Genomic DNA, 57,273 nt, shown 5'->3' on the forward strand with positions numbered 1-57,273 from the left:
CTGGAAAGGCCTGATAGCGCCTGAGCACGACTGCTAACCGCCTGTGCCGAACTGCGAATACGCGCGACCATGCTCGCAAGCGCTTCACCCATTTGGTTGAAGTTACTGGCGAGATCTGTGATTTCATCATTGCCGCTGAGCGTTGAGCGTGCGCTCAAATCACCAGCACCCAAAGCCTGCGCTTGCTTAACCAACTGACCAAGCGGCTGCAACTTACGTCGCAGCAACCAGATCACCGCTGTAACTGCCAATACCAGCGCTATCAGACTGCCAATCGCCAGCTGCCAGCCGAGCGACCAAGTCACCGCCTGAACTTCAGCCATCGGCATACTTGCGACCACCTGCCAGCCACCCGCGTTGAAAGGTGCGCTAACGCTGTAAAAGTCTTGCTGGCCATCACTCCAGATCATGCCTTTGCTGGGCGTTGCCGAGTGCTCTATCAGTTGCGCAGGCGCTGAATCCGTTGTTTGCGCAGCGAAGGGGGCAACCAGCCACTTGCCGCTTGTATCGAAGATTGCCAGCGAGCCTGCCTTACCAATGCGGAAATCCTTGAGTGCATCAAACTGACTGTTTTGTGTATCGGTGTAATCAAAGCCGACAAACAACACTGCAATCACCTGGCCCTGACTATCGGTAACCGGTGTGTACTGGGTCATGTAAGAGCGCTCAAAAAGCAACGCGCGCCCCACGTAACTTTGGTTTTGAAGCAAGCGCTGATAAGCAGGGTGATTGTGATCCAGCACCGTGCCGATGGCACGACTGCCATCTTGTTTGGTTAGCGAGGTTGTCACTCGCACGAACTCAGTGCCATCACGGACGAATACCGTGGCCACTCCCGCCGTCAGGTTCTTAAACTCATCTACGCGCTCGAAAACATTGTTGAGCAGTTCGTCGCCGACATACAGCGCAGGCGTCTGCACACCAACCACGCTGATTCGCTCAGCTGGCCGGACGACCATCCCCGAACTGAAGCGCTTCTCAAACAGGCCCGCAAGACGCTGCGTACTCTCAAGCAGACTTGTGTTGAAAGTATTCAGCTGATCAGCCATCAAGCGCGACTCGCTGGCCAAATGTTCTTCACGGATCGCCACGTTGGCATCGCTCAAAGAGCGCAAGGCGAACACTGTGCTGAGGCTGATCAGAACAGTCAGGATAATCGCCAGCGCCATAGCAAGCTGCCGGGTGATGGAAGAACGGGAATGGTTCATAAATGCTCCGACATAACAAATACTCTGGGCGCCACAAACATCGGAGGCACCACTGCTGTGTCGGCTTCATCGGCCATGGGACAAATAACTTAAGTAGTGTTTGACCGATTACTTGATCCATTCGACCTGCGGTAGGTGCATTGCGGCGACCTCGCTGACCAGATAGTCACGCAACCGCTGGAACCGCTGCTGATTACGCCGCGCCTTGGGCCATACCAAGTAATAACTGCAGCCACTCGGCACCGCTGCTGGCCAAGGTAAAGCAAGGCGTCCTTGCTCGACGTCCTCTGCGACCATCACCAAATCGCCAATCGACACGCCGTAGCCACGCGCTGCCGCCACCATGCCCAACTCCAAGGTGTCGAACACCTGCCCGCCGCGCAGCGGTATGTGCTCCGCCAGGTTCATTGCCTGTAACCACTGGCGCCAATCGCGGCGGTCTGGGGTTGGATGCAGCAATTCTGCGCTTTGCAGTTGCGCCAGATCCCAAGCGCCATTGCGCGCAGCATCGGGCGCACACACGGGGATCAACCACTCAGCAAATAACAATTCACTTTCCCAATCATCAGCAAAATTGCCGGTGCTCAGCAGTACTGCGCAATCAAAGGGTTCATGCAGGAAATCGACTTTATCGACATCCATCCATGCGCTGGTCAGTTGCACCTCAATGTCATCATTGTGCGCACGGAACCGCGAAAGCCGGGCCAGCAACCAGCGCATGGTCAGGGTCGACGGAGCTTTTAAACGCAATATCCCATCATCAGCCTGCAAAGGAGCGCATGAACGCTCCAATGCATCAAAGCCTTCGCGCAAGCCGGGGAGTAAAGTACGACCTGGCTCCGTTAGCTTGAGGCTACGCCCGCAACGCTCGAATAAACGACAGTCGAAATACTCCTCAAGCGTGCGCACATGTCGGCTCACTGCACTTTGCGTGATTGCAAGCTCATCGCCCGCCTGAGTAAACGAGCAATGGCGTGCGGCTGCCTCGAAAGCACGCAGTGCATACAACGGTGGTAGCTTGCGACTCATGGATAACTAAAACTCATACTAAAGAGAGATATTTTCATTTTGCAGTAAGCCGCCGTACATTCACATACTGCACGACCAAGGAACCTCTGAAAAAGGTAGCGAGCGACGGGAGTACAAGGCGCAACGACCAACGGGAGTAACAGCCAAAGGCTGGCCCGAAGGGCGAGCGCAGCGAATCAAAAAATGCGAAAAAGCGACCGGGGTCGCGCTCGACTTTACGAGCTGTAAATGAGCATTTTGAGCAATTTTTTAACGCCGTAATACCTAGCGCAGTAGTTTTTCAGAGGTTCCTCAAATACTCAACGTGGCCCCTTTTTATGTCGCACGGCAGCTACCCACTTCATCCCGCTATCAGCAGTGCAGCACCACTGCCACGCGAAGTCGATATCGTCATTGCCGGTTCAGGCATCATGGGCTGTGCAAGCGCATATTACCTGCGCCAAATGGGCTTATCGGTGTTGGTCTGTGACAAAGCCGGGCTGGCCAGCCAGCAATCGACGCGGGCCTGGGGCTTTGTTCGTCAACAAGCACGCGACCCGGCTGAAGTACCGCTGATGATGGCCTCGATCAAGCTGTGGCAGCAGCTTGAGCATGAGTTGCAGTTACCTTTGGAGTGGCGGCAAGACGGCTGCATGTATCTGGCTGAAAATGATGAGCACCTGCGTCAGTACCATGATTGGCTGGACGTTGCCGCCAGCCATGGCCTCGACACCCAGCTCCTGAGCAGCCGCGAAGTCGCCGCCAAGCTACCGGCCTTGGCCAATCCGGCAAAAGGCGGATTGTTCACTGCAAGTGATGGCCAAGCTGAGCCGCGCCGGGTAGCGCCGGGCTATGCACTGCGTGGCGTGGAAGCAGGCGTGGTGTTTGCCGAAGGCTGCGGTGTCACTGCGATCGATCGCGCAGGTGGCGCTATTTGTGGCGTGCAGACTGAACGCGGCTACGTCAAAACATCACGCGTGCTGATTGCTGCAGGTGCCAGCAGTTGGCGTTTGCTGGCACCGCTTGGGCTGGATATTCCCCAGCAAGCGCTGCGCAGTACAGTGTCGCGCACCAGCCCGGTTCCAGACATTGGCGGCTGCAGCTTTATTGGCCACGGCATTGGCATTCGGCAACGGGCTGACGGCAGTCTCAACCTCGCGGATGAGGCGCAAGCTGACGTCGACCTGAGCTTGGACTTTATGCGCGGCGCCTCGTGGTATTTACCGTTATTGCCGGAGCATCACCGCAGTTTTCGCTTCCATCTAAACGCTGCGTTGCTGCATGACCTCAAGCTACGCCTGCGCGGCGAGAATAAAGCGCTCGGCGAACGCGACCCACACGCCAGACCCGAGCTAAGCCGTGTAAGAGCCGCTGAAAAAGCCTTGGCCCGCGCCTTTCCGGCATTGCATGAGGTTCGCGTAATAGAGAGCTGGGCTGGGTTTATCGACGTCTTGCCCGATGGCATTCCAGTGCTCGATGCGCCCAGCCAAATTCCCGGCTTGCTGATCGCTACCGGTTTTTGTGGTCATGGCTTTGCCATGGGCCCAATCGTCGGTCAACTGATGGCGCAATGGGCGACTCAGGGTAATACATCACTCGATTTAAGCGCGTTTCGCAGCAGTCGCTTTGCTGATGGCAGCGCTGGCAAACCTTACTCACTTTTCTGAAGAACCCGCGCATGTCGAGCCCTAATCGTATTGAGTTGCTGGCTATCCTGCGTCTATCTGGCCCGCTTATCGCGGCGCAATTGGCGCACGTATTAATGGTCTTCACTGACACGGTGATGATGGGCATGCTTGGCCCTCAAGAGCTGGCAGGTGGCGGGCTTGGCGCGGCATGTTATTCGTTCGTCTCGATTTTCTGCGTCGGGGCAATTGGCGCAGTGGGTAATTTGGTGGCTATTCGTCATGGCTCTGGTGACGCAGCAGGTGTCACCCGCCTGACCCAGAATGGTTTATGGATGGGCTGGGGCTTGGCCTTGATGGCCGGGTTGATGTTGTGGAACCTTGAGCCCGCCCTGGAGCATTTCCAGCAAACCCCGGAAAACGTTGAGCGAGCCATGCGTTTTCTCTCGACCTTGGTATTCGCCCTGCCCGGCTACATGACATTTATGGCGCTGCGCGGCTTTACCAGCGCAATCGGCCGACCCGGGCCGGTCATGGCGATCAGCATTGGTGGTGCGCTGGCGAACTTCATTCTCAACTATGCCTTGATCAAAGGTTGGTTTGGTCTGCCGCAAATGGGCTTGGCTGGCATTGGCCTGGTCACCGCGATTGTAATGAGCGTCATGGCCTTGCTTCTGGCTTGGCATGTGATGCGGCACAGCGCCTATCACGCGTATCCACTGCAACGGGGTGTATGGCAGCCGGACTGGCAAGAGCTCAAGGAGCTGATTCGCCTTGGCTTACCCATTGGCGGCACCTATGCAGTGGAGTCAGGGTTATTTGCCTTTGCCGCGCTGTGCATGGGTGCGCTGGGCAGCACACAGATGGCCGCGCACCAAATTGCCCTGCAATCGGTGTACGTCGCCTTTATGGTGCCGGTTGGTATTTCCTATGCGGTCACCTTCCGGATTGGCCAGCATTATGGCGCTGGCCGCTTGCTTGAGGCGCGGCGCAGTGGCCGACTGGGCATCATGTTTGGCGCGACCTGCATGCTCGGCTTTGCCTTGTTGTTCTGGCTGGCACCGCAATGGGTCATTGGCTTATTTCTCGACCCGGATGACCCCGCGTTTAAATCGATTGTCGCGCTGGCCGTTAGTTTGCTGGCGATTGCTGCCTGGTTTGAACTGTTTGATGGTATTCAAACCATCGCCATGGGCGCGATTCGCGGCCTGAAGGATGCCAAAACGACGTTTTACACCGGTCTGGTCTGTTATTGGCTGATTGGTGCGCCCATGGCGTGGGCGCTGACATTTGTCTTTAACTGGGGCGCCGCAGGTGTCTGGTGGGGGTTAGCCAGCGGTCTTGCATGCGCCGCAGTCAGCCTGGCGCTGGGCTTTGAATGGAAAACCGCACGCATGCTGGCCAGTGAGGATCTCAAGGCTTGCGACACAGCAACTTAGTTTTTCTTACTCACGCCCGGCAGCAGCTTAGGCACATCGCACGCCATAAATTTCGCCAGATCGCTCAGTGAAATGGCCTTGCTGATCAAAAAACCCTGCGCCTGATCACAACCAAACTGGCGCAGCATGGCGAGCTGCTCAGCGTTTTCAACACCCTCAGCGACCACCTGCAAGTTGAGGTTATGGGCCAAGTTAATCATTGCCCGCACCAGCAAGCGGTTCTCCGAACGGTCACACATGCCGCCGACAAAGCTTTTATCAATCTTGAGCAAAGTAATCGGTAGGCTATTGAGGTGCACGAACGAAGAAAAGCCAGTGCCAAAGTCATCCAGCGAGAAGCGCACACCCAGCTCGCCCAACGCCAGCATGGTCTGACGCACATGGTCGCTACGACGCATGATGGCGGTCTCGGTCAGCTCAAACTCCAGCCACTGCGCACCAATCCCACGCTCATCGATCAAGCGTTTGAGCGTTGGCAACAGCTGGCTGTCCTGAAACTGGCGGAACGACAGATTGACTGCCATATGCAGCGGCGCCAAGCCCTGCCCACGCAGCCATTGCATGTCACGCAAGGCACGGGAAATAACCCAGTAACCGAGCGGTACAATCAGACCGCTTTCTTCGGCAAGCGGTACAAACTCATTCGGTGCAAGCAGACCACGGGTTGAGTGACGCCAGCGCACCAGGGCCTCAAGCCCGACAATAGTCCCGGTCTTCAGGCACAAGCGTGGCTGATAATGCAGCTCCAGCTCATCGCGACGCAGTGCCCGGCGCAATTCACTTTCGAGGTCAGCTTGGCTGCGCGCATTGTGGTTGATGCGCTCATCGTAGATGTATGAGGTGCAACCTTGCTGATTCTTAGCCTGCTGCATGGCAATGTGCGCATGCCACATCAACGGATCAGGCCCCGCATTGGAGCGGGCATGGGCCAGACCAAGGCTACAGCCGAGCATCAGGCTCTCACCGTCAACCCAATAGGGTTCTGCCAACACTTCGGTCAAGCGCTCGGCGAAACGCTCCACGCGAAGCGGATCGCGCCGGGTATCGAGCAACAAGGCAAACTCATCGCTGCCTAATCGAGCCAGTTGATCACCCGACTGCAGGATCGACTTAAGCCGCGCAACCACTTGCGTGATCAAATTATCGCCAGCCTGAAACCCCAAGGAATCGTTAACGTGGCGAAAATTGTCCAAATCAAGATGGCCAAGCGCCAGGCCGCGACTATCAGTTGCCGCTAAACGCGCCGAAAGCAGCGTCTGAAAACCTTGGCGATTAGCAATGCCGGTCAGCGCATCTTGCTCCGCCAAACGATTAAGTGTGTGTTTGAGCGAGCCCTGCTCGCGCACATAACGCAGGCAACGGCGCAGTACATCCTTGGTCAGCTGCGAGCGGACCAACCAATCATTGATGCCTTGCGGCTCATCGAGGGGTTCCTGCTCGAGCAACAAGATGAGCGGTAGCGGGCAAACACCAAGTGACGGCAGATAACTCGGCGTAGTCAGCAGCACACTGCTGTTGTGGTCGCCCAATAGGTCACGTGCTACGTCCCAAGAGGAGGCGCAGATGAGCGAGTACGCCCCGTCCATAGGCTCAAGGCATGCCTGCACTAGCGCAGGCCAAGTAGCATCCTCGGCAAGCAGGATCAGCGTTAAGGGCTCGACGAACGCAGACAAACAACCTCCCCAAAGACAAAATAATGCAGTGGTTTCTCCACCAAACGCGCCTTTTCGGCGTCTAATCTGCACATCCCTGTTGCGCTGGAGCATCCTGCTCTAAAGTCGAGCCTTCGACAAGTGCCACACCTTTGAGGTGTGCTGGCTAGCGCTGAACCCTGTGGATTCTGACCGACGGTACAAACCGACAAGAAGCATATAGCCACTATTGAATGTTTGTCATCGCTCGAAGATTACTGTAATTCGCCAAAGAACCAAGCCCACCTCGTCTGACTCCGTGCGCTAACACACACTTCCAGATGGTCAAGGCACAAAGCGCTGAGCCTGCTAAAATGCGCGCCCACTCTCCATGTGATAACTGTAATGTCCCGACTGAACCCCCGGCAGCAGGAAGCCGTGAACTACGTCGGCGGCCCTCTTTTGGTGCTCGCCGGTGCTGGCTCCGGCAAGACGAGCGTCATCACCCGCAAGATTGCCCATCTGGTGCAAAACTGCGGCATTCGCGCCCAGCACATTGTCGCCATGACCTTTACCAACAAGGCTGCGCGCGAGATGAAGGAGCGTGTCGGCACGCTGCTCAAAGGTGCTGAAGCGCGCGGGTTGACGGTTTCGACCTTCCATAACCTGGGCATGAACATTATCCGCAAGGAATATGCGCGCCTGGGTTATAAGCCGGGCTTCTCGATCTTCGATGAGGGTGATATCAAGGCGCTGCTCAGCGACATCATGCAAAAAGAGTATGCCGGTGACGACGGCATTGATGAGATCAAGAATTACATCGGCTCGTGGAAAAACGACCTGATTCTGCCCGACCAGGCGCTGGCCGAAGCGCGCAACCCGAAAGAACAAACCGCAGCCATCGTTTACCTGCATTACCAGCGCACATTAAAGGCCTATAACGCTGTCGACTTTGATGACCTGATCCTGATGCCCGTCAAGCTGTTTCAGGAACATGCGGACATTCTGGAAAAGTGGCAAAACCGCATTCGCTATCTACTGGTCGATGAATATCAAGACACCAACGCCAGCCAATACTTGCTGGTAAAACTGTTGGTGGGCATGCGTAACCAGTTCACCGTTGTCGGCGACGATGACCAGTCGATCTACGCATGGCGCGGTGCCCGGCCAGAAAATCTGATGCTGCTCAAGGAAGACTACCCGTCACTGAAGATTGTCATGCTCGAGCAGAACTATCGCTCGACCAGCCGCATCCTCAAGTGCGCCAATATCCTGATTGCCAACAACCCGCACGCCTTCGAGAAACAACTCTGGAGTGACATGGGCGTGGGTGATGAGATCCGCGTGATCCGTTGTCGCAATGAAGATGCCGAGTGCGAGCGCGTGGCCATGGAAATTCTCACCTTGCACCTGCGCACCGACCGGCCCTACAACGACTTTGCGATTCTTTACCGAGGTAACTATCAGGCCAAGCTGATGGAGCTGAAACTCCAGCACCACCAGATTCCTTATCGCCTCAGCGGCGGCACGAGTTTCTTTGCGCGCCAGGAAGTGAAGGACTTAATGTCCTACTTCCGCCTGCTGGTGAATCCCGATGACGACAACGCCTTTTTACGGGTGATTAACGTACCGCGGCGCGAAATCGGCTCGGCAACCCTGGAAAAACTGGGCAACTACGCCACCGAGCGTAAAGTCAGTATGTACCAGGCGGCGGGTGAACTCGGCCTTGGTGAACACCTCGACAGCCGTTTTACCGATCGTTTGGCACGTTTCACCCGCTGGATGGATGGCGTACGCCAGCAGTGCGCGCAGAATGATCCAATCGCCGCACTGCGCAGCATGGTCATGGACATCGATTACGAAAACTGGCTGCGCCAAAATGCGTCCAACGACAAAGTGGCGGATGCGCGCATGGGCAACGTCTGGTTCCTGATCGAGGCGTTGAAAAACACCTTGGAACGCGACGAAGACGGCGACATGACCATCGAAGATGCCATCGGCAAGCTAGTCTTGCGTGACATGCTCGAACGCCAACAAGAGGAAGAGGAAGGCGCTGATGGCGTGCAGATGCTGACCTTGCACGCATCCAAGGGTCTGGAGTTTCCGTATGTGTTCATTATCGGCATGGAGGAAGAAATCCTTCCGCACCGTTCCAGTATCGAAGCAGACACCATTGAAGAAGAGCGGCGCCTAGCCTACGTTGGTATCACCCGCGCACGGGAAACGCTGGCATTCACCTTCGCCTCCAAGCGTAAACAATACGGTGAGATAATCGAATGTACGCCCAGCCGGTTCCTTGACGAATTGCCGCCAGAGGATTTGCAGTGGGAAGGCCTGGAAGAGGCGCCAGTTGAGGTAAAAGCCGCCCGTGGCAATGCGGCACTGGCGGACCTGAGGGCAATGCTGAAAAAATAGGCAGTTAGCTATGGCTCAACTGTTGACTGTGTAGAGCTGAATGGCTGAACAACACCTCGACATAGATTGGGGTTTCACACTAAATGAGGGATGTTGCGTGGAAGCGCTGAAACAAAAAATTCGCGAAGAAGGCATTGTCCTCTCAGAGCAAGTACTCAAAGTCGATGCCTTTTTGAACCATCAGATTGATCCCAAGCTGATGCAACAGATTGGCCATGAGTTCGCGGTTCGCTTTCGCGACCAGAACATCACTAAAATCGTCACCATCGAAGCCTCCGGCATTGCCCCGGCGGTGATGGCAGGCCTGGAACTCGGGATACCGGTTATTTTTGCCCGTAAGTACCAGTCGCTAACGCTCAAAGACAACTTGCTGACCTCGAAGGTCTACTCCTTCACCAAGCAGACTGAGAGCACCATTGCGGTCTCGGCCAAGCACCTCACCGCCGATGACCATGTACTGGTGATTGATGATTTCCTGGCCAACGGTCGCGCTGCAAAAGCGCTGATCGATGTGATTGAACAAGCTGGCGCGAGCATCGCCGGGATTGGCGTGGTGATCGAGAAGTCATTTCAAGTTGGCCGTAACGAGCTGGACGAACAAGGATTCCGGGTTGAATCCCTGGCACGCATCAGCTCACTGGCGGACGGCAAAGTTACTTTTCTCGAATAAGCCTTGCAGCTCATCAATGGCGTGTTGTTAATGCGCCGTTGATGAGGTCGCTTGCAAGCCCGCCAGCAGCAAACGCTGATACAGCTTTTCACGCAGACCGTGCGGTTCTGCCAGGCTCATGCGTTGCAGTTGCGGCATAAACGCCGCAGGCTTTGGTGCCTCAAGCGTCGCCTTACCGAGGCGCACTATTTGCTTGAGCTTGAAGTTGCCTTTAAGCCAAGTCAGGGCGCGCAGCAAGTCACGCTCCTCTGGGGTGAAATCACAGCCCAGCGCAAACTCATCGAAAATGGCGCTGTATTGCGCTTGTAAAGCCTCAAGGCGCTCCGGCAGGTTATTGCTGTAGCGGGTGTCGAGTTGGAAGGCCTTGTCCAGCTTGCCGTTTTCTTGCGCTTGCTTGATCAACTCAGCCTGAAAACGTGAGTCGCTGATATTCAGCAACGCCTCGATCACCTGCGAATCAGTTTTACCACGCAGATCAGCAATGCCGTATTCAGTGACAACAATATCGCGCAGGTGCCGGGGAATGGTGACGTGCCCATATTCCCAGACGATATTGGAGCGGACCTCGCCGTCAGACTCACGCCAACTGCGCAGTAGCAATATGGAGCGCGCATCCGCTAGCGCATGAGCCTGCGCAACAAAGTTGTACTGACCGCCAACGCCGCTGAGTACACGACCGTTTTCCAGCTGATCGGACACCGCCGCGCCCATCAATGTCATGGTAAATGCCGTGTTGATGAACCGTGCGTCACGGCGCTGCAAACGTTTTAACTGTTCCTGTCCGTAGAGTTCGTTGATAAAGCAAATACCGGTCATGGCATAGCGTTGGCGCTGCTCAAAACTCAACTCGTTCAAGCGGTTGTAGAACGAACGTGGTCCTAAAAAGAACCCACCGTGCAATACCGCTGGATTGCTTGCCGGGCGCAAATAGGTGTCCAGCGCTTGTTGGGTCTGCGGATTAGTCAAGTCCGCCGGCACTTGCAACGAGCCAGGCAAATTTAATTGCCCTTCGTGCCAGCTGATTTCAGCTGCAAGCAAGCCGTAACGCTGCAGCTCAGCCAAGCGCGGCGCATCAAGCGTGGATGCCAGCCCCGCATCCAGCAATGCCTGAATGCTTAGCGGTCGACCTTGCTCATCCAGAGCGCCAGCGCTGGCCAGTTGCTGCACCCGCAAGTCTGGGTAAACTGCACGCCGGATAATTCCGGCGTCAGCCAGTACCAGCAAGCCATTTACGAACATCTCACTGCAGCCGTACAAGCCTTCGGCAAAGGTTTCAGTCCCGCCTATCGTCTCGATTGATGCTTGCCAATCGGTTGTGCAGCTCAGTGCATCAAGCAGCGCCTTGTACTGGCTGTTGTTGCTATCACGAGCTAACAAGGCGGCGGTTAACGCATCGCCCATCGAGCCGATACCAATTTGCAAGGTACCGCCATCGCGCACCAGTGTGCTGGCGTGCAGGCCAATACAATGGTCTTGCAGGCTGATCGGCATATTGGGGGTTGAAAACAAGGCTGATGTTTCTGGGTCTTGCAGCTGGATATCAAACCGCTCACAGGTAATTTCAGCAGCGCCCGACATAAAGGGCAGCTCGCTGTGAACCTGAGCCAGGTAGAGGATTTTCTCGCCATTGGCCCGGCGCTTGTCCAACATCGGTAACAGATCGAGGGTGATGTCCGGATTGCAGCTCAGGCTGAAATGTTCTGGTCGCAACGGATCCGTGGCGACCAGTTGTGCAAGTACATTGAGGCCACGTGCATTAATATCTCGCGCCGCATGGCTGTAATTGCTGCTGACGTAGTTTTGCTGCGCGTCATTGTTGCCGAGCATGCTCCCCGGCTGCATAAAGAACTGCTCAACGCGGATATTCGCAGGTAACTCGCCACGACGCAGGTCGCCGAGGAAGTCCAACTCGGGATAATCGGCAAATACACGCTCGACGAACGGCTGCAAAAAACGCTGCTGCAGCCCCGGCTCGGCATGCGGACGCCCCAGGCACAAGGCGGTGTAGATGTTTAACTCACGCTCCGGCAACTGCTTGCAGCGCTGGTACAGCGCATTCACCCAACTGTTGGGTTTGCCCAGCCCCAGCGGCAGACCGAGATGTATCGGCCCGTCAATTTCGCGCAAGACCTTTTCTACAGCATCATCAATCGAACACAGTTGCGGCATTAAGCACTCCTTGCGCTTTGCTGATCACCCCAGTTCGACTATACCCTCATCGCAATTACGCCCCGAACGCTAAAAACAAAAAAACCGCCCTGAGGCGGTTTTTTTAGACGTTATCTGCTTACAAGCCAGACATCTTCTCGATGGCAGCTTTCAGCTCATCATCGGTGCAGTCGCCACAAGTGCCTTTAGGCGGCATGGCATTGATGCCGCTGATGGCCTTAGCCAGCAGACCGTCAAGGCCACCTTGTTCGTCAGCACGTTTTTTCCATGCCGCAGTGTCACCAATTTTCGGTGCATCCAATACGCCAGTCGTGTGGCAAGCACCGCAGTGCCCAGCAATAACGTCGTCCGGAGATTTAGCACCGCCACCACCTGCCGCAGCAGAAGCAACCTCAATACCTTTGCACTCTTCGCCTTGGACGCAAACTTCGCCCACGGGCTTCAAACGTGCAGCAATTGCATCGTCAGTCGCTGCCTGAGCAGAAGCGGCCCAGATAGCTAGCACGGCTGCCGGAGCAACCAGCATTTTTTTAATCATATTCACGCTTACACCCTCATCGTGGCTTGGTTCGCCCGCGGCCACGGTTTCGCGAGCGGGCGCTAAGTATAACGAGAAGCCCTGCAAGCTGAAACACACCAAATGCCGCAGTTTCAACCCGATTTATTAACTTACGCAGGCAACCCGACGGGTAAAGACTGCATTTTTGCCTGCGTCAGCAGGTACACAACATAAAATTCTCTGAACAGCTAACGCAGTACTTTCTAGTAATGGCTTAGAAATTGGCCGGCGTTGTCGCACTCACCAGCTTGGCTGGCTCATCGAAAGGGTTGCGAAAACGGTGCGGTTTACTGCTCTCAAAGTAGTAGCTATCACCCTTTTCCAAGGTGTAGGTTTCACTACCGACCACGAGTTCAAGACGGCCTTCAATCAGCATCCCAGCCTCTTCACCTTCGTGGTTGAGCATTTCGTCGCCGGTATCGGCGCCCGGAGGATAGGTTTCTGAGAGAAAGGCAATGGCACGACTGGGGTGAGCCTTGCCGACCAGTTTCATGGTCACGGCGCCATCAGAAATATCAATCAACTCATTCGCTTTGTAGACGACTTGAGTATTGCTGTCCTGATCCACATCGAGGGAGAAAAACTCCACAAGCGACATTGGAATACCCGCCAGCACTTTCTTCAACGAACTGATCGAGGGGCTTACGCTGTTCTTCTCGATCATCGAAATAGTGCTGTTAGTGACGCCCGCACGCTTGGCGAGTTCACGCTGGGAAAGGCCTTTTAACTTACGGATGGATTGCAGTCGTACACCGACGTCCAATGCTTGCGTCCCCTCGGGAAGATACGGAAAATGTAACCGTATCATGGCAATAGCGTTCAGTATTTACAACAGTTTGTGCCTAAATATTGTCCAGCTGAATAGTTAGGGCTGCACTTGCAGTTTTTAATCCCCCAAATAGAGCCGCGGCACACGGCGCAGATTGCAAAACAGCTGGTAGGGAATCGTCCCTGCATGGGCGGCAACATCACTCGCGAGCACGTTTTTGCCCCACAGTTCGACTCGGCTACCAAGCCCTGAATCTGGTAAGTCAGTCAGATCAACCGTCAGCATATCCATCGACACACGACCAATTAAGTGGCTCAGCTTGCCATCAATCATCACCGGTGTGCCCGTCGGCGCGTGCCGTGGATAACCATCGGCATAACCCATCGCAACCACACCCACGCGAGTTGGCCGCTCAGTGATAAAGCGGGCGCCATAACCAACCGGTTGACCAACAGGCAAGTCACGCACACTGATGATTTTCGACTCAAGGGTCATAACCGGCTGCAACTGCGCGGCCAACGTCTGTGCCTGCTCGAACGGGGTCGCGCCGTACAGCATGATCCCAGGACGCACCCAGTCACTCGCTACATCTGGCCAACCCAGCAGTGCGGGAGAGTTACGCAAGCTCACTTCGGCGTTGAGGTCTTTGCGGGCGCGCTCAAATACCGCGACTTGCTCCCCGACGCACGAGCAGCCCAGTTCATCGGCGCGGGCGAAATGACTCATCAGCACGACTTTTTCAACCTGGGCGCAGCTATGCAAACGCTGATAGGCCGCAGCGTATTCGTCAGGCTCCAGCCCCACACGGTGCATGCCGGAATCCAGTTTCAGCCAAATGGTCAGCGGCTGGCTGATGTTCGCTTGCTCAAGCGCCTCAAGTTGCCACATTGAATGCACCACACACCACAACTGGTGTTGCTCAATCAATGCCAGCTCTGACGCCTCAAAAAAGCCTTCGAGCAGCAAAATTGGCTGAACAATACCGGCTTCGCGCAACTGCAGTGCTTCTTCAATACAGGCCACCGCAAAACCATCCACTTCCCCAGCAAGAGCCTGTGCACACCGCACCGCACCATGTCCGTATGCATCTGCCTTAATCACGGCTAGTGCCTTGGCAGCAGAAACCTCGCGGGCCAAACGGTAGTTATGGCGCAGGGCGTTTAGATCAATCAAAGCACGGGCTGGACGCATAAATTGAGCTTCTTTGCAGTGGGTTGAATCGGTTAAAAAAAGCCCAGCAGTGCTGGGCTAGGGGTGACACATGGTTCCTGAAAACACTTCCGTTCTTTACGGCAGAGCTATTTACGGCAGAGCGGCAATTACGGTCATCTCAACCAGTACTTCCGGGGTGTACATGTTGGCCTCGACCGCCGCGCGAGCTGGCGCGGTGCCGGGTGCAACCCATGCATCCCATACCTGGTTAAGACCGGCGTAGTCGCGCGCCATGTTCTTTAGGTAAATAGTCACCGACAAAATTCGGCTTTTGTCGGTGCCCGCCTCGCTCAACATCAAATCGATATTGGCCAGGGTTTGCCTGGTTTGCTCAACAATGTCGCCGCTGTAGTCATCCGCCAACTGGCCAGCCAAATAGACAGTGCCATTGTGGATAACTATTTCGCTGTAACGGGTTTCAGTGCGCAGGCGCTGTAGAGCCATGTTTTTGAGTTTCCTTGGTGCGCTTATAACGAGAAATATCCAAGCCTTCAGCGCTGATCTGTGGACGTTTGGACGCCATGGTATCGGCCAGGAATCGACCAGAGCCACAGGCCATGGTCCAACCCAGCGTACCGTGGCCGGTATTTAGGAACAGGTTGCTGAAACGAGTGGCGCCCACGATTGGCGTGCCATCCGGGGTTGCTGGACGCAGACCGGTCCAGAACTCAGCTTGAGCCAGATCACCACCCTGTGGATAAAGATCTCCGACGATCATTTCCAGGGTTTCACGACGACGCGGATTCAGGCTCATGTCGAAACCGGCGATTTCAGCCATGCCGCCGACCCGGATGCGCTGATCAAAACGGGTCATCGCCACTTTGTAGGTTTCATCAAGAATAGTCGACATCGGCGCCATATCAGGATTAACGATAGGCACGGTCAGCGAGTAACCCTTGAGCGGATAAACCGGCGCACGAATACCCAGCGGCTTAAGCAGTTGCGGGCTGAAGCTACCAAGCGCAAGCACATAGCGATCAGCCGTTTCCAGCTTGCCGTCAATCACCACGCCACTGATTTTGTCGCCCGTCGCTTCAATGCGCTCAATGTTCTGGCCAAAACGGAACTCAACACCCAGCTTGCGTGCCATCTCGGCCAGCTTGGTGGTGAACATCTGGCAGTCGCCAGTTTGGTCATTCGGCAAACGCAGTGCACCGGCAAGCTTGTCGGTCACGCTCGCCAGAGCCGGCTCAACGCGTGCAATGCCGTTGCGATCAAGCAACTCGAATGGCACGCCCGACTGCTTGAGCACGGCGATATCTTTAGCCGCGTTATCGACTTGCGCCTGGGTCCGGAACAACTGAGTAGTACCCAAGCTGCGGCCTTCATAGGCAATACCGGTTTCGGCGCGGAGCTCGTCAAGGCAGTCACGGCTGTATTCAGACAACCGCACCATGCGCTCTTTGTTTACCGCATAACGGCTGGCCGTGCAGTTGCGCAGCATTTGCGCCATCCACAAGTACTGATCAACGTCAGCAGTGGCCTTGATTGCCAATGGCGCGTGTTTTTGCAGCAGCCATTTGATAGCTTTGAGCGGAACGCCCGGTGCAGCCCAAGGAGATGCATAGCCAGGCGAAACCTGACCAGCGTTGGCGAAGCTGGTTTCCAGCGCAGGGCCGTCCTGACGATCAACTACGACCACCTCAAAACCCTGACGTGCCAAATAATAAGCGCTTACAGTGCCAATCACACCGCTACCGAGAACCAGAACCCGCATCATTTTTCTCCTCGCCGAGACTATGCACTGGCGTTTTTTATCATGAGAGTAGATGCGGCTAGTATATGAATCATTGAGCAGTGCAATTAACTAAACATTAGCCTATATTTAGTAATAACTCTCGCAAAAATCCGCTTGGACGGAGGAGTATTTCCTATGCGTACTCAGCACCAGTCTCGCCGTGACCTGGACAAAATCGACCGCAACATCCTGCGCGTCCTGCAGGAGGATGGTCGCATCTCGTTTACTGAGTTGGGCGAACGTGTAGGTTTATCGACTACGCCCTGCACCGAACGGGTCCGCCGGCTTGAGCGCGAAGGCATCATCATGGGCTACCACGCCCGCCTAAACCCACAGAACCTCAAGGCCAGCCTGCTGGTATTTGTCGAGATCAGCCTTGATTACAAGTCTGGCGACACCTTTGAGGAGTTTCGTCGCGCGGTACTGAAACTGCCGCACGTATTGGAGTGCCACCTGGTTTCTGGCGATTTCGACTATCTGGTTAAAGCGCGCATTAACGAGATGGCGTCGTACCGCAAGCTGCTGGGCGACATTCTGCTCAAGCTGCCGCACGTTCGCGAATCCAAGAGTTACATCGTCATGGAAGAGGTGAAGGAAAGCCTTAGCCTCCCCGTGCCGGAATAACCTAGACCAGCACCTGGCGCGTGGTCGCGATCAGGTTGTGCACTTGTTGTTCAACCTGTGGATCAATCGGCTCTTCGGGGCCGCGGCCATGCGGGCACGGCATGCGTGGCGTGGTGCCAAACAATCGGCAAATCAGCGGGCGCTGGTCATACACCTGACAACCTTGCGGCCCGAGGTGCACACAATTCAGTTCATCCAGCGCTGCCTCGTGCTCGGCATCACTTTTGTGTGGCAGCCGCGACATTTCTTCAGATGAGGCCGTGACCGGGCCGCAGCAGTCGTGGCAACCGGGGATGCAGTCAAAGCGCGGAATATGCAGGCGCAGATGATCAATTTTACGACGGGTACAACTCATAACAGCGCCTCAGTGTTGGACGAACCATGGTAACTGTCTTAGCCGTGAATCGCCGTCCATTGGTAATTAATTATCGATTTTTGCTACGTGGCACTTGGCGATTAAGGAAGACCACGCTTATGCTTCGTAAAATTTTCCAAACACAATAAACAGGATTTCGCACATGAACGCCCGCGTTCACCAACCGGTTCACAACAATCAGCATGCTGCTTCCTATTACGCCGCCAGCGCTAACCGCACCATTGCGCTGCAACCTTTAGGAGGTGAGCTGCGCGCTGATGTGTGCATTGTCGGTGGTGGCTTCTCGGGCCTCAATACAGCGATTGAACTGGCCCAGAAAGGCCTTTCAGTGGTGTTGCTCGAAGCCCGCAAGGTGGGTTGGGGCGCCAGTGGCCGTAACGGCGGCCAGCTGATTCGCGGCGTTGGCCACGGTGTTGAGCAGTTTGAATCGGTGATCGGCGCCAGCGGCGTGCGTGAACTCAAACTGATGGGCCTGGAAGCAGTTGAAATCGTGCGCAAACGCGTCGAGCAGTTCAATATCGACTGCGACCTGACGTGGGGCTATTGCGATTTGGCCAACAAGCCACGCGACCTCGAAGGCTTCGCCGAAGATGCGCATGAGCTGAAAAGCCTCGGCTACCAACACCAGCTGCGCTTGCTGCAAGCCAACCAAATGCACGAAGTTGTCGGCTCCGACCGTTATGTCGGCGGTTTGATCGACATGGGTTCCGGTCACCTGCACCCGCTCAATCTGGCACTCGGTGAAGCCGCTGCTGCGCAGGCATTGGGCGTACAGATTTTTGAAGATTCGCCAGTCACTCGCATCGAGTACGGCGCTGAGGTCAAGGTCCATACCAGCAGCGGCGTGGTCCGTGCCAGTAACCTGGTTCTGGCCTGCAACGCATATCTTGGTGAGCTGAACAGCAACCTTGGCGGCAAGGTGCTCCCGGCGGGCAGCTATATCATCGCCACAGAGCCGTTGAGCGCTGAACAAGCGCAGGCAATCATTCCGCAGAACATGGCCCTGTGTGATCAGCGGGTGGCGCTGGATTATTACCGTCTATCGGCAGACAACCGTTTACTGTTTGGTGGCGCGTGTCACTATTCTGGGCGCGATCCCGAAGACATCAGTGGCTATATGCGGCCGAAGATGCTTGAAGTATTCCCGCACCTGAAAAACACCAAAATCGATTTCCAGTGGGGCGGCATGATCGGCATTGGCGCCAACCGCCTGCCGCAAATCGGTCGCCTCAAGGGTCAGAACAACGTGTTTTATGCACAGGCTTACTCCGGTCACGGCGTCAACGCGACGCATCTGGCTGGCAAACTGTTGGGTGAAGCGATTGCCGGTCAAGCCAGCACGGGTTTTGACCTGTTCGACAAGGTGCCGCACATGACCTTCCCGGGCGGCAAATACCTGCGCTCGCCCCTGCTCGCGCTGGGCATGCTCTGGCACCGCATGAAGGAAGTGTTGTAAGCCTGAAACCGGGGGATTAACCCCGGTTTATGCAACCGCTGGCTGCTTAATATAAGGCTGGACCACCGACAAACTATGCGCGACAGCCAAGTCTTTTTCGCCCACTGGCGCGACATAGTGAATGGCCGAGGCAGCGGCGTCCTTACCTGCCAGTTTGGCAATGATCCAGGTCGCCAAATACTGCGAAGCCATACAGCCACCTGCCGTGGCAACATTGCCCTCGGCAAAAAATGCTTGATCCAGCACGTTAACCCCCGACTCAACCACCCACGGTTTGGTGGTCAAATCGGTACAGGCTGGCAGACCGTTCAATACGCCCATTACCGACAACAGCAATGCGCCGGAGCATTGCGCGCACACCAGTTGCTTGGCCGGGTCTAGATTGAGCCGATCAAGAATCCGCCGATCCTTGGCGATGTCACGGGTGAAGATACCGCTCCCGACTAAAACCACATCGGCAGTGTTGGCGAATTCCAGGGGTTGCTGCGCGGCAACCCTGACCCCATTCATCGAGGTGACGTAGTCATCCGGGCAGGTAATCTGCACGTTCCAGCCCTGGCCTTTCATGCGATTCAATATGCCGGCCGCAATGAACGAATCGAGCTCGTTAAAGCCTTCGAATGTCAAAATTGCGATGTTCATATGCCTATCTCCTCGCTGCGGTTTCAAAGCTTCCAAAAGGGCAGATTAGCTTCGCGATGTGCCTGCGCACGCGTCAGCCCGATATCAGCCAACTGATGATCATTAAGCTTGAGCAATGCTCGACGAGTGCTAATCCGGCGCAGTAACAGTGTCCAGCGTGACGCTGGCGGGCCATATACAGCAGGCGTGGACATACGCGGCGTTGCATCTTGCTGCAACTCTTGCTGGCCGAGGGTCAACCGCACATCGCTTAAACCATTCATCTCCTTTCTCCTGAAACTCAATCATTTCGAGAGTCAATAATGGCGCGAACATAAAGAGCATGACAGATTCAGAAAATATATATTAAATCCATACAGATGATCTAAATTGGCCGCTGAATGGTAATTTTCAGCAGCAACTGTACTGGTATATCTTCAATAACCAGAAGCCAAGCAACCTGACCGAGCTTAATCTGTATGACCCTTTATATCGACCTCGCGGCAATGATCAGCTCCCGCATCGAGCAAGGCCTATATCGCCCCGGCGACCGCTTGCCCTCAGTGCGCGCATTGAGCAACGAACATGGAGTCAGTCTGAGTACGGTGCAGCAGGCCTATCGTCACCTTGAAGATCAGGGCATGGCGACACCACGCCCAAAGTCAGGTTATTTCGTGCCGCCAAGCCGCCAGAAACCTGAGTTGCCGATGGTCAACCGCGCTGCTCAGCGACCGCTGGATGTGTCGCAGTGGGACAACGTACTAGAACTGATCAGCATCGCGCCGGGCAGCGATATCTTGCAGTTAGGTCGCGGTATGCCTGACATCAGCAGCCCAACACTAAAACCTTTGCTGCGCTCAATCTCGCGCCTCAGCCGTCGACAAAGCGTAAAAGAGCTCAGCTATGGCTGCATCCATGGCGACCCTGCGCTGCGCGAACAGATTTCACGATTGATGCTCGACTCCGGCTGCCAGATACCCGCGCAGGACATCGTCACGACCACCGGCTGCCATGAAGCCTTATCCACGGCGATCTGCGCCACCTGTAAACCCGGCGATGTGATTGCAGTCGACTCACCGAGCTTTCATGGCGTGATGCAGGCACTTAAAGGCTTTGGTATGAAAGCCCTCGAACTGCCTACCGATCCGCTCACCGGTATTAGCCTTGAAGCCCTGGAGCTTGCGCTTGAACAGTGGCCGATTAAAGCCATCCAACTGACACCGACTTGCAACAACCCCCTTGGCTACATCATGCCGGACGCCAACAAGCGCGCCCTGATCGCACTTGCCCAGCGTTATGATGTGGCGATTATTGAGGATGATGTCTACGGCGAACTGGCTTACAGCTACCCGCGCCCACGCACGATCAAATCCTATGACGAAGATGGCCGGGTACTGCTCTGCAGTTCGTTCTCGAAAACCTTGGCGCCAGGCCTGCGCATCGGCTGGATCGCACCCGGTCGCTACCTGCAGAAAATCCTGCATTTGAAATACATCGGCACCGGCATGGCCGCGCAACTGCCGCAGCTCGCACTGGCGGAGTACATCAGCGCGGGCCATTACGAGCCTCACCTGCGGCGCATGCGCAGCCAATATGCACGTAATCGTGACCTGATGACCGGCTGGGTTAGCCGTTATTTCCCAGCCGGCACACGCGTCAGCCAGCCGGACGGCGGCTTTATGTTGTGGATCGAGCTTGATCGCGAATTCGACAGCCAGCGTCTGAATCGCGCCTTACTGCCGCACGCAATCCAGATCGCGCCAGGCAGCATTTTCTCGGCGACGGGTAAGTACCGTAATTGTCTGCGCCTGAACTACGCGACCAAAGCCACTGCCGAAATCGAGGATGCGGTGCGCACGGTTGGCGAGACCGTTGCGCAACTGCTTGCCTCGCCCGACTAGCCCTCGCCTACCGCTTGCGCCTCAGGATGTGACCGCAACGTGCTGCGGTTCGGGGCGCCATGCCAGCACCACAAAGCCCGCGGCGCCGAGCGCCATCAGCAGCGGCAAGGCATGGCCGCTGACCCACTGGCTGGCCGCGCCGGTAAGCAATGGCCCCAACAAGCAGCCAATCCCCCACAGCTGCGAGACATGAGCATTAGCACGCACCAAGGCGTCGTCGCGAAAGCGCTCGCCAATCTGAATCAGCGACAGGGTAAACAAGCCACCCGCACTGGCACCAAACAGCACCAACACCGGCCAGATCAAGGGCGAATGCAATGCCAATGGGATACTCAAACTTGAGCACAACAGCACCACTCCGCAGCCACGGAACAGGTTGCGCCGCGACATCAGGTCTGCCAACCAGCCAATGGGGAGCTGCAAGGCAGCATCGCCCACCACCACAACGCTGACCATAATTAGCGCAACGTCCTGGCTGAAACCCTGACGCAATCCATAGATCGGCAATAACGTCAGCATCATCGACTCAAAAGCAGCGAACAACGCCACCGCCCAGGCAATCGCTGGCATCTTGCTACAAAAGGCCAGCAGGCCTTTTGACGAGGCGCTGTGGCCATCGACCTTTGGCGCACCGGTACGGCCCAACAAAATCAGCGAGCCACTAATCAGCAGGCCAGTGCCGACCCAGAATGCGCGATCGCCTTCAGTACCGAGGACATGCAACAGTAGAGGGCCGGACAGCTGACTCAAGGCGTAACCGGTGCCATACAGCGCGACCAGGCGACCACGCCACTTTTCCACGGCCAGCTGATTAATCCAGCTCTCACCCAGAATAAATACCATGGTCAGGGCAACGCCCAGCAGTAAACGCAGGAATAGCCACACGGTATAGTTTTGCACCAAGGCCAGCATCGCCACAGACAGCGCACCGACTAGCAGGCAGGTCTGCATTAACACCGTAGTACCCAGTCGCCCAGCAAGACGTCCGGCAAGCGAGGCACCGAGCAGTACGCCGACAGCCGGGGTGGCAGCCATCACACCGATGGCAAACGTTCCATATCCCCAACTCTCAAGGCGCAGCGAAACCAGCGGCATGGTCACACCCAATGCCAAACCAATGCTGATCACCGCCATGGACACGGCGAAATAGGTACCCCAACGCATTACCAGACTCCTTGTGTGCTTGCACTGCAAAAAGCAAAACGGCCAGGCCTCCAGAGGAAATAATCCCCCGGAAAACCCGGCCGCAGGTTTGGCTCATCTGAGCCGGCCTCTTAACTAGAGACGGACCTTACGCAGCGTGTGAACGCCTTGCTTCAGTTTATAACTTGATCCAAGTTGCTTTCAGTTCGGTGTACTTATCGAATGCATGCAACGACTTGTCACGACCGTTGCCCGACTGCTTGAAGCCACCAAATGGCGCAGTCATGTCGCCACCATCGTACTGATTGACCCAAACGCTGCCCGCGCGCAGCGCCTTGGCCGTCATGTGGGCCTTCGACAAGTTGCTGGTCCATACTGCTGCAGCCAGACCGTAGATAGTGTCGTTGGCGATTGCAATCGCTTCCTCGGCATCATCAAACGCGATAACTGACAGAACCGGGCCAAAAATCTCTTCCTGGGCGATAGTCATTGCGTTGTTCACACCGTCGAAGATGGTCGGCTCAACATAAGTGCCGCCCGACTCTTCCATGACTCGCTTACCACCGGCAACCAATTTGGCGCCGTCTTTGTGGCCTGCATCGATGTAGCGCAGCACATTATTCATCTGCTGGGTATCAACCAGTGCGCCAACATTGGTTTCTGGGTCAAGCGGATTGCCTGCCTTCCAGCCTTTGATCGCTTCGACCACCAAGGGTAAGAATTTGTCTTTGATCGAGCGCTCAACCAACAAACGCGAGCCTGCGGTGCAGACTTCACCCTGGTTGAAGGCAATGGCGCCAGCGGCTGACTCGGCAGCTGCTTGTAGATCTGGGGCATCAGCGAAGACGATATTCGGGCTCTTGCCGCCAGCTTCCAACCAAACGCGCTTCATGTTCGACTCGCCCGCGTAAATCATCAACTGCTTGGCGATTTTGGTCGAACCCGTGAAGACCAGCGTGTCGACATCCATATGCAAGGCCAAGGCCTTACCCACAGTGTGACCAAAGCCTGGCAGCACGTTGAATACGCCCGCAGGAATACCGGCTTCAACAGCCAACTGAGCGACACGGATACCGGTCAGCGGTGATTTTTCCGATGGTTTCAGGATGATTGAGTTACCGGTGGCCAACGCAGGGCCGAGCTTCCAGCAGCTCATCAGCAACGGGAAATTCCACGGAACGATAGCCGCAACCACACCGATTGGCTCACGAGTGACCAAACCCAGTTCGTTATGAGCAGTCGCCGCTACTTCATCGTAAACCTTGTCGATGGCTTCGCCATTCCAGCGAATGGCATTAGCCGCAGCCGACATATCAATGTTCAGTGAGTCACTGATCGGCTTGCCCATATCCAGAGTTTCCAGCAGCGCCAACTCTTCAGCGTGCTCCTCGATCAACTCAGCAAAGCGAATCATGATCTTCTTACGTTGGGCTGGCGCCATGCGCGACCACACACCCGAATTGAAGGTGGCGCGTGCATCCCGTACAGCGCGCTCAGCATCAGCAAGGTCACAGCTGGCAACATTACCCAGCAAGCGGCCATCTACCGGGCTGATGCACTCAAAGGTTTCACCGGACTCTGACGAGCAGTACTCACCATGTACAAACGCACGAGTCTCAATCTTCAACGTCTTGGCGCGCTGTTCCCAGTCGGCGCGAGTCAGGCTAGTCATGCAAGCATCCTCTATCAGTAAAAAGTGGCGCGCATTCTGCACGCGAACTGTCAATAATTCTGCAAGGCCCATATCGGCCATTTCCTGCCCGCAACACTAAACCAGAGGGCTCTACCTTTTCAATATATTTGACAAATAAGCCGTAAACGGCCTTGTCATGTTCGTTTTATTAAACATAGACTCAGACTAATAAACGCCAGCGCTACATGCCTGACACGCACAACAAGCCAATACGCAGAGATGCCACAGATGAAAATTGAGCAGATTGTCGACTTCGCCCAAGCCAGCAGCACCCTGGAAAATTATCACCCGGCCCCTGAAAAAGTGCTCAAGGGTGACCCCGCGCAAAGCGTGCGTAATCACTATGCCAGCCCATGCGGCCAGTTCAACACAGGTGTCTGGGAAGGCGCCGTCGGCCAGTGGACAGTCAATTACAGCGAGCACGAATACTGCGAAATCCTGCAGGGCGTTTCAGTTCTGCGCGACAAGGACGGCAATGCAAAAACCTTACGCGCTGGCGACCGCTTCGTTATTCCCGCCGGGTTCTCTGGCACTTGGGAAGTACTCGAGACGTGCCGCAAGGTCTACGTGATCTTCGAGCAAACGGCTGAATAACTGCTTCATAGCGAATCAGAATGCAAAAAGCCCGCTGCGTGCGGGCTTTTTGCTGCTCAACATTTACCTGACAGGCCGTATCTACAGCCCAGGTGAAAATCGGAGCAAGAAAAAGCCCGCCATGTTGGCGGGCTTTCTCATCAAGCTTGTGCAACAAGAATGCTTGATCAATTACTTGATCTTGCCTTCCTTGTAGATCACGTGCTTGCGCACAACCGGATCGAATTTTTTAATTTCGATTTTGTCCGGAGTAGTGCGTTTGTTCTTGTCGGTGGTGTAGAAGTGGCCAGTACCGGCGCTCGACACCAAACGGATCAATTCACGCATGATTTAGCTCCTTAAACCTTTTCGCCACGAGCACGAAGCTCGGACAACACAACATCGATGCCGCGCTTGTCGATGCAACGCATGCCTTTAGCAGATACGCGCAGACGTACGAAGCGATTCTCAGACTCAACCCAGAAGCGGTGATGCTGCAGGTTTGGCAGGAAACGACGACGGGTTTTGTTGTGTGCGTGGGAAACATTGTTCCCGGTTACCGGACCCTTACCGGTAACTTGACAGACTCTTGACATGCCTCAGCCCTCTAAAAACCACATGCCCAACCCGGCATGGGTTGGCCGCTTAAATTCAGTGTCATTGGCGCAAAGCGCCGCGTTTCTCGAGGGTCTTACCGGCCACACCTGAAAGCGCAACAACCGGGCCCCTAGAAAAGAGCGCTGCTTTATACCAGAAAGGCTACCGTACAACAAGGACAAACAAACTTTCTACTGCAACGCTGAGCCCCGCATTCTACCGCGTCAGGCTGGCGCTGTGGGAGTTAATGGCGAATTACCGCTCGTCGCCTAACTGGATTGTCTTACCACACCGTTTTGAATTAGGGTGAATCATTGCTACGCGCCGATGAATGCGCGGCACACCACCGTCAAGGAATAAGCCCATGCGCCGTAAGACGTTACCTCTACTTTTATTACCGCTGCTGAGCCCCTTGTTGGCGCAAGCCTCAACGCTGAGTGTCTGTACAGAAGCCAGTCCAGACGGCTTTGACGTGGTGCAATACAACTCGTTGACCACCACCAATGCCTCCGCAGATGTATTGATGAACCGTTTAGTCGATTTTGACGCCAGCAGCGGCAAAGTCGTCCCCAGCCTCGCGCAGAGCTGGACAGTCAGCGATGACGGCCTGAGCTACACCTTCAAACTGCGGCCCAATGTCAGCTTTCATACCACCAACTACTTCAAACCAAGCCGGGCCATGAATGCTGATGACGTAGTGTTCAGCTTTCAGCGCATGCTCGACCCTAAACATCCGTGGCACGCGTTCGCTCAGAGCGGTTATCCACACGCGCAATCAATGCAATTACCCAGCCTGATCAAGAGCATTGATGCACCTGACACCAACACCGTGCGCTTCAATCTGACCCAGCCAAATGCGACCTTCCTGGCGACACTAAGCATGGGCTTTGCCTCTATTTATTCCGCTGAATATGCCGACCAGCTGCTTAAAGCGGGCAAACAAAACAGCCTCAATAGCCAACCGATCGGCACCGGCCCCTTTATTTTTAAGCGTTTTCAGCAAGACGCTGTGATCCGCTACGACGCAAATCAGGATTACTTCGCGGGCAAGCCAGCCGTCGACAAAATGGTCTACGCCATTACCCCTGACGCCAACGTGCGCCTGCAAAAACTACGCAATAACGAGTGCCAGATAACCCTGTCGCCAAAACCAGTGGATATCAGCGTTGCCGCCAAAGACCCTGCACTAAAAGCGGTGAAGACCAACGCCTTTATGACCGCCTTTGTCGGCATTAACACCCAGCATCCGCCGCTGGACAAACCCGAAGTACGCCAAGCTATAAATCTGGCTTTCGATAAAGCGACTTATCTCAAGGCGGTGTTTGAAGATAGCGCCGAGGCCGCTAACGGGGTTTATCCACCGAACACCTGGAGCTACGCCAAAAACCTGCCCGGCTATGCCTATGATCCAGAGCAAGCCAAAGCCAAGTTGAAGCAGGCAGGCCTTGCTGACGGCTTCAAAACTACCATCTGGACTCGCCCAAGCGGCAGTCTGCTTAACCCCAACCCGAAGTTGGGCGCACAACTGCTACAAGCTGATTTAGCCAAAATTGGCATCACTGCCGAAATTAGAGTGATTGAGTGGGGCGAGTTGATCCGCCGCGCCAAAGCTGGCGAGCATGACCTGCTATTTATGGGCTGGGCAGGCGATAACGGCGACCCGGATAACTTCCTGACGCCACAGTTTTCATGCGCCTCAGTTGAATCTGGGCTGAACTTTGCGCGCTACTGCGACCCGCAATTGGACAAACTTATCAGCCAGGGCAAAACCCTTAGCGACCAAGCGGCGCGCAGCGATATCTACAAAAAGGCCCAAGCCATTATCCAGCAACAAGCATTGTGGGTGCCGCTGGCGCATCCAACGGCTACCGCACTGACGCGCAACACCGTCAGCGGCTACAGCGTCAGCCCGTTTGGCCGGCAGGACTTCTCCAGAGTCAGTATCGGCAAATAAGACTGCAAAGCGCTGAGAAGTCATTGACCCGAGGTTCAATTGACTGCTCAGCGCCTTGGCTACATCCAGCCGTGCTCCGCCATCGACAACGGCTCACCCTCGCCGACGATGAAATGATCAAGCACGCGCACCTCAACCAACTCCAAAGCCGCTTTCAAACGCTGGGTGAGCACCTTGTCAGCCTGGCTTGGCTCAGCCACACCTGACGGATGATTGTGCGCCAGAATCAGTGCAGCAGCGTTGTGCGCCAGCGCACGCTTCACCACTTGCCGCGGATACACGCTGGCACTGTCGATTGAGCCGGTAAACAGCGATTCATACGCAATGACCCGGTGTTTGGCGTCCAGAAACAAACAGCCAAACACCTCGTGCGGCTCGTGACGCAACACTGATTTCAGGTAATCGCGTACAGCCTGCGGGCTTTGCAGCGCGTCGTCTCGTTGAATTTCTTCAGCCAAATGCCGACGGCCCATTTCCAGTACCGCCTGCAACTGCGAGAACTTGGCCGGGCCCAGCCCCAGGCTCTGACAAAATGCCGGAAGATCCGCCTGCAACAAACTGCGCAACGTGCCGAAGTCCGCTAATAAGTGGCGCGCCAGATCCACCGCACTGCGTCCAGCAACTCCTGTTCGGAGAAATATCGCCAGTAATTCGGCATCGGTCAGAGACCCAGCGCCATGTGCCAACAGTTTTTCTCGCGGGCGTTCCGCCGCAGGCCAGTCGCGAATGCTCATACAAACATCTCCATGTCATAGCTGAAACCTGCGCATGCAGGCCAAACAGGGGCACCTGTCTGTCAAGGCCGCTGTTCCCTAGCGGCCTCTGTGCTATCGTAGCCTACCTTTTTTCGTGGTGATTGGCCTGGGGAGGCGTCATCACCGCGTCGTACATTAATCTTGAGCAAGGCAGGCCTATGCAGCGTCTTTATCGGAAACGCATCATCCTCGGCGTGGGTGGCGGCATTGCAGCCTATAAGAGCGCAGAACTGGTACGCCGACTGAAGGATCAAGGCGCAGAAGTACGTGTCGTCATGACCCACGGCGGCCGCGAATTTATTACGCCACTGACCTTGCAGGCCTTATCCGGCAATCCCGTTCACCAAGAACTGCTCGATCCCGCAGCCGAGGCCGCAATGGGTCACATCGAGCTAGCACGCTGGGCCGACCTTGTGCTGATCGCCCCAGCCACGGCCGACCTGATGGCGCGCCTCGCCCAAGGTGTTGCCAACGACCTGTTGACTACTGTGGTGTTAGCCACCGACGCACCCGTCGCCTTGGCACCCGCGATGAACCAAGCCATGTGGCGCGACCCAGCCACCCAAGCCAATGCGCAGATTCTCAGCCAGCGTGGCATGCATATATTTGGCCCTGCCTCCGGCAGCCAGGCCTGTGGCGACGTTGGCTTGGGCCGCATGCTTGAAGCTGACGACCTCGCGCAACTCGCCGCAGACTGTTTTGAGCGCAAAAGCCTCAGCGGGGTTCATGTACTGATTACCGCTGGCCCAACCCAAGAAAACATCGACCCGGTGCGCTATATCACCAACCATAGCTCGGGGAAAATGGGTTTTGCACTTGCTGAAGCAGCGGCCGAGGCTGGCGCCAAAGTCACCCTGATCAGCGGCCCAGTGCACCTGCCGACGCCAGAGCGGGTCACGCGCATTGATGTCGTCAGCGCCCGCGACATGCTGGCTGCCTGCGAAGCGGCTATGCCCTGCGACTTATTGATTGCCGCCGCCGCAGTTGCCGACTATCGCCCGGAAGTGGTCGCACAGCACAAGCTCAAAAAAGACCCGACCAGCGGCGAAGGCATGCTTCTGCAGATGGTCCGCAACCCGGACATCCTCGCCACGCTGGCCACTCGCACAGACCGGCCATTCAGTGTCGGCTTCGCCGCAGAAACCGAGAATTTGCTGGAATACGCGTCACGCAAGCTGAAAGATAAAAACCTCGATCTTATCGTCGCCAACGATGTGGCCAACCCCACGATAGGCTTCAATAGTGAGGAGAATGCGATCACCATCATTGATCGTGAACTGCAACAAAGCAGCTTCGCCCAGACCAGCAAGGGCAAAATTGCCCGCCAATTAGTCGACTTCATTGCTGAACGCATGAATCGCGCCTGAACTTTATTGATGGATAACAGAATTTAATATGCACGCCTTACAAGCCAAGATCCTTGACCCGCGCCTCGGCACCGAATTTCCACTGCCGCAGTACGCCACACCAGGCTCCGCCGGCCTCGACCTGCGCGCGATGCTCAAACAAGCACTGACCCTTGAGCCAGGCCAAACCGTCCTGATCCCGACTGGCTTGTCGATCTACATCGGCGACCCGGGCCTTGCTGCAATGATTCTGCCGCGCTCGGGGCTCGGCCATAAGCACGGTATCGTGCTGGGCAATCTTGTGGGCCTGATCGACTCGGACTACCAGGGCGAGTTGATGGTTTCGTGCTGGAACCGCGGCCAAGACGCTTTCACCATCAACATCGGTGAGCGCATTGCCCAACTGGTTTTGGTTCCTGTTGTGCAGGCGCACTTCGAAATGGTTGAAGAGTTTGATGAAAGCCAGCGCGGAGCCGGCGGCTTCGGCCACTCAGGCACCCATTAAGCGGCTGTAAAATAGCTCTTTTGCACTACCTTGAACCTGCCAACTTACTTCTGTAACGCTGGCAGGAGCTAATACTAAGAATAATGGGTCAGGGAGATGTTCGATGAAGTTGTTCAAACGTGCCGCCAAGGACGAGCTGTCCAACGAGATGATCAAACAGGCGGCCGCCAAAGCATCGAGCAATAAGCAAAACACACTAGAGGCCCTTAAACCCGGCTTACTTGCTGCCCTTGTCGGCTTGGTGCTGGCCGGGTGCGTGCTTTGGTTCGGTATGCTCGGCAGTGCCCAGCAACAGCAGCATCAAGCCCTGAGCAAAGCCTGGGGCGAGAGTCAAGCGACAGCATTGCAGCAAGCCCTGAAACAACTTGCCGCCGACACCCAAACGGCAGCGCAAAACCCAGCGCTGATTGCGGCGCTGCAAAGCGACGATATCGGGCAGATACGGGCTACTGAGCGCTCGCTGAAATACTGGAATGGCATCGTTGACGCGCAAATCAACCTGCGCGGCCAGGCGACACAAGACATGGGCCGTACTGCACCAATGAACTTTGCTGCGCTGGATTTACTGCGCCGTGTCGAGAACGGCCAGACGCCTGCGGTTGAAGCTTACAAAGTCGGCCAACAGTGGCTGGTTTACAGCGTTGCGCCATTGCGTTTAAGCAAAGACCAGGCGGCGCAAGGCACGCTGTTGCTGGCGTTTGACCTCAACCGTTTAATGGCCAGCCTCCCCCCGCTGCCAGCGGAAGTCGGTGCAATCCAGCTCAGTCAGCAATTTGGCACCGCTGCTGCTCAAGTCCTGGTTCAACGCGGCTCGGTTCAAGGCAACCCGCAACAGCTCAACAGCGGCAACCCAAATTGGACACTGCGCTTCACCCCTGGTCCGGCACTGAGTGGCGCCGCGTTCTCACCGCTGGCACTGGCGCTGGCTGGGCTCCTGGCATTGCTGGGTGCAGTGATCGGTTTTTACCTAGTGCATCGCAGTTTTAATAGACACCTCGAAGCCGATATCAATCAGCTAGAACAGTTGGCCAAAGAACTCTCCGCGGGGAAAAGCGTCAAAGCCTTTAGCCTGAGCCTGCCAGCACTGAATAACCTGGCGAAAACGCTGGCACGCATGCCACGTCGCGCAGAAAGCACCGGCAACGCCAAAGACTCAGCCGCCAAGACCAGCAAGACTGAAAAGGCGGCTCAGATTGCGGCAGAAAAGCCGGTCATATTTGCCGACCCACTATTTCAAGATACCGATATTCTCGATATCGACATTCTCGATGAAGACCAGGATCTCCTGGGATTGGAGCAGTCATCTGTTATGAGTAATTCGCAAGTCGCACCTAAACTTCCTGCTGATATCTTCCGCGCCTACGACATCCGTGGTGTTGTTGGCCGCACCCTAACAGCTGAAACAGCCTATTGGGTTGGTCGCGCAGTCGGCTCTGAAAGCCTCGCCAAGGGCGAGCCAGACGTCGCAGTCGGTCGCGATGGGCGCTTGTCAGGCCCAGAACTGGTTGAGCAGTTAATTCAAGGCTTGGTCGACAGTGGCTGTAACGTCAGTGATGTCGGCATGGTGCCAACTCCAGTGGTGTATTACGCCGCCAACATTCTCAGCGGCAAATCCGCAGTGATGCTCACCGGCAGCCACAATCCGCCTGATTACAACGGTTTCAAGATTGTGATCGCCGGCGACACCCTGGCCAACGAGCAAATTCTTGCGCTGAAAACCCGTATCGACACCAACGACCTCAGCAGCGGTGTCGGCAGTGTTGAGCAAGTTGATGTACTGGATCGCTACTTCAAACAGATTCGCGACGATATTGCCCTCGCCAAGCCTCTAAAAGTGGTGGTTGACTGTGGCAACGGCGCTGCAGGCGTGATCGCCCCGCAACTGATCGAAGCGCTCGGCTGTACGGTTATTCCCCTGTTCTGCGATGTCGATGGTACCTTCCCCAACCATCACCCAGATCCGGGCAAGCCCGAGAATCTGGTCGACCTGATCGCCAAGGTTAAATCTGAGAAAGCTGACCTGGGCCTAGCCTTTGACGGTGATGGCGACCGCGTTGGGGTTGTGACCAACACCGGCACCATCGTCTTCCCTGACCGCTTACTGATGCTGTTTGCCAAAGACGTTGTCTCGCGCAATCCGGGCGCCGATATTATCTTCGACGTTAAGTGCACTCGTCGCTTGACCCCGCTGATTAGCGGCTACGGCGGCCGGCCGGTGATGTGGAAAACGGGTCACTCGCTGATCAAGAAAAAGATGAAGGAAACCGGCGCCCTGCTAGCCGGTGAAATGAGCGGCCACATCTTCTTCAAAGAGCGTTGGTTCGGTTTTGACGACGGTATCTACAGCGCCGCACGGCTGCTGGAAATCCTCAGTCAGGACAAGCGCGATGCCGAACATGTGTTCTCTGCATTCCCAAGTGACGTCTCAACACCGGAAATCAATATTCAGGTTACCGAAGAGAACAAGTTCCAGATCATCGACCGCCTGCAGCGCGAGGGCTCATGGGGCGATGCCAATATCACTACGCTCGACGGTGTACGGGTTGATTATCCAAAAGGCTGGGGCTTGGTCCGCGCATCAAACACCACGCCGGTTCTGGTCCTGCGCTTCGAAGCTGAAACCGAAGCAGAGCTGGAACGCATTAAAGTAATTTTCCGCGAGCAAATGACTGCACTCGCACCTGACATAAAATTGCCGTTTTAACGCGATGGAGTCCCGCATGACCTTTGAGCGTGATGCCGCTACCCAAGTGGCCAAAGTTCTTTCTGAAGCACTGCCATACATTCGCCGCTTTGTCGGCAAGACCTTGGTGGTGAAATATGGTGGCAACGCCATGGAAAGTGATGAGCTGAAAACCAACTTTGCCCGCGACATCGTGCTGATGAAGGCCGTGGGCATTAACCCCGTGGTAGTTCACGGCGGTGGTCCGCAGATTGGCGACTTGCTCAAGCGCCTTTCGATCGAAAGCCACTTCGTTGATGGCATGCGGGTCACCGATGCAGAAACCATGGACGTGGTTGAAATGGTTCTCGGCGGCCAGGTCAACAAAGACATCGTCAACCTGATCAACCGCCATGGCGGCAGCGCTATCGGCCTGACCGGTAAGGATGCCGCGTTGATCCGCGCGAAGAAACTCACCGTTTCCCGCAAAACACCGGAAATGACCACGCCTGAAATCATTGATATCGGCCACGTTGGCGAAGTCACAGGGATCAACACTGACCTCATCAACATGCTGGTCAAAGGTGACTTCATTCCTGTGATCGCGCCCATCGGTGTAGGTCCTGAGGGCGAGTCTTACAACATCAACGCGGACCTGGTCGCAGGTAAAGTTGCCGAGGCACTCAAAGCTGAAAAGCTGATGCTGCTGACCAACATCGCCGGTTTGATGAACAAACAGGGCGAAGTGCTCACCGGCCTGACGACTGAACAAGTTGATGAGCTGATTGCCGATGGCACTATCTACGGCGGCATGCTGCCAAAGATCCGTTGCGCACTGGAAGCCGTGCAAGGCGGCGTGACCAGCGCGCACATCATTGATGGCCGGGTACCGAATGCAGTGCTGTTGGAAATCTTCACTGACAGTGGCGTCGGTACCCAAATCTGCAACCGCAAACGTCACTGATGACAGGCCAGCAGATCAGCACACGTGGTGCTGATCTGCTGCGCACCTGACAATTTATGGCGGTAACGTGACGTTTTTTGCCAGAAATGGTGATCTGCAGAGCGGCCAACACCACGCTTGTCCGCCATCACTCAACCGACGAAATGTTCAAGCAAACCCATATTGCAACCAAAAATGGCGGATGAAAAAGCGTCAGCCACCCGGCTTCGCGTCTGTCAGCGCGACATAATCTCAGCAAAGCGCGCACGGTCAGCATTGAAGCTGGCCTCAGACTGCTTGCGCACGGCCTCATAGCGTTTGATATCGTGCATCAAACGCTGCTGCTCGATCTTTTGGTTATTAATCTGCACCAGCAAACTCTCGGGAACGTCGCGTCCGCTGCGCTCGAGATCAGCCGCCTGTGCTTGATAGTTAGCCTGATGAGTACGCACCGACTGCAGATTACCGCGAGCCACGCTAATCACCCCATCAAGCTCGGCCAGCTTACGATCACGCGCCCGATCAATATCTTCAAGTGAGCTGTACAACCGTTTGAGCTGAGCGTCGGAACTGGCCCGGGCCTTTTCCTCGAGCATGCGCTGACGCTCTTCAAGCGTTGGCGCAGGTGCAATCACTTGCACCACACGCCCCTGATCATTCAGGACTTCATAACCCTTGCTAATAAACTCCGGCGGCACACCCTGACGGCTAAGAACGATGCCACCTTTGCTGTCGGTGTAGCGGTACAGTACGTCGCCTGCATTGGCCGCAACCGAGGGCAGTAAGCATAGAATTAGCGAGCAGCAACGTAAAACCGGTTTCAGCACAATCAAGCCCTTAATTATTAGTCATTAAATCCCATATTGAGCACGGTACGCTTCTACCGCTGGCAGGTGTTGTTTAAGTTCAGCATTTTCTGCCAGATACTCAAGTACTTGCTCAAGCGAAACAATGCTCACCACCGGCATGGCAAAGTCTCGCTCAACTTCTTGAATAGCCGAAAGGTCGCCTTGACCCCGCTCTTGGCGATTTAATGCAATCAGTACGCCAGCACAGTGTGCATTCTGCGATTTAATGATTTGCATGACCTCACGGATCGCCGTACCCGCCGTGATCACATCATCAACAATCAGAACGTTGCCAGCCAATGGCGCGCCAACCAAGGTGCCACCTTCGCCGTGGTCTTTAGCCTCTTTGCGGTTAAAACACCAAGGCATATCGCGCTGATGATGCTCTGCCAAGGCGACTGCAGTGGTGGCCGCCAGAGGGATTCCTTTGTAGGCAGGGCCAAACAGCACGTCAAAGTCGATGCCGCTATCAACTACAGCTGCGGCATAAAAGCGCCCCAACTGAGCCAGCGCCAAACCGCTGTCAAACAAGCCCGCATTGAAGAAATAAGGGCTGACACGCCCGGATTTAAGGGTGAACGAACCAAAGCGCAGGACTCCGCGCTCGATGGCAAAACGAATGAAGTCACGCTGGTAGGCTTGCATGAATTGTCCCGAAATACACAGATGAGGCTAGTAATTTAGCTAAAGATGACGACCTCGGGTATCATACACCCACGTGTTTTTGGGGGCCATTTATGCGGATCATCAGTGTGAACGTGAATGGTATTCATGCTGCAGTCGAGCGCGGTTTGCTCAGTTGGCTGCAAGCACAGAATGCCGACGTGATTTGCCTGCAGGACACCCGTGCCTCCGCCTTTGAGCTGGACGACCAAGCCTTCCAACTGGATGGCTATTTCCTCTATGCATGTGATGCCGAAGTTCCAGACCAAGGTGGTGTGGCTCTGTATTCACGGTTACAGCCCAAGGCGGTGATTAGCGGTTTAGGCTTTGAATCAGCTGATCGCTACGGGCGCTACCTGCAAGCAGATTTCGACAAGGTAAGTATTGCCACCTTGCTGTTGCCATCGGGGCTGAGCGGGGACGAGAGCTTGAACCAGAAGTTCAAGTTCATGGACGATTTTACCAGTTACTTAGACAAGCAGCGCCGCAAGCGCCGCGAGTACATTTATTGTGGCTCGCTGTATGTGGCGCACCAGAAGCTCGACGCCAAAAACTGGCGCGACTGCCAACAGTCGCCTGGGTTTATGGCGCCTGAGCGAGCGTGGATGGACGAAATAACCAACACCATGGGCTATGTTGATGCCTTGCGTGAGGTTAGCCGTGAAGGTGAGCAATTCAGTTGGTGGCCAGACAACGAGCAAGCTGAAATGCTCAACCTGGGTTACCGTTTTGACTATCAATTGCTCACTTCGGGTATGCGCCGTACGGTGCGTACCGCACGCCTGCCGCGTCAGCCACGCTTCTCGCAGCACGCACCACTGATTGTTGATTACGACTGGATTCTCAGCGTGTAAAACTATCAGGCACAAAAAAACCGGCTCAATGCCGGTTTTTTTGTGCCTCAATTCTGCCTATTTCACGATGCGCCAGCAGAATGGGTAGCGATATGACTGACCTTCATTGGCTTTGATCCCGCCAATAATCGCCAGCACAACACCAACAATTGCCACCAGTGTGGTCAGCACAAAGCCAATCACCACCAGCATCAACAACATGCTGATCATAAAGGCGATAGTGATGCTGATCTGAAAGTTCAGCGCTTCCTTGCCCTGCTCGTCAACAAAAGGATCGAGATCCTTTTTGATCTGCCAGACCACTAACGGGCCCACCAGGTTACCGAACGGGAAAACGAAGCCAAGGAAGGCCGCGAAGTGACAAAACATAGCCCACTGACGCGCATCCTGGCTTGGAGTCGGTACTGGCACTTGCTCTTCCATCATTGCCTCCCTGTTTAAATTAGTCAGCTTGATTAGTCAGCTAAAGCCGCTTGCTGAATTGCAAACAGCTCATTCATACCTTTTTGCGCCAGGGCGAGCATGGCATTCAGCTCTTCTGGCTGGAATGGCGCGCCTTCAGCGGTGCCCTGCACTTCAATAAAGCCGCCAGCGCTGGTCATGACCACGTTCAGATCGGTCTCGGCGGCCGAATCTTCCGGGTAGTCCAGATCGAGTACGGGTTCGCCCTGATACATGCCAACCGACACCGCAGCAATCATCTGCTTGAGCGGGTCGCCGCCTTTAAGGCCGCCACGCTTCTTGATGATCTTAAGCGCATCAATCAACGCAACCATGGAACCGGTGATCGACGCAGTGCGGGTGCCGCCATCGGCCTGGATCACGTCGCAATCAACATAGAGGGTGAACTCACCCAGCTTCGACATATCCAGAGCAGCACGCAACGAGCGACCGATAAGGCGTTGAATTTCCAGCGTGCGACCGCCTTGCTTACCGCGGCTGGCTTCACGCTGGTTACGGTCACCGGTGGCGCGCGGCAGCATGCCGTACTCAGCCGTCAACCAACCCTGGCCCTGACCTTTAAGAAAGCGCGGTACGCCAGACTCGACGCTGACCGTGCAAATCACTTTGGTATCACCAAACTCAACCAGCACAGAACCCTCCGCATGCTTGGTGTAGTTACGGGTGATACGGATTGCACGCAATTGATCAGCGGCGCGGCCACTTGGACGTTTCATCAAGGAATTCCTGCTTTGAATTGAAATCTGTCAGACATTATAAGGCGCCACAGGCTACGACGACATGACCAATTGGGTCGGACCGACGCACTGCGCTACAATCTCCGGCTTTCCAGCTTATTTCTGTCAGAGGTTCGCGCATGATCCACAGCATGACTGCCTTCGCCCGTACCGAACAGGTGACGGCCCATGGAACCCTGAGTTGGGAACTGCGCTCGGTCAATCACCGCTACCTTGAGCCACACCTGAGGCTTCCAGAAGCATTTCGCGACCTTGAAGGCGCTGTGCGCGAAGCTCTGCGCCAGGGACTTTCACGCGGCAAACTGGAATGCACCTTGCGTTTCACCGAAGAAAGCACCGGCAAACCACTCCAGGTCGACCGCGAGCGCGCCTCGCAACTGGTAGCCGCCGCCGAGATTGTTGCAGGCCTGATCAAGCACCCAGCGCCGCTCAACCCACTTGAAGTACTGGGCTGGCCGGGTGTGCTGGTCGCCGACTCGGCAGATCCGCAAACGCTCAACAAAGCGGCGCTGAGCTGCTTCAAGCAAGGGCTTGAAGAGCTCAAACAAGGCCGTGCTCGCGAAGGCATTGAGTTGGCCAAGCTCCTCAATGATCGCCTCGACGGTATTAGCGCCGAAGTCGAAGCACTGCGCGAGTTGGTGCCGTTGATGCTGACGACTCAGCGCCAGAAAATTCTCGATCGCTGCAAGGAAATGCAAGCGGAGCTAGACCCGCAGCGCCTGGAGCAAGAGATGGTATTGCTGGCGCAGAAAAGTGATGTGGCCGAAGAACTCGACCGGCTCAGCACCCACGTGACCGAGGTTCGCCGTGTACTAAAGACTCCAGGCGCAGCAGGCCGACGCCTTGACTTTTTGATGCAAGAACTCAATCGCGAAGCAAACACCCTGGGTTCCAAAGCGTTTGATGCGCGTAGCACGCAAGCGGCCGTCAACCTCAAAGTGTTGATCGAACAAATGCGCGAGCAAGTACAAAATATTGAGTGATCAGACTTAGCCAGCAGTTGCTGGCAACAGCTTTAATAATGTGTCGCCAAACGCTGCTACGCTTGGCAAACCGCTTTTTTAGGATGCAATCATGAGCCTTACCACCGGCACCCTTTACATCATTTCCGCGCCATCCGGTGCGGGCAAGACCAGCTTGGTCAAGGCCCTGATCGACAGCGAGGCGATGATTCGTGTCTCGGTCTCACATACCACTCGCGCCATGCGCCCGGGTGAAACTGACGGCGTGAACTACCACTTTGTCGATCGCGAGCAGTTTCACGGCATGCTCGACAAAAGCGAATTCCTTGAGCACGCGGAAGTCTTCGGCAATCTCTACGGCACGTCACAGACGTGGGTGGAAAAAACCCTGACTGAAGGGTATGACCTGATTCTTGAAATCGACTGGCAAGGCGCCCAACAAGTGCGCAAGCTGATGCCGGACTCGCGCTCAATCTTTATTTTGCCTCCGACTCAGGAAGCCCTGCGCCATCGCCTCACGAACCGCGGCCAGGATAGCGGTGAGATTATTGAGCAACGCATGCGTGAAGCCGTCAGCGAGATGAGCCACTATGTCGAATATGACTTTCTGATCATCAACGATGACTTTGCCCATGCGTTGAGCGACCTGAAAGCGGTCTTCCGCGCCAACCAGCTGCAGCAAAATTCGCAACAGCAACGCCACGCAGGCTTGCTCAGTGAACTGCTGGCCTGAGCCGCAGGGCGCTTAAACAAAACTAAAGCTTCCCTTAATGCTGGTGATTTTTTAGACTATTCAGTCCGCTCGCCCATTTGGGCCCAGCTTTACTTGCATTTGTTACGAGGAACACCATGGCCCGCGTTACCGTTGAAGATTGCCTGGACAACGTTGATAACCGCTTTGAGCTGGTCATGCTGGCCACCAAGCGTTCACGTCAACTCGCCACTGGCGGCAAAGAGCCAAAACTGGCTTGGGAAAACGACAAGCCAACCGTAGTTGCGCTGCGTGAAATTGCTGCTGGTCTGGTTGATTACGACGTTATCGCCCAAGACGAGATCGTCGAAGAAGAGCCGCTTTTTGCAGCCTTCGAGGACGAGGCTAACGAGTCTCAGTAAGCCTATGCCGGGTCGACGTCGCAAGGCGCAGGGTCAAAACACTCAGCAGGAGAATTTCTCATGCCGAGCCTAGACGCCCTCGCCGAACGACTTTCGACCTACCTCGGCCACGACCAGGTCAATTTGGTCCGCCGAGCGTATTACTACGCTGAACAAGCCCACGACGGCCAACGCCGGCGCAGTGGCGAAGCCTACGTCACGCATCCGCTGGCGGTGGCCTGCATCCTTGCTGAAATGCACATGGACCATCAAAGCTTGATGGCCGCAATGCTGCATGACGTAATCGAAGACACCGGTATCGCCAAGGAAGCCCTGCAAGCGCAGTTTGGCGAGTCCGTAGCTGAACTGGTTGATGGGGTCAGCAAACTGACCCAGATGAACTTCGAGACCAAGGCTGAAGCTCAAGCTGAAAACTTCCAGAAGATGGCCATGGCCATGGCGCGCGATATTCGCGTGATTCTGGTCAAGCTCGCTGACCGCCTGCATAACATGCGCACGCTTGAAGTGCTGTCAGGCGAAAAACGCCGGCGCATTGCCAAAGAAACCCTGGAAATTTACGCCCCTATCGCGAACCGTCTCGGCATGCACAGCATGCGCGTGGAGTTTGAGGACCTTGGCTTTAAAGCCATGCACCCGATGCGCTCCGAACTGATTCGGGCCTCGGTCAGGCGCGCGCGCGGCAACCGCAAAGAGATCGTTAACAAGATCGAAGAGTCACTGGTGCACTGCCTGGAGCGCGAAGGCCTCGAGGGCAACGTACTTGGTCGCGAGAAACACCTTTACGGCATTTATCAGAAGATGCGCGGCAAACGCCGAGCCTTCAACGAAATCATGGACGTTTACGCATTCCGTATCGTGGTTGATAAAGTCGATACCTGCTACCGCGTGCTCGGCGCTGTACATAACCTGTATAAACCATTGCCCGGTCGCTTCAAGGATTACATCGCGATCCCCAAGGCCAACGGCTACCAGTCGCTGCATACCACGTTGTTCGGCATGCATGGTGTGCCAATCGAAATCCAGATTCGCACCCACGAAATGGAAGAGATGGCCAACAACGGCATCGCCGCCCACTGGCTGTATAAATCCAATGACGACGAACAACCCAAAGGCACGCATGCACGCGCTCGTCAGTGGGTTAAAGGCGTATTGGAGATGCAGCAACGGGCGGGCAACTCGCTGGAGTTTATCGAGAGTGTGAAGATCGACCTCTTCCCGGACGAGGTTTACGTCTTCACCCCGAAAGGTCGCATCATGGAGTTGCCAAAAGGCTCCACGGCAGTCGACTTCGCCTACGCGGTGCATACCGACGTCGGCAATACCTGTATCGCCTGCCGTATAAATCGTCGCCTCGCGCCATTATCTCAGGCGCTTGAAAGCGGCTCGACGGTTGAGATTGTTAGCGCCCCTGGCGCACGGCCGAACCCTGCGTGGCTTAACTTTGTGGTCACTGGCAAAGCCCGCACCCATATTCGTCATGCGCTTAAACAGCAGCGCCGCTCCGAGTCGATCAGCCTTGGCGAGCGCCTGCTCAATAAAGTACTCGCCAGTTTCGAGTACGACCTTGAGAAAATCCCAGCAGAGCGCATTCAGCATGCGCTCAGTGAATACAAACTTGAGGTTATTGAAGACCTGCTCGAAGACATCGGCCTGGGCAATCGCATGGCCTACGTGGTCGCTCGCCGCCTGCTCGCCAGCGACGGTGATGAACTGCCGAATACCGAAAGCCCACTGGCGATCCGCGGCACCGAAGGCTTGGTTTTGAGCTACGCCAAGTGCTGCACGCCAATTCCGGGCGATCCAATTGTCGGCCACCTCTCGGCGGGCAAAGGTATGGTTGTGCACCTTGAGACCTGCCGCAATATCGGCGACGTTCGCAATAACCCGGAAAAATGTATTCAGCTGTCGTGGGCGAAAGATGTCACCGGCGAATTCAATGTTGAGCTACGCGTTGAGCTTGAGCACCAGCGCGGCCTTATTGCCTTGCTGGCGAGCAGCGTGAACGGTGCGGACGGCAACATCGAAAAGATCAGCATGGATGAACGTGATGGTCGCATTAGCGTGGTACAACTGGTGGTCAGCGTGCATGACCGTGTGCACTTGGCCCGCGTGATCAAGAAGCTACGCGCACTCAAAGGCGTCATGCGCATCACCCGCGTCAAAGCTTAAGCCCACACTACCCACACTATTTGTTGCATGCAGGCGCCAGCCTATTTCCATTCACAAGGAGCATTCCATGAGCAAAAGCGTAATCACCAGCGACAAAGCACCAGCTGCCATCGGCACTTACTCGCAGGCGATCAAAGCGGGCAACACCGTGTACATGTCCGGTCAAATCCCGCTCGACCCAAAAACCATGGAGCTGGTTGAAGGCTTTGAAGCCCAGACCGTTCAGGTGTTCGAGAACCTCAAATCCGTTGCTGAAGCTGCAGGCGGCACATTCAAGGACATCGTTAAGCTCAATATCTTCCTGACCGACCTGTCGCACTTCGCCACCGTTAACGAAGTGATGGGCCGTTATTTCCAGCAGCCATACCCGGCTCGCGCTGCAATTGGTGTTGCGGCCCTGCCAAAAGGTTCGCAGGTTGAGATGGATGCGATTCTGGTTATCGAATAAGTCCAGACACTGCTCATGGCCAGCGCCTATACTGGCCGTGAGTTGATCACCCCCGCTTAACAGCCCTTATCCAACGCCTGCAAAATCGCCGCATAGCCCTGTTGATAAGTCGCATACTCTGGCTTCCAGCCCAAGGCTTTAGCCCGTGCATTGCTGCAACGTTTACTCCCCGCACGACGCACCCTCGACTCTTCAGCCCAATGGCTGACACCTAATTGCTGACGCAACCAGGCAACCACTTCATGCAGTGGCGCGGGCCCATCATCAACTCCGATGTAGCAATCCTGCAGCGCTACGCCATTCGCATCTGATTGCAACAGAAACGCCAGCAGGCCGGCCGCATCATCGACATGAATGCGATTGCCATAGAGTGGCGGCTCACTCGTCACCCGGTAGCCCTGACGCACTTGATTGAGCAGCCACTCACGGCCCGGACCATAAATACCGGTTAGACGCACTACAGTTGCGGCAATAGCTGAGTCCCAAACCAGTTGCTCAGCCTCACGCATAACCTTGCCTGAAAAGCCTGTAGCCTCAGCGGCAGATGCCTCATCGACCCAGCTGCCGTCCTGTTGACCATAAACACCGCTACTCGATACAAACAGTAACCGCTTGGGTGTTTGCCCGTGCTGCGCCAACCAAGCCAGGACATGACGCAAACCATCAATATAGGCGGTTCGATAGCCCGCCTCATCGTGCACAGTAGCGGCTGCGCTATAAACCACGTAATCAAGCGGCCCTGATGGCCAGTCGGTTGGGCACTGATCAACACTCAAGTCGCCCGCCACCGGGATGATCGACCCAGGTAATGCCTCCACCGAACGGCGCAAACCATAGGCTGTCCAGCCCTCGGTAGCGAGTCGCAAAGCCAAACGCGTTCCTACATCACCGCACCCGGCGACCAACACTTTCGGTAATGCCATTACATCAATCTCCATATTTTATTCGCCTCGCAGTTTAGCGCTGTTGGTTCCACGCATTGCAAAGGCTATGCTAAGGCGCAACTTAATGGATAAACACTATGACCCTGACCGAACTGCGCTACATCGTCACTCTCGCCCACGAACAACACTTCGGCCGCGCGGCTGAACGCTGCCACGTTAGCCAGCCAACATTGTCTGTCGGCGTGAAAAAGCTCGAAGACGAGCTTGGCGTGTTGATATTCGAGCGCAGTAAAAGTGCGGTTCGCCTGACTCCAGTCGGTGAAGGCATTGTCACCCAAGCGCAAAAGGTGCTTGAGCAAGCTCAAGGTATCCGTGAATTAGCCCAAGCAGGTAAAAACCAGCTGGCCGCGCCATTGAAAATTGGCGCTATCTATACCGTCGGCCCCTACCTGTTCCCGCACCTGATCCCGCAACTGCACCGTGTTGCGCCGCAGATGCCGCTTTATATCGAAGAAAACTTCACCCACGTGCTGCGCGACAAGCTGCGCACCGGTGAACTGGATGCAGTGATCATCGCCCTGCCTTTCCAGGAAGCCGATGTCCTGACCCTGCCGCTCTACGATGAGCCATTCTATGCGCTGCTGCCCGCCGGGCATCCATGGACCGAGCTTAAAAGCATCGACAGCAAGCTGCTCAACGATAAGAGCCTGCTCCTGCTTGGCGAAGGACATTGCTTCCGCGATCAAGTGCTGGAAGCCTGTCCGGCGCTGCGCAAAGGGGGTGACAACAATGCCAAGCACACCACGGTTGAGTCCAGCTCACTGGAAACGATCCGGCACATGGTCGCCTCTGGTCTTGGCGTATCGATTCTGCCGCTCTCGGCAGTCAACAGTCACCACTACGCGCCGGGCGTGATTGAAGTACGACCACTGGCAGCACCCGCGCCATTTCGTACCGTTGCAATTGCCTGGCGCGCCAGCTTTCCACGGCCGAAAGCAATTGAGATTGTTGCTGACTCGATTCGCCTTTGCTCGGTGGTCAAACCGCAGGCGTCAAACGAGTAAGGATTGGCATGACGGAGTTAGCAGCGGTTTCAGTCACCGCACTGAAAGGCGTTGGCGCGGCGCTGGCTGAAAAGCTGGCGAAGGTCGGCCTGGAAACGCTCCAGGACGTATTGTTTCACCTGCCGCTGCGCTATCAAGACCGCACTCGCATCGTACCGATTGGCGCCCTGCGGCCCGGTCAGGACGCCGTGGTTGAAGGCGTGGTTGCAGGCGCGGATATCGTCATGGGCCGCAGCCGCAGCCTGCTGGTACGCCTGCAAGACGGCAGCGGCACCCTGAGCCTGCGCTTTTACCATTTCAGCCAAGCACAGAAAGAAGGCCTGAAACGCGGCACCCATGTGCGTTGCTACGGCGAGGTTCGTCCAGGCTCATCAGGGCTGGAAATTTACCATCCGGAATACCGCGCCACCTCTGGTACAGAACCGATTGCGGTCGAACAAACTCTGACGCCTATCTATCCGTCGACCGAAGGGCTGACCCAACAACGCTTGCGCCAGCTCAGCGAACAAGCACTTGGCCGCCTTGGCCCGCACAGCCTGCCTGACTGGTTGCCACCGGCGCTCGCTGATGAGTACCGGCTACAGCCGCTGGACCAAGCCATTCGCTACTTGCACCGACCACCGCCAGATGCCGATCTCGAAGAACTTGCTGAAGGCCGGCACTGGGCGCAACATCGCTTGGCATTTGAAGAGTTACTGACCCACCAACTATCACTGCAACGGTTGCGCGAAAGTTTGCGCGCACAGCAAGCGCCTGAATTGCCGGTGGCGACACGCTTGCCCGCCCTGTTTCTCGATCAACTGGGCTTCCAACCCACTGGCGCTCAGAAGCGCGTAGGCGCAGAGATTGCCTACGACCTGGCGCAACCTGAACCCATGTTACGGCTGGTTCAGGGCGATGTTGGTGCGGGTAAAACCGTGGTCGCCGCATTTGCGGCATTGCAGGCACTGGAAGCGGGTTATCAAGTCGCGCTGATGGCGCCGACTGAGATTCTCGCCGAGCAACACTTTATCAACTTCAGCAAATGGCTCGCACCGCTGGGGCTTGATGTCGCATGGCTGGCCGGTAAGCTCAAAGGCAAAACGCGGGCCGCAGCACTGGAGCAAATAGCCAGTGGCGTGCCCATGGTTGTCGGCACACACGCCCTGTTTCAGGATGAAGTGAAGTTCGCCCGCCTCGCTCTGGTAATTATCGACGAGCAACATCGCTTTGGCGTGCAGCAGCGCTTGGCACTGCGTCAGAAAGGCGTAGGAGGACGCATGTGCCCGCATCAGTTGATCATGACCGCAACCCCCATTCCGCGCACGCTGGCGATGAGCGCCTACGCCGACCTCGACACCTCGATCCTCGATGAGCTGCCGCCCGGGCGAACCCCGGTGAATACCGTGCTGGTGGCTGACAGCCGCCGCTTCGAAGTCGTCGACCGGGTTCGCTCAGCCTGCAATGAAGGGCGCCAGGCATATTGGGTGTGCACCTTGATCGAGGAATCCGAAGAACTCACCTGCCAGGCGGCAGAAACCACCTTTGAAGACCTCTCAGCAGCACTCGGCGGTTTGCATGTTGGCTTGATCCATGGCCGCATGAAACCCAGCGAAAAAGCCGCAGTGATGGACCGTTTCAAACAGGGGCAATTACAGTTATTGGTCGCAACAACGGTGATCGAAGTTGGCGTTGACGTGCCTAATGCCAGCCTGATGATTATTGAAAACCCCGAGCGTCTAGGTCTCGCTCAATTGCACCAACTACGCGGTCGGGTAGGTCGCGGCAGTGCAGCGAGCCACTGCGTGCTGCTTTATCACCCGCCGTTGTCGCAAATTGGCCGTGAACGCCTGGGCATCATGCGCGAAACTAGCGACGGCTTTATCATCGCCGAAAAAGACTTGGAATTACGTGGCCCGGGTGAAATGCTCGGCACGCGTCAAACTGGCTTGCTGCAGTTCAAAGTCGCAGACCTGATGCGAGACGCAGATCTGTTGCCTGCGGTCAGAGACGCGGCCCAGCATTTATTGCACGACTGGCCAAATCACGTCAGCCCGCTGCTTGAACGCTGGCTGCGCCACGGCCAACAATACGGCCAAGTTTGACGACAAGTGGTGTAGCGTGTTGTGACACGGCCGATACAATGGTCATGGTCGATGACGCCCGTCCCCCGGCGTGCCAACACCGTTGAACTACATTTGTTGTTTTTACACGCGCATTAATGTCGGATTTTCTAATGAACGAAGCTAGCACCGCACTCGACAACCTGCCGCAACCGCCTTTGGTTATCGCGCAATTTCTGCAAAAGCTTGGGGTGACATTCAACGTTCGCCGTAAACTCAACAACCTGCCTGCGGCACAATGTGTCCAAGCCGTAATGCTGGAGGATGCAGTCGGCCCGTTGCTGGTCCTGTTCAGCCAAGACCAATTACTCGACCTAAGCCGCCTGGCGGATCTGACTGGGCGCAAGCTGGTGACCGTTACCGCCGAACGCCAGCAGCGCATGCTCAGCAAGCACGGGCTATCAGAGCTCCCCGCATTACCGCCCTTGCTCAATTCGCCGTGTCTCTATGATGACCGCTTACTCAAAGCGCCTTCGGTGTTTATCGAATCGGGGCAAAGTGGCGTGTTGCTGGAAATTGCCCGTGCCGATTTGCAAGTTCTGCTAAGCAAATCCAGCGCGGCTTTACTCGGTGAGCCGCTAAAAAACATCAAGCTCAACCTCGACCGCCCCGACGACGACCGCAGCGAAATCACTCAAGCAGTGCAAGCATTCACGGCAAGACGTATTCAACAACGCCTTGAGGAAACCATCGAGATTCCACCGCTGCCGGAGTCCGCACAAAAAATCATCAAATTACGCGTCGACCCCAACGCAACTATCGATGACATCACCGGCGTAGTCGAAACCGACCCGGCGCTCGCCGCTCAGGTAATAAGCTGGGCAGCCTCGCCCTATTACGCCGCACCCAGCAAGATTCGTTCAGTTGAAGACGCCATAGTCCGCGTTCTGGGTTTTGATCTGGTGATCAACCTGGCGCTGGGCCTTGCCTTGGGTAAAACCCTAAGCCCACCAAAAGACCAGCCACAGCAATCGACGCCTTACTGGCATCAAGCAATTTATACTGCGGCGGTGATTGAAGGTCTGACCCGGAGCATGCCGCGCGCTGAACGCCCCGAATCAGGTCTGACCTACCTTGCAGGCCTGCTGCATAATTTCGGTTATCTGGTGTTGGCGCATGTGTTTCCGCCACACCTGTCGCTAATCTGCCGGCACATTGAGGTCAATCCACACCTGACTCACAACTACGTCGAACATCACCTGCTGGGCATCAGCAGTGATCAGATCGGTGCATGGTTGATGCGCTCATGGGACATGCCAGAAGAACTGGCTAATGCTCTGCGTTTCCAGAACGATCCCGACTACAACGAAGCTAATGCGGCCTACCCAAGGCTGGTAAACCTGGCCGTGCACTTGCTGCGCAATCGCGGAATAGGTTCTGGGCCGTGCTCCGAAATACCGCAAAGCCTGCTCGACTCGCTGCAGATCAATCGCGATAAAGCTGAAACAGTGGTCAGTGAAGTACTGGCAGCCGAAGTAGCCTTGCGTGAGCTGGCCTCGTTGGTTCACCCCACACACTAGCTTGACGGGCGCAACACAGCCATCATGAAGGGCCTTAACAGCCCTTCTTTGATGTGCGACTCAGGGCAACTGCGCGCGCCGTTGGGCAAACAGTTCCGGCAATGCCTGCATTGTGCTGTCTAGCAACTGCTTGACCGATTGCTGCTCATACAAAGCGGCATATTCGTTGACTTCATCGCTCGGAATACGTCGATAGGCAAACAGCATATAGCTCTCGACAGCTTGCTGGCTTGAGGCATGCAACGCTTGCTGATGTTCAACAGTTTTAGCGCTCAGCGCCTGTTCATCCAAACTCTCGCCACGGGCTTTAAGCGCCATAAGCGCTTGGGTCTTGCCCGACTCATAACGCAGTAAAGTGGCCATTTGCGTGGTGCGGGCGGCGCTGTCGAGACGCCGCACCAGCGCCAGTCGGCTGGCTCTTGGTGGACGCTCAGCCAGTTGCTTGCGGTATTCGCTCAACTGCTCCGCGCCATTGTCTGCAACCGCGCGTTCAGCCAGAGTGAAGTGCTTGGCCAGCGGGCTGCTGAGTAATTGGCGGGCCTGTTCCAGTTGCGCGGAATCAATCTGGGTTGAAAGCTTCTCCGCCAGATCGGCACAGAGCTTTTCACCGTCAAACAGTTTATCAACCTGGGCGCGTTGCTTGTCATCCAGACCACGCTGCATCAAAGGCAATGTTTGATCACACAGCAAACTCACACCAGACAACTCAAATACTGCGGCGAAAGCCTCAACTTTTGCCGGTGCGGCGTGAGTCAAAGGCGCAATAGCCAGTAACAGCAGGGACAACCAAATACGCATTAGGCAGCTTCCAAGAGCATAGATTTGAAGCTCAAGCGATGGCTGTACGCCATGCCCAAGGAACTCAACAACTAGTGCACACTACCTAATGCTGGAACTGGCGACCAGACTCGGTACTGACAAATGCTATTCAGCTCGCCTTTTTCTCACTACCTGGTTTTTTCGGTACTAAGTATTTGGTCAGGCCCTGGAACCAGATGACTAGCGCAGGATTGCCTTGAATCTGGATATCCTTGTTCTGGATACCCTGCATAAAGGCCAACTGTTTGTTCTTGGCATTCATGGTTGCAAAACCATAGGCGCCATCTTTGAAGCCGAGCGCAAATGCAGGCTCAACGGCTGGGCCACGCTTACTGGTAATACGCTGGTTTTTTACAATGTAGTGACGGGCAATTTTGCCGTCCAGGGTATGCAACTGAAACACCATATCGCGGTCGACGAGCTGCTCTTGAAACTTGGGATTGTCGCGACTTGCCTTAGCCATCAGGCGGCCCAGCATCCACAGCAAAAAACGGAACTTCATGCGCACAGCCTCGATATTCGAAAGATTCGGCGGCGCATTGTAGCGGTTTGCAGCAAGGACTACATCCGGTCTAAAGCGTGGACAATATTGCCGTCACAAAACGGCTCGAGGTGCGATATCCGGGATATCGTAATGAAACCGATCGCTTATTCTTTTGATTGTTAAGTGAAACCTCGCTTCGATATTTTTATGTGCTGCAGATAGCACAAAGCCCCGAATTACGGGGCTTTGCAAAACTTATCAACAGAAGATAAAACGATTATCTAGCCGTTTACCGCATCTTTCAGAGACTTGCCCGGCTTGAAGGCTACGGTATTGCTGGCTTTGATTTTTACAGGCTCACCAGTTTGTGGATTTTTACCCGTACGGGCTCCACGATGGCGCTGTATGAAAGTACCAAAGCCGACCAAGGTCACACTGTCTTTACGGTTCAGTGCACCGGTGATTTCTTCAAGCACGGCGTTAAGTACACGATTTGCCTGATCTTTACTCAGATCAGCTTTTTCCGCGATTGCGGCGGCGAGTTCTGGTTTACGCATAGTTGCCCCTTTGACGGTTTGTTTTTGTTGTGTCCGTGCTGCTCCAAGAGCAGCGCCCAAGGCGCCGCAACAGCTCTGCGCTGCGGCAGACACAAGGAGAATGGCATGCGTTTAGGAGCAGCGCCAGTACTGATCGGCAGTTAAGCCAAGCAATTTTGTGGCGTAACCGACAGATCGGCTGTTATTTACGCCAACAGGGCTGGAAGGGCCTTATTTAGAGCCAGTTTTTCTTGCACGGCCGTACCGGTTAACGCGTAACCCAGCAGCGCTCCAGACGAATCATGACAGAGTGCTTTGATGTCAGAACCACTGCCTTCAACAGTCCACTCGCCGTGCTGACCAAACGGTGGAGGCGACACAACCAAAGGACACGCTGGGGTTTTAACCGTCACAGGCATGGCGCCGTAGCTGACCGATGTCGGATTACCTGCCAGAGTCTGCGCCAAGGCACGTGCGCAGGTCATAAGTGGCATGACGTAGAGCAAATTCAAACCATCGACCTCAGCGCAATCGCCCAAGGCATAGATATTGGCGTGGGACGTCGCTAACTGGCGATCAACCATGACACCGCGATTGACCTGCAACCCAGCGGCGGCAGCGAGTTCAGTCCGCGGGCGCAAGCCAATCGCAGAAAGCACCAGATCGCACTCGATTACGGTGCCATCAGACAAATGCGCCTCAAGCGCTGTTGCCTTGTGGTTGAGGCTGGCCAATACCGGCCCAAGATGAAAACGTGCGCCAAGCCCTTCAAGTGCGGCCTGCACAGCTGTAGCAGCGGCTGGGTGCAACAGGCTCGGCATAACCTGCTCACAAGGGGCGACCAACTCTACTTGATAGCCACCCAGCGTCAGGTCATTGGCAAATTCACAGCCAATCAAACCAACCCCCATTATGAGCACACGCTTTTTTCCAACCGAGTTGCTGCGGAACTTGGCGTAATCCTCAAGATCGTTAATCGGGTAAATAGCGTCTTGCGCATCACCCTCAACCGGCACCCGAATCACCTGGGCGCCGCACGCCAAAACCAGGTCGCGGTATACAATCGCTTCCTCACCGACCCACAATTGCTTGTGGCCGGCATCAATGCCGGTGATGCGAGTATGGGTCCGCACTTCAGCATTGAGTTGTTCGGCCATTGCGCCTGGCTCGGCCATGCTCAAGCCGTCTGCATCTTTATTCTTGGCAAAGCCGGTCGAAAGCATTGGCTTTGAGTACGAGCGACCGTCATCAGCAGTAATCAACAGTAAAGGCGTTTCGCTATCAAGCTTACGAAACTCGCGAGCCAAGTTGTAACCGGCTAGCCCGGTACCGACGATAACCACAGGTGCGCTCATACGATATTTCCTTAGTTAATGCATGCCGCGCTTGAGCGCCGCGTCGAGTAGCTGCTTGATGATAGAAAAGGCAGCATACAGATTGCTGCTTGTGCCTGTACGCGGCGCAAATGATTAATGCCACACGACCTTAACCAATTATTGGTCACGCTCCAAATCAAACGGAGTGGCACCTAAAAAGCTGCCAAAAAAAACGGTGACCGGATGGGTCACCGCTTTGTTTAAAACGCGGGTCAGCGCAGAACCCGCAAGATGATTCAGCGCTGGCGGTAGATTAATCGATTTCGATCATCTCGAAATCAGCCTTGCCTACACCGCAGTCTGGGCACAGCCAATCTTCAGGCACATCTTGCCACAGCGTTCCTGGCGCAATGCCTTCATCCGGCCAGCCCAGACGCTCATCGTAAATCAGGCCACATACCACGCACTGCCACTTCTTCATATCAACCTCAGGTGAATCTCACGGTTATGCGCGGCAAACTACCGTAAATGTGCCAGTGCGCCAAGCCGTTGACCGACAATTACCCGCGTCTATGCGGCCAACTTAAGTTTAGACCTGCCCGGCAAAAGACGGGCAGTAAACGCTCTATATCAAGGATTAACCCGCTGCCATCAGTGGATCGCTGATGCCGATACCGTACATCGCAATCATTGTCAGGCTACCGGCTGCCAAGAGGTAATACAGGGTTGGCAATATGGTCTTGCGCATGGTGATGCCCTCACGTCCCAGCAATCCGACAGTTGCAGACGCTGCCACCACGTTGTGAATGGCGATCATATTACCTGCTGCGGCACCAACCGATTGTGCGGCAACCATCATAGCCCCAGAAACCCCGAGCAAATGCGCAGCGTTGAACTGGAACTGCGAAAGCATCAGGTTGGACACAGTGTTTGAACCCGCAATGAACGCACCCAAACCACCCACTGCCGGGGCAAAGAATGGATAGATACTGCCCACGCTATCAGCGACCAGTTGCGCCATAGCGACTGGCATCGATACCAGGTCGGAACCGTTGACGCCCGAGTTAATCAAAATACGCACCATCGGGATGGTGAAGATCAATACGAAACCGGCGCCCAGAAGCGTGCGGCTCGACTCACTCAGCGCGGCTTTCATTTCACTGAAACGCATGCGGTGCAGGAAGAATGTAACCAAGACCACCATGCACAGAATGCCGCCGGGCAAGTACAAAGGCTCCAGCGTACCGGAGACGCCTGTTTCGCCCAGAATATCCTTCCAGCCAAAACTTACCGACAACAATGCGGCTTTAAGTTCTGGGAAAACCCGTGATGCCACCAAAAATATCGCCAGCAGCAGGTACGGCGCCCAAGCCATACGCACAGAAATCGGCGCTTTACCGGCCAAGTCCTCGATTTTCATCTCTAACTTACCCATCCACTCGGCTGGCCAGTCTTTGGCCTCAGCAAAGTCCCAGGCTTGTTTAGGCAGGAGGAAGCCCGCTTTAGCAGCTGGGATGACGATGGCCAAACCAACCATTGCCCCGATCATTGACGGGAATTCCGGGCCGAGGAAGACGCCAGCAGCCATGTATGGAATGACGAAGCACAGGCCGCAGAAGATGGCGAATGGCGCCATCACCAAACCTTCTTTCCAAGACTGATTTTTACCGAAGAAGCGGGTCATGATCGAAATCATGATCAGCGGCATGAGAATACCAATGAGGCCGTGGGTGATAACCACACGCGAGACGATCATCTGGAAGAAGACGTCCCAGTTGCTGCCCAAAGTGATCAATTGCTCGCTAAGACCGGCCTTATCCAAACCGCCAGTAACCCCCACCAGCATTGGCGTACCAACCGCACCGAATGACACCGGCGTCGATTGCACCATCATGCCCAGAACCACCGCGGCCAACGCAGGGAAGCCCAGCGCGACCAGCAACGGTGCAGCGACTGCTGCCGGAGTACCAAAGCCCGAGGCCCCTTCGATAAAGCAACCAAACAGCCACGCCACGATCAACGCCTGCACCCGACGGTCCGGGCTAATGCCGGAGAAGCCGCGGCGAATGGCGCTGATACCGCCCGAATGCTTGAGGGTGTTCAACAGCAGGATCGCACCGAAGATAATCCACAAGATAGCAGCAGTCAGAATCAACCCCTGCAAGCTTGAGGCAACGATCCGGACAACGGACATGTCCCACGCCGAGAGACCAATGATTGCGGTGAGGATAAAAACCACGGGCATTGCGTATTTGGCTGGCCAGCGGAAGCCAATCAGTAATACGCCCGCAAGTATCAATGGCACAAAGGCCAATATGGACAACAGTGTTTGACTCATTAGGTTGGTTCCTTGTTTTTTTTGTGAACCACATATTTTCCGGGTCTTACCCGGCGCCACGCACTTAGCCCCGCGTGGTCTACGCAGGACTATGTGGCGTCGACCCCAGCGTATAGCCGAGGTCGGCGCCAATGCTCAAAAGCCCCGACTGCTAAAAGCGGTCGGGGCCTGGTATTACGGTTGTTGCTTAGCCATGCTGCTGCTTGAAGCGCTGACGCCAGGCATGCAGCAAAGGCTCGGTATAGCCGCTCGGTTGTTCTCGCCCCTTGAACACCAGGTCACTCGCGGCTAAATACGCCGCAGACTGAGCAAACTCTGGCGCCATCGGCCGGTATAACGAATCGCCAGCATTCTGTTGGTCAACCACCGCCGCCATGCGCTGCAAACTCGCTTCAACCTGCTGCGGGCTGACAATACCGTGACGCAACCAATTGGCGATGTGTTGGCTGGAAATACGCAAAGTTGCGCGATCTTCCATCAAGCCAACGTTGTGAATATCCGGTACTTTCGAGCAACCAACACCTTGTTCAACCCAACGAACAACATAGCCGAGAATTCCTTGGCAGTTATTGTCCAGCTCTTGCTGGATATCACTTTCACTCCAGTTTGGTTCAGCCGCAACCGGCACCGTGAGCAAGTCTTTAAGCAGACCATTGCGTTGCGCATTAAGGTCGATCAGCTCCAATTCGCGCTGCACCACTTGCACATCAACTTGATGGTAATGCAGGGCATGTAATACCGCCGCTGTTGGTGAAGGCACCCACGCGGTATTAGCCCCGGCTTTTGGGTGACCGATTTTTTGCACCAGCATGTCGGCCATCAAATCCGGCATTGCCCACATGCCCTTACCGATTTGCGCTTTACCGCGCAGACCACAAGCCAGACCTACCAACACGTTGTTACGTTCGTAGGCTTGAATCCACGGCGTCGACTTCATATCGCCTTTGCGCAGCATCGGCCCAGCTTCCATCGCCGTGTGCATTTCATCGCCAGTGCGATCAAGAAAACCGGTGTTGATAAACGCCACGCGCGAAGAAGCCGCGGCAATACAGGCCTTGAGGTTAACGCTGGTGCGACGCTCCTCATCCATGATGCCCATTTTCAAGGTGTTCTTGGCCATCCCCAGCAAGGACTCGATACGGCTAAATAGCTGATCAGCAAAGGCGACCTCAGCCGGGCCATGCATTTTTGGTTTGACGATATACACACTGCCGGTGCGCGAGTTGCCCTTGCGTTGCAGGTCATGCAGGGCAATCAGGCTGGTCATCACCCCGTCAAGAATTCCCTCGGGAATCTCATTGCCATGGCCGTCGAGAATCGCCGGATTGCTCATTAGATGGCCGACGTTACGCACGAACATCAGCGAGCGACCGTGCAATGTCAGCTCTGCACCCGAACCCGTCTGGTATTTACGATCAGGATTGAGTCGGCGAACAATCTGCTTGCCGCCCTTCTCCAGCGCTTCGCTCAGGTCGCCTTTCATCAAACCGAGCCAGTTGCGATAAATCACAACTTTGTCGTCAGCATCAACAGCTGCAACCGAGTCTTCGCAATCGAGAATGGTCGAAAGCGCCGCTTCAACCAGCAAGTCTTTAACACCTGCAGCATCGGTTTGGCCGATTGGACTGCTCGGGTCAATTTGAATTTCAATGTGCAGGCCATGGTTCCTCAGCAGGACTGCGTTGGGCGCATCGGCTGAGCCCTGCAGGCCAACGAACTGCTCGGGCGCTTTCAAACCAACCGATGAGCCGTCTTGCAAGCCAACTTGCAACTGGCCGCCAACAACGCTGTAGCGCACCGAATCAGCATGCGAGCCGCGGGCTAATGGCGCAGCTTGATCGAGCACGGTACGCGCAAAGGCAATCACCTTGGCGCCTCGCACTTGGTTATAGCCCGGCCCCTTGGTGGCGCCATCAGCCTCGGATATAGCATCAGTGCCGTAGAGCGCGTCATACAACGAGCCCCAGCGCGCATTTGCCGCATTCAATGCGTAGCGCGCATTCATCACCGGCACCACCAGCTGCGGTCCTGCCTGGCTGCTGATTTCAGTGTCTACATCAGTGGTGCTGACGCTGACTGTTTCCGGCTGCGCCTGCAGGTAGCCAATCGACTCTAAAAACGTGCGATAAGCTGGCATGTTGGTGACTGGGCCCGGATTAGCACGGTGCCAGTTATCCAGTTCAACTTGCAGGCGATCGCGTTCAGCCAATAGCTCGCGATTAAGCGGTGCCAGGTCGTGCACCAACGCATCAAAACCTGCCCAGAAAGCCTCGGACTCAATCCCTGTGCCCGGCAGCACTTCATCGTCGACAAAACGCTTGAGGTTGTCAGCTACTTGCAAGCGCTGGCAATTTATCCGGTTAGTCATCTTCACATCTCCATTAATTACGACTGGGCCGACGCGCGGGCCGGGCTCTCAAATCAATTCAAATCAGGCTTTGCACACCCGCTTTAGCCACTTGTGCGTCCTGTTCGGCTTTAACGCCAGAAACACCGATTGCACCGACCACGTGACCATCAATAATCACCGGCACCCCGCCCTCCAGAGAGGTCAACAGCGGTGCCGACAGAAAAGCGTTGCGCCCACCATTGACCATGTCTTCATAACCCTTGGACTCGCGACGTCCCAGCGCCGAGCTACGCGCTTTTTCAGTGGCGATGTAGGCACCAATTGGCGCGCAACCATCAAGACGCTCCAGCGCCAGCGGATGGCCACCGTCATCAACCACGGCAATGCTCACCGCCCACTGGTTTTGCTGAGCCTCGGTACGTGCTGCAGCGATCATTCGGTTAACTTCCTGCTGGCTCAAGATAGCTTTGGTTTGCATGACATAGATCCTAATTAAGGGCTTCTTCAACCAGCTCGATCCAGTGTCTAACTGGCGTGCGTCCTGCACCATCCAAGTGGGTCTGACAGCCAATGTTGGCGGTGACGATGACCTCGGGTTTACCGCTCTCAAGGGCATTCATCTTGTTGTCCCGTAGCTGTTTCGACAGCTGCGGCTGGGTCAATGAATAGGTGCCAGCGGAGCCGCAGCAAAGGTGGCTATCAGGCACGCTGGTGAGGTTGAAGCCAATCCGGCCAAGCACGTTCTCAACGGCACCACCGAGCTTTTGCGCATGCTGCAGTGTGCACGGACAATGGAATGCCAAGCGCATGTCTGAATCAGCGCCGAGCGCTTCAACGGGCTCATCGCGCAACACCTCGACCAAATCTTTGGTGAGCGCACTGACGCGTTCGGCCTTGGCTGCATAAGCTGGATCGTGTTTGAGCATGTGCGCGTAGTCCTTAACGAAGGCGCCACAACCGCTGGCGGTCTGCACTATCGCCTCGGCGCCAGACTCTATGGCTGGCAACCAGGCATCAATGTTGCGCCGGGCGCGGTCAAGGCCAGCGTCCTGCGCATTCAAGTGGTAATCCACCGCGCCGCAGCAACCGGCCTGTTGAATCGGCGTCACGCTGATGCCTAATTTATCCAGCACCCGTGCCGCTGCCGCATTGGTATTCGGCGATAACCCCGGCTGCACGCAGCCTTCGAGCATCAACACCCGGCGAGCATGGGTCACTGCTGGTCGCGTTTTAGCCGGGCGAACTTCACGCGGCAATTTGTGCTTCAAGGTTTCCGGCAACAGCGGACGAAACACCCGCCCAACCTGAGTCAGTGATTTAAACAAAGCCGGACGCGGCGTTAGCAGTCGCAGGCCCTCACGCAACATGCGATCACTGGCTGAGCGCGGCACCGCGGCATCAACTACAGCACGACCGATATCCAGCAGGTTGTGATAGTCAACGCCTGAAGGACAGGTGGTTTCGCAGTTACGACAGGTCAAACAGCGATCCAGGTGTTGCTGGGTCTTAGCCGTGACCTCATGGCCTTCGAGCACTTGCTTGATCAGATAAATACGCCCGCGCGGGCCATCCAGTTCATCACCCAACAATTGATAGGTTGGGCAGGTCGCATTGCAAAATCCGCAATGCACGCACGAGCGCAAAATACTCTCGGCTTCTTCAGCACGCGGCAGACGCTTGGCTTGTTCGCTTAGATTGGTCTGCACAGCTTAAACCTCGGGATACATGCGGCCAGGGTTGAAGATCCCTTGCGGGTCCAGCTGGGTTTTTAACTGACGGTGATAACGCGCCAGAGGTGCACTCAACGGTGGCATCGGGCTGTCGCTTGCGCCCATGGTGAAACAGGTCGCATGGCCGCCAACTTCACTGACAATCTGGCGAATCGACTGGGCATCGCTATCAGACTTCAACCAGCGCTGCGCTCCCCCCCAATCAATCAATTGCTCACCCGGCAGTGCTAACGCGCCGGTGTTGTTCGGTACTGAAATGCGCCACAGTGGTTTTTCACTGCG

54 protein-coding genes and 1 pseudogene (2 of these 55 only partly in view) are annotated in these 57,273 nt (G+C 55.6%); 22 read left to right on the top strand and 33 right to left on the bottom strand.

Annotated features, from left to right (window positions below; translation table 11 throughout):
* The 3 genes and pseudogenes from B9K09_RS23025 to B9K09_RS21560 form a co-directional block, all read right to left on the bottom strand.
* Positions 1–92: the 5' end (the start) of a methyl-accepting chemotaxis protein gene (locus B9K09_RS23025; RefSeq protein WP_371917473.1), read on the bottom strand. Its footprint begins 769 nt before the window's first position; 92 of the gene's 861 nt are visible here — the first part of the coding sequence; its start codon is at positions 90–92; its stop codon lies off the left edge, out of view.
* Positions 90–1,208, bottom strand: a pseudogene (locus B9K09_RS23030) (Cache 3/Cache 2 fusion domain-containing protein); the annotation flags it as partial. The pseudogene B9K09_RS23030 and the gene B9K09_RS23025, both read right to left, overlap by 3 nt.
* Positions 1,209–1,316: 108 nt before the next feature.
* Positions 1,317–2,237, bottom strand: coding sequence for a LysR substrate-binding domain-containing protein (locus B9K09_RS21560; RefSeq protein WP_087518732.1), 921 nt, complete (start codon positions 2,235–2,237; stop codon positions 1,317–1,319).
* A 317-nt stretch (positions 2,238–2,554) separates the two neighbouring features.
* Between B9K09_RS21560 and B9K09_RS21565 the strand changes: the two genes are divergently transcribed.
* Together B9K09_RS21565 and B9K09_RS21570 are read left to right on the top strand one after the other, a co-directional pair.
* On the top strand, positions 2,555–3,883 hold the full coding sequence (locus B9K09_RS21565; RefSeq protein ID WP_087518733.1) for an FAD-binding oxidoreductase: 1,329 nt from the start codon (positions 2,555–2,557) through the stop codon (positions 3,881–3,883).
* An 11-nt stretch (positions 3,884–3,894) separates the two neighbouring features.
* The gene (locus B9K09_RS21570) at positions 3,895–5,280 is read left to right on the top strand and encodes a NorM family multidrug efflux MATE transporter (RefSeq protein ID WP_087518734.1); all 1,386 of its coding nucleotides are present in this window, start codon (positions 3,895–3,897) and stop codon (positions 5,278–5,280) included.
* Here B9K09_RS21570 and B9K09_RS21575 read toward each other — a convergent pair.
* Positions 5,277–6,953, bottom strand: a complete 1,677-nt coding sequence (locus tag B9K09_RS21575) for a bifunctional diguanylate cyclase/phosphodiesterase (protein ID WP_087518735.1) — start codon at positions 6,951–6,953, stop codon at positions 5,277–5,279. The two genes, B9K09_RS21570 and B9K09_RS21575, sit on opposite strands and share 4 nt — an antisense overlap.
* 363 nt (positions 6,954–7,316) lie before the next feature.
* Here B9K09_RS21575 and rep point away from each other — a divergent pair, with 363 nt between their 5' ends.
* Together rep and B9K09_RS21585 are read left to right on the top strand one after the other, a co-directional pair.
* On the top strand, positions 7,317–9,326 hold the full coding sequence (gene rep, locus B9K09_RS21580) for a DNA helicase Rep (protein WP_087518736.1): 2,010 nt from the start codon (positions 7,317–7,319) through the stop codon (positions 9,324–9,326).
* 97 nt (positions 9,327–9,423) lie between these two features.
* Positions 9,424–9,996: a xanthine phosphoribosyltransferase gene (locus B9K09_RS21585; protein ID WP_087518737.1), complete on the top strand. Its 573-nt coding sequence runs from the start codon at positions 9,424–9,426 to the stop codon at positions 9,994–9,996.
* Between the two features lie 27 nt (positions 9,997–10,023).
* Here the strand turns inward: B9K09_RS21585 and B9K09_RS21590 are convergent, their stop codons facing one another.
* The 6 genes from B9K09_RS21590 to dadA form a co-directional block, all read right to left on the bottom strand.
* Positions 10,024–12,165: an acetyl-CoA hydrolase/transferase C-terminal domain-containing protein gene (locus B9K09_RS21590; RefSeq protein WP_087518738.1), complete on the bottom strand. Its 2,142-nt coding sequence runs from the start codon at positions 12,163–12,165 to the stop codon at positions 10,024–10,026.
* Positions 12,166–12,283: 118 nt separating this feature from the next.
* Positions 12,284–12,709, bottom strand: coding sequence for a cytochrome c5 family protein (locus B9K09_RS21595; protein WP_087519236.1), 426 nt, complete (start codon positions 12,707–12,709; stop codon positions 12,284–12,286).
* A 229-nt stretch (positions 12,710–12,938) separates the two neighbouring features.
* Entirely contained in the window at positions 12,939–13,487 is a 549-nt protein-coding gene (locus B9K09_RS21600; protein ID WP_087518739.1) for a cupin domain-containing protein, read from the bottom strand.
* Between the two features lie 123 nt (positions 13,488–13,610).
* A complete protein-coding gene (gene alr, locus B9K09_RS21605) occupies positions 13,611–14,684 on the bottom strand; it encodes an alanine racemase (protein WP_087518740.1) in 1,074 nt (357 codons plus the stop codon).
* Between the two features lie 111 nt (positions 14,685–14,795).
* Entirely contained in the window at positions 14,796–15,149 is a 354-nt protein-coding gene (locus B9K09_RS21610) for a RidA family protein (RefSeq protein ID WP_087518741.1), read from the bottom strand.
* On the bottom strand, positions 15,124–16,422 hold the full coding sequence (gene dadA / locus B9K09_RS21615) for a D-amino acid dehydrogenase (RefSeq protein ID WP_087518742.1): 1,299 nt from the start codon (positions 16,420–16,422) through the stop codon (positions 15,124–15,126). The genes B9K09_RS21610 and dadA overlap by 26 nt, the downstream gene beginning before the upstream one ends.
* 156 nt (positions 16,423–16,578) lie before the next feature.
* Between dadA and B9K09_RS21620 the strand changes: the two genes are divergently transcribed.
* Positions 16,579–17,067 carry an Lrp/AsnC ligand binding domain-containing protein gene (locus B9K09_RS21620; RefSeq protein ID WP_087518743.1) on the top strand — a complete coding sequence of 163 codons (489 nt, stop codon included), beginning with the start codon at positions 16,579–16,581 and terminating at the stop codon, positions 17,065–17,067.
* Between the two features lies 1 nt (position 17,068).
* Here B9K09_RS21620 and B9K09_RS21625 read toward each other — a convergent pair whose 3' ends face one another.
* Positions 17,069–17,422 carry a YkgJ family cysteine cluster protein gene (locus B9K09_RS21625; RefSeq protein ID WP_087518744.1) on the bottom strand — a complete coding sequence of 118 codons (354 nt, stop codon included), beginning with the start codon at positions 17,420–17,422 and terminating at the stop codon, positions 17,069–17,071.
* Between the two features lie 163 nt (positions 17,423–17,585).
* Here B9K09_RS21625 and B9K09_RS21630 point away from each other — a divergent pair, with 163 nt between their 5' ends.
* Positions 17,586–18,899, top strand: coding sequence for an FAD-binding oxidoreductase (locus tag B9K09_RS21630; RefSeq protein ID WP_087518745.1), 1,314 nt, complete (start codon positions 17,586–17,588; stop codon positions 18,897–18,899).
* Positions 18,900–18,926: 27 nt separating this feature from the next.
* On the opposite strand, the gene B9K09_RS21635 is transcribed toward B9K09_RS21630, so the two are convergent.
* Complete coding sequence (locus B9K09_RS21635; protein ID WP_087518746.1) at positions 18,927–19,541, bottom strand: DJ-1/PfpI family protein; 615 nt, start codon at positions 19,539–19,541, stop codon at positions 18,927–18,929.
* Positions 19,542–19,564: 23 nt separating this feature from the next.
* Entirely contained in the window at positions 19,565–19,804 is a 240-nt protein-coding gene (locus B9K09_RS21640) for a DUF1127 domain-containing protein (protein WP_087518747.1), read from the bottom strand.
* 195 nt (positions 19,805–19,999) lie between these two features.
* Here B9K09_RS21640 and B9K09_RS21645 point away from each other — a divergent pair, with 195 nt between their 5' ends.
* On the top strand, positions 20,000–21,421 hold the full coding sequence (locus B9K09_RS21645; RefSeq protein ID WP_087518748.1) for a PLP-dependent aminotransferase family protein: 1,422 nt from the start codon (positions 20,000–20,002) through the stop codon (positions 21,419–21,421).
* Between the two features lie 21 nt (positions 21,422–21,442).
* Here the strand turns inward: B9K09_RS21645 and B9K09_RS21650 are convergent, their stop codons facing one another.
* Positions 21,443–22,585 carry an MFS transporter gene (locus B9K09_RS21650; RefSeq protein ID WP_087518749.1) on the bottom strand — a complete coding sequence of 381 codons (1,143 nt, stop codon included), beginning with the start codon at positions 22,583–22,585 and terminating at the stop codon, positions 21,443–21,445.
* Between the two features lie 157 nt (positions 22,586–22,742).
* A complete protein-coding gene (locus B9K09_RS21655) occupies positions 22,743–24,236 on the bottom strand; it encodes an aldehyde dehydrogenase (RefSeq protein WP_087519237.1) in 1,494 nt (497 codons plus the stop codon).
* A gap of 249 nt (positions 24,237–24,485) precedes the next feature.
* Here B9K09_RS21655 and B9K09_RS21660 point away from each other — a divergent pair, with 249 nt between their 5' ends.
* Positions 24,486–24,851, top strand: coding sequence for a cupin domain-containing protein (locus B9K09_RS21660; protein WP_087518750.1), 366 nt, complete (start codon positions 24,486–24,488; stop codon positions 24,849–24,851).
* A gap of 171 nt (positions 24,852–25,022) precedes the next feature.
* On the opposite strand, the gene rpmG is transcribed toward B9K09_RS21660, so the two are convergent.
* Both rpmG and rpmB read right to left on the bottom strand, forming a co-directional pair.
* Positions 25,023–25,178: a 50S ribosomal protein L33 gene (gene rpmG, locus B9K09_RS21665; RefSeq protein ID WP_002551515.1), complete on the bottom strand. Its 156-nt coding sequence runs from the start codon at positions 25,176–25,178 to the stop codon at positions 25,023–25,025.
* A gap of 11 nt (positions 25,179–25,189) precedes the next feature.
* Positions 25,190–25,426 (bottom strand): 50S ribosomal protein L28, encoded by a 237-nt coding sequence (gene rpmB / locus B9K09_RS21670; protein WP_010489195.1) that lies wholly within the window; start codon positions 25,424–25,426, stop codon positions 25,190–25,192.
* A 365-nt stretch (positions 25,427–25,791) separates the two neighbouring features.
* On the opposite strand from rpmB, the gene B9K09_RS21675 reads away from it, so the two are divergent.
* Positions 25,792–27,381 (top strand): ABC transporter substrate-binding protein, encoded by a 1,590-nt coding sequence (locus B9K09_RS21675; RefSeq protein WP_087518751.1) that lies wholly within the window; start codon positions 25,792–25,794, stop codon positions 27,379–27,381.
* A 59-nt stretch (positions 27,382–27,440) separates the two neighbouring features.
* On the opposite strand, the gene radC is transcribed toward B9K09_RS21675, so the two are convergent.
* Positions 27,441–28,115, bottom strand: a complete 675-nt coding sequence (gene radC / locus B9K09_RS21680; RefSeq protein WP_087518752.1) for a DNA repair protein RadC — start codon at positions 28,113–28,115, stop codon at positions 27,441–27,443.
* 179 nt (positions 28,116–28,294) lie between these two features.
* Between radC and coaBC the strand changes: the two genes are divergently transcribed.
* The 4 genes from coaBC to argB all read left to right on the top strand — a co-directional run bounded on the left by coaBC (position 28,295) and on the right by argB (position 33,613).
* On the top strand, positions 28,295–29,503 hold the full coding sequence (gene coaBC / locus B9K09_RS21685; protein ID WP_087518753.1) for a bifunctional phosphopantothenoylcysteine decarboxylase/phosphopantothenate--cysteine ligase CoaBC: 1,209 nt from the start codon (positions 28,295–28,297) through the stop codon (positions 29,501–29,503).
* Between the two features lie 28 nt (positions 29,504–29,531).
* On the top strand, positions 29,532–29,987 hold the full coding sequence (gene dut / locus B9K09_RS21690; RefSeq protein WP_087518754.1) for a dUTP diphosphatase: 456 nt from the start codon (positions 29,532–29,534) through the stop codon (positions 29,985–29,987).
* A gap of 1,309 nt (positions 29,988–31,296) precedes the next feature.
* Positions 31,297–32,691 (top strand): phosphomannomutase/phosphoglucomutase, encoded by a 1,395-nt coding sequence (algC, locus tag B9K09_RS22735; RefSeq protein WP_218192009.1) that lies wholly within the window; start codon positions 31,297–31,299, stop codon positions 32,689–32,691.
* 16 nt (positions 32,692–32,707) lie between these two features.
* Positions 32,708–33,613: an acetylglutamate kinase gene (gene argB / locus B9K09_RS21700; RefSeq protein WP_087518756.1), complete on the top strand. Its 906-nt coding sequence runs from the start codon at positions 32,708–32,710 to the stop codon at positions 33,611–33,613.
* A 215-nt stretch (positions 33,614–33,828) separates the two neighbouring features.
* Here the strand turns inward: argB and B9K09_RS21705 are convergent, their stop codons facing one another.
* Together B9K09_RS21705 and pyrE are read right to left on the bottom strand one after the other, a co-directional pair.
* Entirely contained in the window at positions 33,829–34,419 is a 591-nt protein-coding gene (locus tag B9K09_RS21705) for a DUF4124 domain-containing protein (RefSeq protein WP_087518757.1), read from the bottom strand.
* Between the two features lie 24 nt (positions 34,420–34,443).
* On the bottom strand, positions 34,444–35,085 hold the full coding sequence (pyrE, locus tag B9K09_RS21710) for an orotate phosphoribosyltransferase (RefSeq protein ID WP_087518758.1): 642 nt from the start codon (positions 35,083–35,085) through the stop codon (positions 34,444–34,446).
* Between the two features lie 92 nt (positions 35,086–35,177).
* Between pyrE and B9K09_RS21715 the strand changes: the two genes are divergently transcribed.
* Positions 35,178–35,957 (top strand): exodeoxyribonuclease III, encoded by a 780-nt coding sequence (locus B9K09_RS21715; RefSeq protein ID WP_087518759.1) that lies wholly within the window; start codon positions 35,178–35,180, stop codon positions 35,955–35,957.
* 57 nt (positions 35,958–36,014) lie between these two features.
* On the opposite strand, the gene B9K09_RS21720 is transcribed toward B9K09_RS21715, so the two are convergent.
* Together B9K09_RS21720 and rph are read right to left on the bottom strand one after the other, a co-directional pair.
* Positions 36,015–36,380 carry a DUF4870 domain-containing protein gene (locus B9K09_RS21720; RefSeq protein WP_371917474.1) on the bottom strand — a complete coding sequence of 122 codons (366 nt, stop codon included), beginning with the start codon at positions 36,378–36,380 and terminating at the stop codon, positions 36,015–36,017.
* A 32-nt stretch (positions 36,381–36,412) separates the two neighbouring features.
* Positions 36,413–37,135 (bottom strand): ribonuclease PH, encoded by a 723-nt coding sequence (gene rph, locus B9K09_RS21725; RefSeq protein ID WP_087518761.1) that lies wholly within the window; start codon positions 37,133–37,135, stop codon positions 36,413–36,415.
* A 140-nt stretch (positions 37,136–37,275) separates the two neighbouring features.
* Between rph and B9K09_RS21730 the strand changes: the two genes are divergently transcribed.
* From B9K09_RS21730 to B9K09_RS21750, 5 genes are all read left to right on the top strand, one after another.
* Positions 37,276–38,139, top strand: a complete 864-nt coding sequence (locus B9K09_RS21730) for a YicC/YloC family endoribonuclease (RefSeq protein WP_087518762.1) — start codon at positions 37,276–37,278, stop codon at positions 38,137–38,139.
* A gap of 91 nt (positions 38,140–38,230) precedes the next feature.
* Positions 38,231–38,851, top strand: coding sequence for a guanylate kinase (gene gmk / locus B9K09_RS21735; protein ID WP_087518763.1), 621 nt, complete (start codon positions 38,231–38,233; stop codon positions 38,849–38,851).
* Positions 38,852–38,967: 116 nt separating this feature from the next.
* A complete protein-coding gene (gene rpoZ, locus B9K09_RS21740; RefSeq protein WP_010489179.1) occupies positions 38,968–39,231 on the top strand; it encodes a DNA-directed RNA polymerase subunit omega in 264 nt (87 codons plus the stop codon).
* A gap of 60 nt (positions 39,232–39,291) precedes the next feature.
* Entirely contained in the window at positions 39,292–41,400 is a 2,109-nt protein-coding gene (gene spoT, locus B9K09_RS21745; protein WP_087518764.1) for a bifunctional GTP diphosphokinase/guanosine-3',5'-bis pyrophosphate 3'-pyrophosphohydrolase, read from the top strand.
* Positions 41,401–41,467: 67 nt separating this feature from the next.
* A complete protein-coding gene (locus B9K09_RS21750) occupies positions 41,468–41,848 on the top strand; it encodes a RidA family protein (RefSeq protein WP_087518765.1) in 381 nt (126 codons plus the stop codon).
* Positions 41,849–41,904: 56 nt separating this feature from the next.
* Here B9K09_RS21750 and B9K09_RS21755 read toward each other — a convergent pair whose 3' ends face one another.
* On the bottom strand, positions 41,905–42,771 hold the full coding sequence (locus tag B9K09_RS21755; RefSeq protein WP_087518766.1) for an NAD-dependent epimerase/dehydratase family protein: 867 nt from the start codon (positions 42,769–42,771) through the stop codon (positions 41,905–41,907).
* A 98-nt stretch (positions 42,772–42,869) separates the two neighbouring features.
* Here B9K09_RS21755 and B9K09_RS21760 point away from each other — a divergent pair, with 98 nt between their 5' ends.
* From B9K09_RS21760 to B9K09_RS21770, 3 genes are all read left to right on the top strand, one after another.
* On the top strand, positions 42,870–43,796 hold the full coding sequence (locus tag B9K09_RS21760; protein WP_087518767.1) for a hydrogen peroxide-inducible genes activator: 927 nt from the start codon (positions 42,870–42,872) through the stop codon (positions 43,794–43,796).
* A gap of 8 nt (positions 43,797–43,804) precedes the next feature.
* The gene (gene recG / locus B9K09_RS21765; protein ID WP_087518768.1) at positions 43,805–45,880 is read left to right on the top strand and encodes an ATP-dependent DNA helicase RecG; all 2,076 of its coding nucleotides are present in this window, start codon (positions 43,805–43,807) and stop codon (positions 45,878–45,880) included.
* Between the two features lie 131 nt (positions 45,881–46,011).
* Positions 46,012–47,418, top strand: coding sequence for an aminoacyl-tRNA deacylase and HDOD domain-containing protein (locus B9K09_RS21770; RefSeq protein WP_087518769.1), 1,407 nt, complete (start codon positions 46,012–46,014; stop codon positions 47,416–47,418).
* 60 nt (positions 47,419–47,478) lie between these two features.
* Here the strand turns inward: B9K09_RS21770 and B9K09_RS21775 are convergent, their stop codons facing one another.
* The 10 genes from B9K09_RS21775 to glcE all read right to left on the bottom strand — a co-directional run.
* A complete protein-coding gene (locus B9K09_RS21775) occupies positions 47,479–48,216 on the bottom strand; it encodes a hypothetical protein (protein WP_087518770.1) in 738 nt (245 codons plus the stop codon).
* Positions 48,217–48,346: 130 nt separating this feature from the next.
* Complete coding sequence (locus B9K09_RS21780) at positions 48,347–48,739, bottom strand: helicase (RefSeq protein ID WP_087518771.1); 393 nt, start codon at positions 48,737–48,739, stop codon at positions 48,347–48,349.
* A 263-nt stretch (positions 48,740–49,002) separates the two neighbouring features.
* Positions 49,003–49,278, bottom strand: a complete 276-nt coding sequence (locus B9K09_RS21785; protein ID WP_087518772.1) for an HU family DNA-binding protein — start codon at positions 49,276–49,278, stop codon at positions 49,003–49,005.
* A 185-nt stretch (positions 49,279–49,463) separates the two neighbouring features.
* Positions 49,464–50,612, bottom strand: coding sequence for an NAD(P)/FAD-dependent oxidoreductase (locus tag B9K09_RS21790; protein ID WP_087518773.1), 1,149 nt, complete (start codon positions 50,610–50,612; stop codon positions 49,464–49,466).
* 274 nt (positions 50,613–50,886) lie between these two features.
* Positions 50,887–51,054, bottom strand: a complete 168-nt coding sequence (locus tag B9K09_RS21795; RefSeq protein WP_087518774.1) for a rubredoxin — start codon at positions 51,052–51,054, stop codon at positions 50,887–50,889.
* Positions 51,055–51,210: 156 nt separating this feature from the next.
* On the bottom strand, positions 51,211–52,911 hold the full coding sequence (locus B9K09_RS21800; RefSeq protein WP_087518775.1) for an L-lactate permease: 1,701 nt from the start codon (positions 52,909–52,911) through the stop codon (positions 51,211–51,213).
* 187 nt (positions 52,912–53,098) lie between these two features.
* Positions 53,099–55,279: a malate synthase G gene (locus B9K09_RS21805; protein WP_087518776.1), complete on the bottom strand. Its 2,181-nt coding sequence runs from the start codon at positions 55,277–55,279 to the stop codon at positions 53,099–53,101.
* A gap of 58 nt (positions 55,280–55,337) precedes the next feature.
* A complete protein-coding gene (locus B9K09_RS21810; RefSeq protein WP_087518777.1) occupies positions 55,338–55,739 on the bottom strand; it encodes a heme-binding protein in 402 nt (133 codons plus the stop codon).
* A 10-nt stretch (positions 55,740–55,749) separates the two neighbouring features.
* Positions 55,750–56,967, bottom strand: a complete 1,218-nt coding sequence (gene glcF / locus B9K09_RS21815; RefSeq protein ID WP_087518778.1) for a glycolate oxidase subunit GlcF — start codon at positions 56,965–56,967, stop codon at positions 55,750–55,752.
* 3 nt (positions 56,968–56,970) lie between these two features.
* Positions 56,971–57,273 carry the final stretch of a glycolate oxidase subunit GlcE gene (gene glcE, locus B9K09_RS21820; RefSeq protein WP_087518779.1) on the bottom strand. The gene runs 762 nt beyond the window's last position, so 303 of the gene's 1,065 nt are visible here — the last part of the coding sequence; its start codon lies off the right edge, out of view — the gene reads right to left on this strand; its stop codon occupies positions 56,971–56,973.

The organism is Pseudomonas sp. M30-35 (genome assembly GCF_002163625.1).
GTDB lineage: Bacteria > Pseudomonadota > Gammaproteobacteria > Pseudomonadales > Pseudomonadaceae > Aquipseudomonas.

Excerpts from the sequence above, each read along its gene's own strand:
- B9K09_RS21560 (WP_087518732.1), bottom strand. The coding sequence starts at position 2,237 with ATGAGTCGCAAGCTACCACCGTTGTATGCACTGCGTGCTTTCGAGGCA.
- B9K09_RS21565 (WP_087518733.1), top strand. The coding sequence starts at position 2,555 with ATGTCGCACGGCAGCTACCCACTTCATCCCGCTATCAGCAGTGCAGCA.
- B9K09_RS21570 (WP_087518734.1), top strand. The coding sequence starts at position 3,895 with ATGTCGAGCCCTAATCGTATTGAGTTGCTGGCTATCCTGCGTCTATCT.
- rep (WP_087518736.1), top strand. The coding sequence starts at position 7,317 with ATGTCCCGACTGAACCCCCGGCAGCAGGAAGCCGTGAACTACGTCGGC.
- B9K09_RS21590 (WP_087518738.1), bottom strand. The coding sequence starts at position 12,165 with ATGCCGCAACTGTGTTCGATTGATGATGCTGTAGAAAAGGTCTTGCGC.
- alr (WP_087518740.1), bottom strand. The coding sequence starts at position 14,684 with ATGCGTCCAGCCCGTGCTTTGATTGATCTAAACGCCCTGCGCCATAAC.
- B9K09_RS21610 (WP_087518741.1), bottom strand. The coding sequence starts at position 15,149 with ATGGCTCTACAGCGCCTGCGCACTGAAACCCGTTACAGCGAAATAGTT.
- dadA (WP_087518742.1), bottom strand. The coding sequence starts at position 16,422 with ATGCGGGTTCTGGTTCTCGGTAGCGGTGTGATTGGCACTGTAAGCGCT.
- B9K09_RS21620 (WP_087518743.1), top strand. The coding sequence starts at position 16,579 with ATGCGTACTCAGCACCAGTCTCGCCGTGACCTGGACAAAATCGACCGC.
- B9K09_RS21625 (WP_087518744.1), bottom strand. The coding sequence starts at position 17,422 with ATGAGTTGTACCCGTCGTAAAATTGATCATCTGCGCCTGCATATTCCG.
- B9K09_RS21630 (WP_087518745.1), top strand. The coding sequence starts at position 17,586 with ATGAACGCCCGCGTTCACCAACCGGTTCACAACAATCAGCATGCTGCT.
- B9K09_RS21635 (WP_087518746.1), bottom strand. The coding sequence starts at position 19,541 with ATGAACATCGCAATTTTGACATTCGAAGGCTTTAACGAGCTCGATTCG.
- B9K09_RS21640 (WP_087518747.1), bottom strand. The coding sequence starts at position 19,804 with ATGAATGGTTTAAGCGATGTGCGGTTGACCCTCGGCCAGCAAGAGTTG.
- B9K09_RS21645 (WP_087518748.1), top strand. The coding sequence starts at position 20,000 with ATGACCCTTTATATCGACCTCGCGGCAATGATCAGCTCCCGCATCGAG.
- B9K09_RS21650 (WP_087518749.1), bottom strand. The coding sequence starts at position 22,585 with ATGCGTTGGGGTACCTATTTCGCCGTGTCCATGGCGGTGATCAGCATT.
- B9K09_RS21655 (WP_087519237.1), bottom strand. The coding sequence starts at position 24,236 with ATGACTAGCCTGACTCGCGCCGACTGGGAACAGCGCGCCAAGACGTTG.
- B9K09_RS21660 (WP_087518750.1), top strand. The coding sequence starts at position 24,486 with ATGAAAATTGAGCAGATTGTCGACTTCGCCCAAGCCAGCAGCACCCTG.
- rpmG (WP_002551515.1), bottom strand. The coding sequence starts at position 25,178 with ATGCGTGAATTGATCCGTTTGGTGTCGAGCGCCGGTACTGGCCACTTC.
- rpmB (WP_010489195.1), bottom strand. The coding sequence starts at position 25,426 with ATGTCAAGAGTCTGTCAAGTTACCGGTAAGGGTCCGGTAACCGGGAAC.
- B9K09_RS21675 (WP_087518751.1), top strand. The coding sequence starts at position 25,792 with ATGCGCCGTAAGACGTTACCTCTACTTTTATTACCGCTGCTGAGCCCC.
- radC (WP_087518752.1), bottom strand. The coding sequence starts at position 28,115 with ATGAGCATTCGCGACTGGCCTGCGGCGGAACGCCCGCGAGAAAAACTG.
- coaBC (WP_087518753.1), top strand. The coding sequence starts at position 28,295 with ATGCAGCGTCTTTATCGGAAACGCATCATCCTCGGCGTGGGTGGCGGC.
- dut (WP_087518754.1), top strand. The coding sequence starts at position 29,532 with ATGCACGCCTTACAAGCCAAGATCCTTGACCCGCGCCTCGGCACCGAA.
- algC (WP_218192009.1), top strand. The coding sequence starts at position 31,297 with ATGAGTAATTCGCAAGTCGCACCTAAACTTCCTGCTGATATCTTCCGC.
- argB (WP_087518756.1), top strand. The coding sequence starts at position 32,708 with ATGACCTTTGAGCGTGATGCCGCTACCCAAGTGGCCAAAGTTCTTTCT.
- pyrE (WP_087518758.1), bottom strand. The coding sequence starts at position 35,085 with ATGCAAGCCTACCAGCGTGACTTCATTCGTTTTGCCATCGAGCGCGGA.
- B9K09_RS21715 (WP_087518759.1), top strand. The coding sequence starts at position 35,178 with ATGCGGATCATCAGTGTGAACGTGAATGGTATTCATGCTGCAGTCGAG.
- B9K09_RS21720 (WP_371917474.1), bottom strand. The coding sequence starts at position 36,380 with ATGGAAGAGCAAGTGCCAGTACCGACTCCAAGCCAGGATGCGCGTCAG.
- rph (WP_087518761.1), bottom strand. The coding sequence starts at position 37,135 with ATGAAACGTCCAAGTGGCCGCGCCGCTGATCAATTGCGTGCAATCCGT.
- B9K09_RS21730 (WP_087518762.1), top strand. The coding sequence starts at position 37,276 with ATGATCCACAGCATGACTGCCTTCGCCCGTACCGAACAGGTGACGGCC.
- gmk (WP_087518763.1), top strand. The coding sequence starts at position 38,231 with ATGAGCCTTACCACCGGCACCCTTTACATCATTTCCGCGCCATCCGGT.
- rpoZ (WP_010489179.1), top strand. The coding sequence starts at position 38,968 with ATGGCCCGCGTTACCGTTGAAGATTGCCTGGACAACGTTGATAACCGC.
- spoT (WP_087518764.1), top strand. The coding sequence starts at position 39,292 with ATGCCGAGCCTAGACGCCCTCGCCGAACGACTTTCGACCTACCTCGGC.
- B9K09_RS21750 (WP_087518765.1), top strand. The coding sequence starts at position 41,468 with ATGAGCAAAAGCGTAATCACCAGCGACAAAGCACCAGCTGCCATCGGC.
- B9K09_RS21755 (WP_087518766.1), bottom strand. The coding sequence starts at position 42,771 with ATGGCATTACCGAAAGTGTTGGTCGCCGGGTGCGGTGATGTAGGAACG.
- B9K09_RS21760 (WP_087518767.1), top strand. The coding sequence starts at position 42,870 with ATGACCCTGACCGAACTGCGCTACATCGTCACTCTCGCCCACGAACAA.
- recG (WP_087518768.1), top strand. The coding sequence starts at position 43,805 with ATGACGGAGTTAGCAGCGGTTTCAGTCACCGCACTGAAAGGCGTTGGC.
- B9K09_RS21770 (WP_087518769.1), top strand. The coding sequence starts at position 46,012 with ATGAACGAAGCTAGCACCGCACTCGACAACCTGCCGCAACCGCCTTTG.
- B9K09_RS21775 (WP_087518770.1), bottom strand. The coding sequence starts at position 48,216 with ATGCGTATTTGGTTGTCCCTGCTGTTACTGGCTATTGCGCCTTTGACT.
- B9K09_RS21780 (WP_087518771.1), bottom strand. The coding sequence starts at position 48,739 with ATGAAGTTCCGTTTTTTGCTGTGGATGCTGGGCCGCCTGATGGCTAAG.
- B9K09_RS21785 (WP_087518772.1), bottom strand. The coding sequence starts at position 49,278 with ATGCGTAAACCAGAACTCGCCGCCGCAATCGCGGAAAAAGCTGATCTG.
- B9K09_RS21790 (WP_087518773.1), bottom strand. The coding sequence starts at position 50,612 with ATGAGCGCACCTGTGGTTATCGTCGGTACCGGGCTAGCCGGTTACAAC.
- B9K09_RS21795 (WP_087518774.1), bottom strand. The coding sequence starts at position 51,054 with ATGAAGAAGTGGCAGTGCGTGGTATGTGGCCTGATTTACGATGAGCGT.
- B9K09_RS21800 (WP_087518775.1), bottom strand. The coding sequence starts at position 52,911 with ATGAGTCAAACACTGTTGTCCATATTGGCCTTTGTGCCATTGATACTT.
- B9K09_RS21805 (WP_087518776.1), bottom strand. The coding sequence starts at position 55,279 with ATGACTAACCGGATAAATTGCCAGCGCTTGCAAGTAGCTGACAACCTC.
- B9K09_RS21810 (WP_087518777.1), bottom strand. The coding sequence starts at position 55,739 with ATGCAAACCAAAGCTATCTTGAGCCAGCAGGAAGTTAACCGAATGATC.